Genomic DNA, 45079 nt, shown 5'->3' with positions numbered 1-45079 from the left:
TTTTTGGAGTGATGGGCATTTCAAATGCGGACAAAGAGTTCGTGGTGAAGGTGCGATCCACTTGTTCGCACCTTCCTTAGAAACAATCGTTAAGAATAAATACCCAGGTTTGAGGGCCCATTGTAAAAAAGGTAAGGATGGTGAGTTAAAATACTCAATTGTAAGCAAGATAATGCTCACATTAACGAATGGCGCTCTTATACCTAAAGCCTATGAACAAGTAATTTCGGATGTTCAAAAATAAAAAAGCGAACAACGGACATATTACAACGTTAGGATAACATCAATCAAGGTAACAACTATCCCCCAGCCTTTAACCGACAAGGCTGCCAAAGCCGATTAATTCTGCGCTTTTTCATTACCCCTTAGGGGTGTAGATTGGTTGTGGGGGCAAGCGTTGCCCCCTCTCTTTTTTCATGACTGCCCGTGGTGCTCCGCGAAGCAATCTTTCGCCGATATTGCGGGTGGCCTGAGCCAATCAGGAGTATTCATGTCCGATCTGACCCTCTATTTCGCTCCCGGCACCTGTGCCATGGCCGTGCAGATTGCCCTGCTGGAAGCAAATGCCCCGTTCCAACCCCGTCTCGTCAACCTCGCCGCCGGTGAGCAGCGTGATCCTGCGTATCTTGCCATCAACCCCAAAGGGCGGGTGCCTGCCCTGATCACCGAGCAGGGCACTCTGACCGAGACCCCGGCCCTGCTGCTCTATGTGGCGCAGCGCTTCCCCGATGCCAAGCTGGCGCCGCTGGACAACCCGTTTCTGCTGGCCCGCATGCAGGAGGTCAACAGCTTCCTCGCCTCCACCGTGCATGTCTCCCATGCCCACGGTCGCCGTGGCAGCCGCTGGGCCGATGACGAGCAAGCCATTGCCGCCATGCAGCAGAAAGTCGCCAGCAATATGCGCGATGGCTTTGCCCAGATTGAGCAGCACTATCTGGCAGGCCCCTGGGTGCTGGGCGAGCAGTTCAGCGTGGCGGATATCTATCTGTTCGTGGTCGCGGGCTGGCTGAAAAGCGATGGGGTCGAGATCAGTGAATTCCCCAAGGTTGCCGAGCATTATCAGCGCATGCTGAGCCGTCCGGCGGTCGCCAAGGCAGTGGCCAACTAACCATAAAATCAATAGCTCGATGAATAACAAGGGTGTCAGGGCTCTGCTGACACCCTTCCTGCCTCCTCCCCTGCACTTCTTCTCCCGCCTTTGAGATCGTTTTCACATTTCCGTGGTTTTGCCGTGGCCCTTCCTTAGTAAAAAGCCTATCTTTGCGTCATGACGCAACCGGTTGCGTAACCGGTTGCCTAGCGGTTCACAGATTGACGGGCCAAGGCCTGATGAGGTGCTGTATGAAACGAGGCGTACTGCTCAATGCTCCCCTGAGTGCTCTGGTGGCACAGATGGGCCACACCGACGAGATCACCGTCTGCGATGCAGGCTTGCCCATTCCGGCAGGTCCGGAGCGGATCGATCTGGCGCTGATGGCGGGGACGCCCAGTCTTGAAACCGTACTGACCGCCCTGCTCACCGATCTGGTGGTGGAGAAAGCGATCATGGCAAGCGAGATCAAGCAGATCAGCCCCGCCGCCCATCAGGCTCTGGTCGATCAGCTTGAGGCCCACGCAGCCGCTCAGGGCAAGCCCATCGCCATCGAATACTGCCTGCACGAGGAGTTCAAGACCCGCTCCCGCCAGAGCAAGGCGATCGTGCGCAGCGGCGAGGTGACTCCCTACGCCAACCTGATCCTCTGCGCCGGTGTGGCGTTCTGACATTCTTCAAAGAAGGCCTCTTCAAGGAAGCTGCAAATGAGCACAACCTCGCCCCTCTCACCCATTCTGGAGCTGACCGGGATCGTCAAGACCTTCCCCGGTGTACGTGCCCTCGACGAAGCGGGTCTGCGGGTCTATCCGGGCCAGGTGATGGCCCTGCTCGGTGAAAATGGCGCCGGCAAATCCACCCTGATGAAGGTGCTGACCGGTATCTATCAGGCCGATGCGGGCAGTGTCAGCTACCGCGGTCAGTCGGTCCACTTCAAGGGCCCCCGCGACTCTCAGGATCAGGGGATCAGCATCATCCACCAGGAGCTGAACCTGCTGCCGGAGCTCTCTATCGCCGCCAACATCTTCCTCGGGCGCGAACCCCGTACCCGTTTTGGCAGCATCGACCACAAACAGCTGCGCGAACGGGCGAGCGGGCTGCTGGCGCGACTTGGCGTCAAACACGGCCCGGATACCCGGCTCGGGGATCTCTCCATCGGCGAACAGCAGATGGTGGAGATTGCCAAGGCGCTGTCGTTCGATGCCAGCGTCATCATCATGGACGAGCCGACCGATGCGCTGACCGATACCGAGACCGAGCAGCTGTTCAAGGTTATCCGCGAGCTGCGCGAACAAGGCTGCGGCATCGTCTATATCTCCCACCGCCTCAAGGAGATCTTCGAGATCTGCGATCGGGTCACTGTGCTGCGCGATGGCAAGTGGATCGGCGAGAAGGCGGTGAGCGATCTGGATGAAGACAAGATCATCGAGATGATGGTGGGCCGCCGACTGGAAGAGCAGTATCCGCGTCTTGAGCGCGAGCTTGGCCCCGTCAGCCTGCAGGTTAAGGATCTGGCCGGTCCCGGCGTGCGCGGGGTGAGTTTCTCCCTGCGTCAGGGGGAAATTCTGGGCTTTAGCGGCCTGATGGGCTCCGGCCGTACCGAACTGATGAAGCTAATCTATGGCGCCAGCCCCATCAGCGCCGGTGAAGTGGCAGTGGACGGTCATGCTCTGGTGCCCAAAAGCCCGGCCGATGGTCTGGCCGCAGGCATCGCCTATATCTCCGAAGATCGAAAAGGAGATGGACTGGTGCTGGAGCTGTCGGTGCGCGAAAACATGAGTCTCTGCGCCCTCGACGAGTTCATCAGCAACGGCAAGATTGACGGCAAGGCCGAGCGGCAGGCGGTGAGCGACTATGTGCGCCTGTTCAACATCAAGACCCCGAGTCAGGATCAGCTGATAAAGCTGCTCTCTGGCGGCAACCAGCAGAAGGTAGCCATCGCCAAGGGGCTGCTGACCCGGCCCAAGGTGCTGATCCTCGACGAGCCGACCCGCGGCGTCGATGTGGGGGCGAAGAAGGAAATTTATCAGCTGATCAACCAGTTCAAGAAGGAGGGGATGAGCATCATCCTGGTCTCCTCCGAGATGCCGGAAGTGCTCGGCATGAGTGATCGCATCATGGTGATGCACGAAGGGCGCATCAGCGCAGAGTTCAACACCCGCGATGCCAATCAGGAGAAGCTGATGGCGGCGGCAGTCGGTAAACAGTGGCAAGCAGAGCAAGAGGCATCCCAATGACAACCCAAACCCTTTCCCGCCGTGGCGTCATGAGCAAGGCGTGGTGGATCGAGAACAAATCCCTGGTCGCGCTGCTGGTCCTGATTGGTGTGGTCTCGGCCTTAAGCCCCAACTTCTTCACCGCCGACAACCTGCTCAACATCCTGCGCCAGACCTCGGTCAACGCCATCATGGCGGTCGGCATGACGCTGGTTATCCTCACCGCCGGTATCGATCTGTCGGTCGGCTCGGTACTGGCCCTGTGCGGCGCGCTGGCTGCCACCATGGTCGCCATGGAGCTGCCGATCTGGCTGGTGGTGCCCCTCACCCTGGGTGCCGGTGCCCTGCTGGGCGGCGTCAGCGGCCTCATCATTGCCAAGGGCAAGGTACAGGCATTTATCGCCACCCTGGTCACCATGACCGCCCTGCGCGGCATCACCATGGTCTATACCGAAGGTCGCCCCATCTCCACCGGTTTCAGTGACGGCGCCGATCACTTCGCCTGGCTCGGTACCGGTTACCTGTTCGGTCTGCCGGTGCCCATCTGGCTGATGGCCATCGTCTTCCTGCTCGCCTGGTTCATGCTCAACCACACCCGTCTCGGTCGCTACATCTACGCGCTGGGCGGCAACGAATCGGCTACCCGCCTCTCCGGCATCAATGTGGATCGGGTGAAGCTGGCGGTGTATGGTCTGTGCGGCGCGCTCTCGGCGCTGGCAGGGCTTATCGTTACCTCTCGTCTCTCCTCTGCCCAGCCGACGGCGGGCATGGGTTACGAGTTGGATGCCATCGCCGCGGTGGTGCTGGGTGGTACCAGCCTGATGGGCGGCAAGGGACGCATCATGGGGACCCTGATCGGTGCCTTGATCATCGGCTTCCTGAATAACGCCCTCAACCTGCTCGACGTATCCTCCTATTACCAGATGATCGCCAAGGCCAGCGTGATCTTGCTTGCCGTGATGATCGATAACAAAAGCAATCGTTGATAAGACAAGCCACACACAAGGAATGAAATGATGAAAAAGCTCAATACCCTGCTCGCTGCCGCCATCATGTCCGTGCTGGGCACCGCCCATGCCGCCGATCAAACCCTGGCCATGGTGGTCTCCACCCTCAACAACCCCTTCTTCGTCACCATGAAAGAGGGTGCCGAAGCCAAGGCCAAGGAGCTTGGCTACGAGCTGGTGGTACTGGACTCCCAGAATGACCCGGCCAAAGAGCTCTCCAACATGGAAGATCTCACCGTACGCAAGGTCGGCGCCATCCTGATCAACCCCACCGACTCCGAAGCGGTCGGCAACGCCATCCGTCTGGCCAACCGCGCCAGCATTCCGGTGCTGACCCTGGACCGCGGCGCCGCGCAGGGTGAGGTCAAGGCCCATATCGCCTCCGACAACGTGGCGGGCGGCAAGCTGGCCGGTGACTTTATCACCGAGAAACTGGGTACCGGTGCCAAGGTCATTCAGCTGGAAGGGATTGCCGGTACCTCCGCCGCCCGCGACCGTGGCGAAGGTTTTGCCCTGGCCGTGGCGGCCAACAAGCTGCAAGTGCTGGCTTCCCAGCCTGCCGACTTTGACCGCACCAAGGGTCTGAACGTCATGGAAAACCTGCTGGCGGCCCACCCGACCGTTCAAGCCGTCTTTGCCCAGAACGACGAGATGGCGCTGGGTGCCATCCGCGCGGTGCAGGCTGCCGGTAAAGAGGTAATGATCGTCGGCTTCGACGGCACTGACGATGGTAAAGCCGCCGTTGCCAAGGGTAAACTGGCCGCCACCGTGGCCCAGCAACCTGCCCTGATTGGTGCCATCGGCGTCGAGACTGCCGACAAGGTGCTGAAAGGTCAGCCGGTCGAGAAATCCATTCCGGTACCGCTGCAAGTAGTCAGCAAGTAAGTTCTCGAGGGGAGGTTCGCCTCCCCTTTTCCCTCTCGTTCAGGTGCCTCCCGGCTTGAACTCACTCAGTCAGAGTGTTCAAGCCAAGATGCATCAGGAGTAGTCAACATGAATCGTCTCGTCGTTCTGGGCAGTGTCAATGCAGACCACGTGCTGCGTGTTCCCCACTTTCCTCGCCCGGGTGAAACCCTGACCGGTCACAGCTATCAGGTAGTGCCCGGTGGCAAGGGGGCCAATCAGGCGGTTGCGGCCGCCCGCCTTGGCGCCCCCGTCTCCTTTATCGCCCGCATCGGTGATGATGCCATCGGCCACCAGATGAAGAGCGGCTTTGCCAAAGATGGCATCGACGTCAGCGCCGTCGAGCTCGATCCCAAGCTCCCGACCGGTATCGCCATCATCTATGTGAGCGATGAGGGGGAGAACAGTATCGGTATCTCCGCCGAAGCGAACGGCGCCATCACTCCGGCTGTGGTGAAAAACCACGAAGCGATGATCGCCTACGCCCACACCCTGCTGTTGCAGCTGGAAGTGCCGCTGGAGAGCGTTCATGAAGCTGCACGGCTGGCCCGCGCCCACGGCACCCGGGTGGTGCTCAACCCCGCCCCCGCCCGCCCGCTCTCCGCTGAGCTGTTGGCGCTGGTGGATCTTATCACCCCCAACCAGACCGAGGCCGAGCTGTTGACCGGCGTCAAAGTCACCGACGAAAAGAGCGCCCGCGAGGCGGCAGCCCGCTTCCACCAGATGGGCATTGCGGATGTGATGATCACTCTGGGGTCGCAGGGGGTCTATTGCAGCAACGCACAGCAGCAACAGCTGATCCCGGGCTTTCGTGTCAAGGCGGTGGATAGCACTGCCGCGGGCGATACCTTCAACGGCGCCCTGCTGGCGGCGGAACTGGCGGGTGCCGATTTCCACAGCGCGGTGCGCTTTGCCCACGGGGCGGCGGCACTCTCCGTCACCCGCTTCGGTGCCCAGAGCTCGATCCCGAGCAAGCAGGAGGTCGACACCTTCCTGCTTGAGCAGACTGCGCAGGGGCACTGATGGCCAATATCAAGGAGGTGGCGGCGAGGGCCCAGGTCTCTACCACCACCGTCTCCCATGTCATCAACGAGACCCGTTTCGTGGCACAAGAGACCCGTGAGCGGGTCTTTGCCGCCATGCGCGAACTCAATTATGCCCCCAGCCTGGTGGCCCGCAGCCTCAAGGTGAAGGAGACCAACAGTATCGGCATGCTGGTCACCACCTCCAGTAACCCCTTCTTTGCCGAGGTGGTGCGCGGGGTGGAGCGCTACTGCTTCGAGCAGGGCTACAACCTGATGCTGGGCAACACCGAGGGTCAGGCCGAGACGGCCCTCTCCTACCTCAAGATGATGCTGCGCAAGCGGGTCGATGGCCTGCTGATCATGTGTAGCGAAGGCCAACAAGAGGTGTTCAACCAGCTCGACTGGCTCAAGAGCCTGCCGGTGGTGGTGATGGATTGGGGTCTGGTTAGCGAGGATGTAGACCTTATCGCCGACAACTCCTTCCACGGTGGTTATCTCGCGACCCGCCATCTGATTGAACTGGGCCATACCGCCATCGGCTGTATCACAGGCCCCCACAGCCGCGCCCCCGCCAACCAGCGCCAAGCTGGCTTCGAGCAGGCGTTGCAGGAGGCAGGTCTCACGATCAATCAAGAGTGGATCCAGGAGGGGGACTTTGACTGCGCCAGCGGCCATCAGGCGATGACTCGTCTGCTGGCATTGCCCGAGCGCCCCACAGCCCTCTTTGTCTGCAACGACATGATGGCGATGGGAGCCATCAGTGCCGCCCATCAGGCGGGGCTGGTGATCCCGCGGGATATCTCCATCGTTGGCTACGACAATGTTGCGCTGGCTGAATTTATGTCGCCGCCGCTCACCACCGTCAACCAACCCAAAGAGGAGCTGGGGCGCCTCGCCGTCACCCGCCTGCTGGCGCGGATCAACGGCGAGGCGGTGGAGAATCACCTGATCACCGTCGACCCTGACCTGGTGATCAGACAATCTTGCGCGCCCCGCCCCTGATTTTCAGGGGAAACAAAAGAACAAGGCGACCCCAAGGTCGCCTTGTTTCATTCTGTCTCTTACCGGTGCAATACCGCTTTTTGCCCTCAGGCCAGCGACCGGGTCTCCCTGACTGCCAGCACTTGCAGTGGCACCAGCCCCAATCGTCTGGCCAGAGGTTGCAGCAACTCGCCATCTTCATCACCCTGCGGCAGCCAGTAGCGGACAGGCCAGCCTGCTGCCAGCTGTGCCGAGGTGGTGCAGCCAATCTCTCTGAGCGCCAGAGTACAACCCTGCTGCCGCAATCCCGCCAGCAAGGCACCATCCGGCTGTAGCGTCGGTACCAACAACACTAGCGGCGTACGGGAAGCCTCCGGCAAATAGGCCAGTAGATGGGTCAGCTGGGCCTGATTGTCGAGCGGGACCAGCAGTGCCCGACCATCGGCATACTGCGCCTCGTGCGCCTGCAGCACACGGGCCAACACGGGCCCCAGTACGCCGCACTCCTGCAGCCAGCGCATCTGGCAGGGCGCCCCCAGCTCACGCCACTCAAGCGCCAATTGCCACATCTCGTTGCCCTGTCCGTCCGTCAGCGCCTGCAACGCCACTCGCAGCGGTGCAGGCTCGCGCCCCGCCAGCCACTCTCGCAGCTGATGAAGTTGCTGCTGACTCAACTGCAACTGCTGCAGCATGGCAGGCTCAAACCAGCTGATCGCCCCCTCCTGGCTACGCTTGGCCTGATTGAGGGCCAGGATGGCCTGATCCAGCAGCCGTGCGGCATCCTGCTGTTGCGCCTTGGCGACCCCGAGCCGACAGGCCAGATCGAAGCTGCACTCCCGGGTCACAAACTCGAAATGGAGCAGATCCACCAGCTCATGAATGGCGGTTTCCAGCGCATCATCCGCCTTGGTCAGCACCACGGCAAATTCGTCACCACCGAGCCGGTAAGCGTGACTGCCATGGGCCTGTTGCAGCTTGTTGGCCACCATCTGCAACAGCCGATCTCCGACCTGATAACCCAGCAGATCATTGACCTGCTTGAAGCGCTTGAGATCGAGCACCACCAAAGCGCTCACATCATCGGCATGCAGAGCGCGAGAGAGCTGCTCCTGCAGGGCACGGCGGTTGCCAAGCTGGGTCAGGGGATCGAGCAGGGCAAGCCGACGGTTCGCCAGATTGGCGCGAATGAGGGCTGCGACCAGAGCGCCACCGGTCAGCAGCAGGATCAGTTGCCAGATCTGCAGCCAAAACAGGCTGTTACGGATCTGGCTGACCGAATGCTCCCGCTCCTGGCCGGAGAGGATCTGATCCCCTATCTGTTCGATGAGACGGGTCTGGCTGGCGATCGCCTCCTGCAAGCGGGCAAGCTCAGCCCCCTCGCGCAGCGCACCAGCCTCCATCTGGGGTTCGAGCTGCTTGATCTGCTCGAACAGGGTGGCCAGCACCTTGCCGAGTCCGTGCCGCTGGCGCATCTCGGCGGTCTCACTGCTGATGAGGAAGATATCGAGCCGGTTCCACAGCAGATCGTAATCGAGGCTCAGGGTCTCCATCGACAGTCTGCCAGCCCGATAGAGCTGCAGGTCGTAGAGAAAACGCTGGGATTCGAGCATCACCTGGCTGATGTTCCAGTGGACATTGCGGTAGAAAGTATCGACCAGCTGCTCCTGCCGATACTGCAGATAGAGGCTGCTGCCCGACGAGAGCAGAAACAGCAGCGACACCGCAACCAACAGCAGATTTTGGCGGGATAGCCCCATCAATCGACGATCTCGATGCGGGTCACCTGCCACACCATGCAGTTGTGAATGGCAGGGACGTCCAGCTTGGGATAGGTGGTGAACGGGATGAGCAGCCAGAGCGGCCCCTTGTTGCGCCGGGTCAGCGGTTTGCCGTCCTCCTGACGCACCAGGGTCAGCGGCACGCCGTCGAACAGGGCCAGATCCACCACCTGCTGATAGCCGTTGAGGGCCGAAACGGCGATCTTGCGGGCATCCGGGATCCCTTGCGCCGCCAGCACGGCTGACAGGGTCGGCCCGCGATAGTGGTGGGTGCCCTGGGTCCAGGGGGTAGTCGTGGTGAATTCGGTCTGTGGCAAGGCGGAGAGGGCCGCCTCATCGAGGGTCACCTGCTGGCCATCTGGCAGTACCAGGGTCATCAGGGGGATGGAGGCCGATGCGCTGGCACTGGCCAGCATCAGGAGAAAAAAAGCGATCCATTGCTTTACTGCGGTCATGGTAATTTGCGCCAACTGCGTCCCATTTTTTAAATGGTTGCCAGTGTGGCGATTTCACCGAACCATTGCAACTGTCCCGTCGCACAGTAGCTCAGGGACCGCGCATCTCCATCCAGTTGTGCCCCTCGACTTGCCTCGGTTGATGAATGCCGCACGCCTCCAGCAACTCATCGACATAGGCGGGCACCAGCAGGGAGGCTGGGCCATAGCGTTTTTCGTCAAACTGGCTACCTACCTCGCTCGGTTCGAGATTGAGCTCGATGGTGTGCGCCCCGTTCAATCCCGCTTCATGGACAAACCCGGCGGCCGGATAGACGGCGCCAGAGGTGCCGATGGAGATAAAGAGATCGCACTGGGCAAGCGCGCTGTAGATGCGATCCAGCCCGAGCGGCATTTCGCCAAACCAGACCACATGGGGACGCATCGGCTGGGGAAACTGGCAGCAGGAGCAGAGCTCGTCCTGATGGAGATCACCGCGCCACTCGATCACCTGACCGGACTCGGGGCAGCGGGCCTTGAGCAGCTCGCCGTGCATATGGATAAGGTTCTTGCTGCCCGCGCTCTCATGCAGATTGTCGATGTTCTGAGTGACCAGGGTCACCGAACCGGGCAGCAGTCGCTCGAGGCGGGCCAGCGCATAGTGGGCCGGATTGGGATGAACCTGGGGCTGTTGCAGCTGTTTACGGCGGGAGTTGTAAAAGCGCAGCGCCAGTTCGGGATCCCGGGCATACCCCTCGGGGGTCGCCACATCCTCGACCTTGTGCTCTTCCCACAAGCCGTCGCAGGCACGAAAAGTCTTGATGCCGGATTCGGCAGAGATCCCCGCGCCGGTCAGGATCACGATATGTTTATATGACTGCGCCATAAGCTGCTCCGTCTATCCCCGCACAATAAATGTGACCTTAGCACAGGGAAAAAAGTGTCACTATTCGCCCTTGGTCTTAAGCGGCGCCGCTGGCGGCACGGGCAACCAGGCATCCAGTACCGACAGATCCAGCCTGACAAAGACCATCTCCCGTCCGGTCACCAGGGTCAGCGGCAAGCCAAGGCGCTTGAGCAGGGTCAGCATGGGCCGGTTCTGGGCCAGCACTTCCGCCGTCCACTCCCGGATCCCGTCCTCCCTGGCCAGCAGTGCCAGCGCCAGCAGAATGCGCCGCCCCGCCCCCTTGTGCTGGAAGTGATCCGCCACGATGCAGGAGAACTCCGCCCGATCGGGATGAAGGCGACGGCGGATTGATTGCGCCTGAGCCAGCGGCTCACCGGCCAGATCGGTCAGCAGCAGCGAGATCTGTTGCTCGGGATGGTAATTGAGAAATTGGGCCACCTGTTCCGGTGGCGGCGTCCGTTTCGAGCGCATAAAGCGCAGATAGATGCTCTCTTCACTCAATGCATCGTAAGCGGCCAGCATGCGGGCAGGCGCCACACCATGCAGCTCGCGCAGCAGGCAAGGCACCCCGGATACCTCCATAGCCAGTGGCAGCGCAGCCCGGGAAACCGGATGGGGCCAGCCCTCCAGCCCTTTGCCAAGGCGCTCCCGGTGCATGGGCCAGCAGAGGTAGCGCGGCATGGCTTACCAGCGCCCCATCATACCGCGCTCTCGCCACACTTCGACGTCGAGCAGGTTGTAAGGATCATCCAGATAAACGGCGATCCCCAGCTCCCGAACCCGGGCCATAAAACGCCCCAGCAGGGAGTCACCGGTCAAGGACTCCATCTCAGGCAAGATCCCCTGCCCCAGCAGCAAGGCTTGCAGCGGCAAACGCTCCAGCAGATCGAATGGCAGATGCTGGCTGTTATCGAGCAGCAGCGCCAGCTTGCTCCCCGCCAGACTGGCTTGCAGCACCAGCGCGAAGCGCTCGGCATTGCCGAGCAGGTGGTCACGACGGTGGATCAGCAGGGTCAGTTCGGCTGGGGTACGCGACTGCTCCGTCAGCCACTCCTTGAGCGCCTCCCAGCGGCTGGGCAGACCCGTCACCGCCAGCCAGACCAGATGAGGGGTCGCGGGACTGGAGAGCAGCCCTAGCTGACCCTGCACCTCCCCCTGCCACCGGCGGATGGAGCGGCGCTGGCCGCTCAAGCGCTGCTGACGCAGCGGGCCCAGATAGACTCGACGCAGCAACCTGAGCAGCTCGTCGCAATCAAGCGGCTTGGCCAGCGCCGCCAGAATATTGAAACCGGCATCGTGCAGCAGGCGGCGGGCACCGTCGATCAGCGTCTGCTCATGGGCCGAAAGCAGCACAATGGGCAGCCCGGCCTCCTGCAACTGGGGCTGGTTCATCAGCAGACTGATGGCATCTTGCTCCACCAGACTGAGATCGCACACCAGCAGGCTGATGTCGCCCGCCGACAATGCCACAAGACAGGCCGATTCATCCTGTACCCACTGACAGGAGAGCCCCAACCCGGCGATGGTCTGTTGCAGCTGCATTCCCTGAAACGGGTGATCCTCGAGCAGCAGCACCTTGTTAGCGGCCAGCCAGTTGCACCAGTCACGATAACTGGCGGCAAGCCCCCCCAGCCAATCCTCGCCAATAGCGTAAATTCCCTCATGCTGCTGCAACTGGGAGAAGTAGTCCGCCTGCTGATGAGCGGTGGGGTCGTAAAGTGCGATGGCGCCGGCCGCAAACAGCCCTTCCCACTGCCAGCAGGCATCCGGTCGGGTACGGTGCAGCGTGACATAGGAGGGCAATGTCATGGTGCTGGCCAACTCATGGGCGGTGCTGTCGAGGGCATAGAGCACAATGGGGCAAAATCCTGCCGCCTCATGCTCTTCCGAATCGAGCAACGCCAGTAATTCTTCATCAGTGATGATCATCTTGAGCCCTCTTTGAAAACTGCTGGCTGAACTCATCCAGTGCCTGGTTCAATCTGGCTTGCAGCATCGGATGGGGCGCCTGTTGCCACTCTTCAATGACCGCCACCAACGCAGTCGCCCCTACCATTCTGGCGGCCCCCTTCAACTTGTGTAAAGCAGCATTCACGCCAACTTCATCTTCTTCTGTGCTGCAGCGCTCAAGTTCGGCCAAATCATCACGGGTAGCCTTCAGATAAAGGGCGGCCAGTTCATCGGTCAGCAGCGAGGCAACCGGTGTCGGGGCGACAACATTGCTCCCTTCTTTGGCAATATGGCGCAGCAAGGTCGCCAGCTCCTTGAGGGCGACCGGCTTGTCCAGATGGCCATCGCAACCGCAGGATTGCAGCTCCCTTGCCGCCTGATCACTGAGATCTGCGGTGATCACATAGACCGGCAGACGGGCCCAACGGGCTGATTGGCGCAATTGCCTGCACAGCTCGGCCCCGTTCATCACCGGCATCTGCAGATCGGTCAGCACAAAATCCACCTCCTGCTGCGCCAGCATCTCCAGCGCCAGCTGCCCGTTGGCGGCAGTGATAACGCTGGCACCAAGTTGCCCCAGTTGCAGGCTGATCAGCTCGCGATTGACATCGTGATCTTCAACCAGCAGTACCCGCATGCCAAGCCCTGGCTGGGTGCCTGCGACCGGTTGATCCGGGGTCAGCCGTGGCTGCAGCAGGGTGATGATGGTCCCGGGCACCCAGGACTCCCCTTGCCAGGCCCAATAGTAGAGCCCCTTCTCGTCCACCTCCGCTTGCAGCGTATCAACGGCGTTGCTGACGGTGGCGATTCCCAATCGACTAAGCCAGGGCGACAGCGCTTGCGCCTCATCGTGGGGTAAAGAGAGTGCCAGTTGCCGCACATTGGGCTGCCAGTCCGGCTCCTGCTGCACCCGCTTCAGCGGCAACTCGCAATAGAAGCGGCTACCGCCACCGACGCGCCCCTCGACATCGATAAGGCCACCCATCTGCTCGACCAGCTGCTTGCAGATCGCCAGACCAAGACCGGTGCCCGGCGCCCGCAGTTGCCCTTCAACGGCAAACTGCTCGAACGGCATAAAGAGCGTGGTGCGCATCTTGGCAGTGATCCCCGGTCCCTGATCATCCACACCAAAGCGCAAGGTCGATGCGACCACCTCGGCCCACAGCACCACTTCCCCACGCAGGCTGAACTTGATGGCATTGGAGAGCAGGTTATGGAGCACTTGCCGTACCCGGTGAGGGTCGAGGGTCTGCAGGGCTGGCAGAGCCGGGTCCAACTTAAGGCGCAGTTGCAATCCCTTGGCCCGCGCCTTGGTCCAGTGCACCGCCGCCACGTGCTCACACAGCTCGGCAAAATCGGTGGGTTGCGGCGAGAGGGAGAGTTTGCTGTTTTCGTTGCGGCTAAAGTCGAGCACATCGTTGAGCAGGCCGAGCAACTCATCCCCCGCCTGACGCACCCGTGCCAGCGCCGAATCCTGCTCTCTCGACAAAGGAGTGCTGGCCAGCCATTCCAGCAAGCCGAGCATGGCGTTCATCGGCGTGCGGATCTCGTGGCTGATGGCGGCCAAAAAGCGCCCCTTGGCCAGAACTGCCTGTTGCGCCTGCTCATGGGAGTGCTGCAATGCCTGATCCTGCTCGACCCTGGTAGTGACATCCTGCATCACCGCATAGATCCGCCAACCCTGCGGCTGACTGCGGCCACGGCCATAGAGCTGCAACCAGCGCAGACCCTTGGTCGGATGGTGATAGCGCATGGTGAACGCGAAGGGTTTGCCAGCCTGCAGCATAGCGAACATCTCACGGCGTACCCGACGGCGATCCTCGCGCTCCAGCATAGTGAGCACCCGTTTGGGCTCACGACGGATCTGCTGGCTCGCCAGCCCCAGCAGCTCGTAACAGCCCCGGCTGATAAACTCGATACCCCCTACCCGTCCCCGCTCGAACATAAACTGCAGCACCACGCCGGGCACGGTATTGGTCAGGGCACGCAGGCGGCGCTCTGCCTGACGCAGAAAACGGGCCTGCTCACGCAGCACGCTGATATCCGACAGGGCGATGAGATCGGTGGCAGGTGCCTGCTTGTCCAGTCGCAGCGGATGCTGGGCATAGGCGAAAACCTGATCCCCCAGCACCAACTCCCCTTCACTCTTCTGAGGTTGCACCGGCGGCAGCATCAACTGCTGCGAATAGCGCAGGGCCAGACGTCGCCCCTGTTTATTGGATTTGATCACCTTGCCCTGGCTGTTGCGCAGATAGACGGGCACCGGCAACGCCTGAAACATGGTTTCCCGCAGCTCGCTCTCGATGGCCAGCGCCTTCTCGGCGGCGTGACGCTGGGCCACTTCCCGTGCCAGTTGCTGGCGGGAACGCCAGATCCCGCCGATGACAATGCTGCTGACCAGCAGTGCCATGGCAATGGAGCCAAACCAGGCGGCGTAGCTCACGCCGGGCTGCTGCACGACGAGCAAGCGGCGCCAGCGCTGGTTAAGTTCGTCAATCTGGGTGCTGGTCAGCGCCATCAGGTTGCGATCCATCACCCCGGCCAGTTCGGTCTGACTCTTGTTGATGGCAAAGCCAAGGCTGAAGCGATCTTCCAGCTCCTCGATATCGAGCCCTTCCAGCAAGTTGGTACGCTGGGGATATTGCAGCTGATAAAGCTCGCTCAGCATGGCGTCAGCCTTGCCCTGTTTGATCGCTGCAAGCCCCTGCTCAATGCCGTCGGTGCGAAGCCACTCCTGATCACCGAGCAGGGCGAGCAAGGAGGGATCGTAGAGGGATTCAGGCACCAGAATACGTTGGCGCTTGAGTTGGGTAATGCGATCAGCAGCCAGCTTGCGCTTGCTGATCAAGGCAAACCGGTTGGTGGAGATCGTCCGGCTGAAAATGAACTGATCCGTCAATGCCGGGGATTCCGGCAAGCTGGCCATCATATCCGCCTCACCACGGTGAAGCTTTTCTACGGCCTCCGCCTTGCTGGCGGCAGGCACCAGCTTGTATTTCAGGCCGGTCTCCTGGGTGACCCAGCGCAGCACATCCGCGCTCCACCCTTTCGCCTCCCCCAGATCATTGACGCCGCTATAGGGCATCAACTCGGGATTGACCACCAGGCGAATGGTGCGCCCGCGGCCGGATAACCAGGCCTGCTCGGTATCGCTGAAGTGGGGCTGGTTGACATATAGCGACCCCTGATCGAGATAGCGAGCCAGATCGGTATAGATAGTACCGGCGGGCATATGACGGATCAGGGTGTCCACCAGATTGGCCAACTCAGGCTGATCACGCATCATCAGGCGATAGCTGATGATCCGATCCTCACCAAACAGGCGGCGCAGGCGCAAACCATCGGCAGGAAACTCGCGCATCAGATAGCGCAGTTGCAGATAGTCCCCCAGATAGGCATCACCCTTGCCGCTCTGCAGCGCGTCGTAGACCTTCTCTCCGCTTTTTAGGGAAATAATGCGCGCCTGAGGATAAAGCTCGTGCAGCAGGCGGGCAGAGTCTGCTACCGAGTAGACCAGAAAGCGGGCCTGTTTGAGATTTTCACCCTTGTAGAGGATGGCGGCATCGGTCTCCATCATCGGACGGCTTAACCGCATGCCCTCCACGGCCTTCTTGCGGGTTCCGACATAGGGAATGATGTCGCAGTCACCCTCTGCGAGCCCGTTGCGCAATGTCTGCCAATCGGGCAACTCTTTGAGCACGAGGGGAACCGGGAACAGCTCCTGCAACCGGGCGAGACGATCCTTGAGCAGTCCCCCCTCGGCCATCAGGTATGGTGGAGGAAGCGTCGCAGGATAGCAGAGCGAAAGCTGACTCAGTGAATTTACATAAGCTTGGGTCGCCGGCGCCAACGGCAGCACTGTTGTCTGCAAAGGCTTGGCGTGCAATGGCAGTGCCAGCACGGCACCCAGAAGAAAAACGGGGAATTTGGTCATCTGAAAACAAAAGCCAGGCATCTGCCTGGCTTTTTATCACTCGTTGGGTTCAACATTTTCTACCCTGGCCTTGAGCTTCTGGCCAGGCCGGAAGGTCACCACGCGGCGGGCGCTGATAGGAATATCCTCGCCCGTCTTGGGGTTGCGTCCGGGACGCTGATTCTTCTCACGAAGGTCAAAGTTACCGAAGCCTGAAATCTTGACTTGTTCACCACGCTCAAGCGCCTGTCGGATTTCCTCAAAGAAGGCTTCCACCATATCTTTGGCTTCACGCTTGCTCATCCCGAGCTGGGTGAACAGGTGCTCTGCAATGTCGGCTTTGGTAAGCGCCATAGATCAATCCCTCAAGGATGCATTCAACTCTTCACCAAGGGCCCGCACGACATTGTCTACGGTCTCGGCAATCTCTTTCTCCTCCAGGGTGCGCTGGGTGTCTTGCAATACAAGACTGATGGCCAGGCTCTTCTTGTCCTCTGCCATACCAGCACCCTGGTATACGTCAAACAAGTTTATTCCAACTACCTGATTTCCGCCAACTTTTTTAATTACCGCAAGCACATCACCTGCCAGAACCTGACGATCGACCACCACGGCGATGTCGCGACGGTTCGCCGGGAACTTGGAAACTTCGGCTGCCACAGGCACCTTGGCCGGGGTCAGCTTGTCCAGCTCCAGCTCAAACATCACCACGCGGCTCTTGAGGCCCAGCTTCTTCTCGAGGCTCGGGTGGATCACGCCGATGTGGCCGATGATCTCGCCATTACGCAGGATGGCTGCGCTCTGGCCCGGATGCAGGGCGCTGTGCTCGGTACGCTCGAAGGTAAAGGTGGCCCCTTCGGCGGTCAAGTCCAGCACCGCTTCCAGATCCCCTTTCAAATCAAAGAAGTCGGCTGCGCGGGTTTTGATGTCCCAGTGCTCGTCGCTCTGGTTGCCGGTGATGATACCGGCCAGCATCGGCTCCTGACGGATGCCGTTCTCGGCGCTTTCATCCTTGATGAAACGCAGACCCTGCTCGAACAGACGCACACGCGGCTGCTGACGATTCTGGTTGTAAACAACGGCTTGCACCAGACCCGGGAACAGAGAGACACGCATGGCGGACATCTCGACCGAGATCGGGTTCGGCAGCACGATGGCATCGCTCTGCGGGAACAGGGTTTGCTGGGTTTTGGGATCGACGAAGCTGTAGGTGATCGCTTCCTGGAAGCCGCGGTCAACCAGCAGGTCGCGCACGCGCTTCAAGGTCACCTGCCCTTCTGCCTGCTCCACCATCGCCAGAGAGGCGGCGGGTTTCAGGTTCGGGATATTGTTGTAGCCGTAGATGCGGGCCACTTCCTCGATGAGATCTTCCTCGATGGCGATATCGAAACGCCAGGAGGGTGCCAGCGCGGTCCAACCGTCAGCATCCACAGTGACTTGCATGCCGAGGCGGGTCAGGATCTCGACCACCTGAGCATCCGCCACGCTGATACCGATCACTTTATCGAGCTTGCTGCGACGCAGCTTGATGGGGGCCGCTTTCGGCAGATGGGCATCGGATTTGACCTCGATGACCGGACCCGCTTCGCCGCCGCAGATATCCAGCAGCAGACGGGTGGCTCTGTCCATCACCTTGGCTTGCAGCTGCGGATCCACCCCGCGCTCGAAGCGGTGGGAAGAGTCAGTGTGCAAACCGTAAGCGCGAGCACGGCCGGTGATGGAGAGCGGCGCGAAGAAGGCGCACTCCAGCAGGACGTCGGTGGTGGTCTCGGAAACACCGGTGCGATTGCCGCCGAAGATCCCGGCCATGCAGGCAGGACCTTTGGCATCGGCAATCACCAGGGTGGTCTCTTTGAGCTTCACTTCGTTGCCGTCGAGCAGGGTCATCGGCTCATCGGCGTGGGCACGACGCACCACCAGTTCCCCTTCCAGGGTAGCCAGATCGAAGGCGTGCATCGGCTGACCGTATTCCAGCAGCAGGTAGTTGGTGATGTCGACAATGGCGTCGATGGAACGAATGCCGCCACGGCGCAGCTTCTCTTGCATCCAGAGCGGGCTCTGGGCCTGCAGGTTCAGCCCCTTGATGACGCGCCCCAGATAACGGGGGCAATCGGCTGGCGCTTCAACCCGGATCGGGAAAGTTGCATCAATGGTGGCAACGGCTGGTGTCCAGGTCGGTTCGACCACGTCGACGCTGTTGAGCACACCAATTTCACGGGCCAGACCAGCAATACCGAGGCAGTCGGCACGGTTCGGGGTCAGATCCACGTCGATGGAGACGTCGTTCAGATTGAGGTAGTCGCGAATATCGGTACCGATGGGGGCATCGGCCGGCAGCTCGATGATGCCATCGGCTTCAACGTCGATACCCAGCTCGCTGAAAGAGCAGAGCATGCCGTGAGACGGCTGGCCGCGTAGTTTAGCTTTCTTGATGGTGAAATCACCCGGCAGAGTCGCCCCTACTTTGGCCACGCACACTTTCAGGCCCTGACGGCAGTTTGGCGCGCCGCAGACGATGTCCAGCAGCTCGGCTTCACCCACGTTGACCTTGGTCACCCGCAGTTTGTCGGCGTCAGGATGCTGGGCGCACTCGACCACTTCACCCACCACCACATTGTTGAACTGGCCGGCAACCGCTTCCACGGCGTCCACTTCCAGACCGGCCATGGTGATCTGCTCGGCCAGTGCGTTGTCACTCAACTCGGTGCGGACCCACTCCATCACCCAGGATTTACTGAATTTCATGTTCTCTCGCCCTTACTTGAACTGCTTGAGGAAGCGCAGGTCGTTTTCGAAGAAGGCACGCAGGTCGTTGACCCCGTAACGCAGCATGGTCAGGCGCTCAACGCCCATGCCGAAGGCAAAGCCGGAGTATTTTTCCGGATCGATACCGACCGAACGCAGCACGTTCGGGTGCACCATGCCGCAGCCCAGCACTTCCAGCCACTTGCCGTTCTTGCCCATCACGTCGACTTCGGCGCTCGGCTCGGTGAACGGGAAGTAGGAAGGACGGAAGCGAATGGTCAGGTCTTCCTCGAAGTAGTTACGCAGGAAGTCGTGCAGAATGCCCTTCAGCTCGGTAAAGCTGGCATGCTCGTCAACCAGCAGACCTTCAACCTGATGGAACATCGGGGTGTGGGTCATGTCGTAGTCGTTACGATAGACGCGGCCCGGTGCAATGATGCGGATCGGCGGCTGTTGCTGCTGCATGGTGCGGATCTGCACACCGGAGGTGTGGGTACGCAGCATCAGATCAGGATTGAAGTAGAAGGTATCGTGATCGGTACGCGCCGGGTGATGAGCCGGAATGTTCAGCGCATCGAAGTTGTGGAAGCCATCTTCAATCTCGGGACCACGGGCAACCTTGAAGCCCATCTCGCCAAACAGGCGCTCGATGCGCTCGATGGTGCGGGTTACAGGATGCAGACCGCCATTCTCGATGCGGCGACCCGGCAGGCTGACGTCGATGGTCTCGGCGGCCAGCTTCTGGTTCAGCACGGCAACTTCGAGCGCTTCACGACGCTCGTTCAGCGCATCCTGAACCTGCTGTTTGGCCTGGTTGATCACGGCGCCCGCGGCGGGACGCTCTTCGGCAGACAAGGCACCCAGGCCCTTCATCTGCTCGGTAAAAAAGCCCTTTTTACCCAGATATTTGACCCGGATTTCGTCGAGGGTCGCGATATCGCTCACGCCCTCAATTTCGGCTCTGGCTTGGCCGACTACTTCTTCAAGCTGTTGCATGTCTTCCTCGTCACCACTCCCGGTACAGGAGCCTTTAGGCTAAATAAGGTCAAGAGGGGAATAATACAAAAAAAGCCCCTTCGCTGACCATAGCTAAGGTGGGCTTTTCTCCCTACAAATCATTTTGTTATATCAAGCGAGTCTCATCGGCTCACCGTCACTCTTGAAATAATAGAACAAACATCTAGTTTGTTGGCATATAAACCATTTGTAGAACAGGTCATCTCGCACATATCGCCTTGTGTGGAGAAAACTGTAGCGCGTGTAAAACAGTGGACAGAATATGGACGAGGAAAAAGAAAAAGTGATGTAAAACAGATGGTTATAGATACAAAAAAGGAGGCCTGAGCCTCCTTTTAGCGTTTATAACAGAACTGGATTAGACCAGAGCTGCTTTAGCTTTTTCAACCAGGGCGGTGAAAGCCATTTTGTCGTGAACGGCGATATCGGACAGGATCTTGCGATCGATCTCGATAGAAGCCTTCTTCAGACCGTTGATCAGACGGCTGTAGGACAGACCGTTCTGACGGGCTGCAGCGTTGATACGCGCAATCCACAGCTGACGGAACTGACGCTTTTTCTGGCGACGGTCACGGTAGGCATACTGACCAGCTTTGGTTACCGCTTGTACCGCTACGCGGTAAACACGGGAACGGGCGCCGTAGTAACCTTTGGCGGCTTTCATTACTTTCTTGTGACGAGCTCGAGCAGTCACACCACGTTTAACTCTTGGCATTTTTCACATCCCCCCTTATGCGTACGGCAGACAAGCGACAACACGTTTGTGGTCGGCAGCAGAAACCATGAATTTCGGTCCCAGCTGACGCTTACGCTTGCTGCTCTTCTTGGTCAGGATGTGACGCAGGTGGTTGTGCTTGCACTTGAAGCGACCCGAGCCAGTCTTTTTGAAGCGCTTTGCAGCACCCCGGTTGGTTTTCATCTTCGGCATTTCATACTCCGCATTGTGAGTGACAACAAAATCGCAAGGCGAACCAACTCATGGGGCGAGCCCCATGAGTCAATTTCTTGTGGGCCTTAAGATTTCTTCTTAGGTGCGAGGACCATCACAGCTTGACGGCCTTCGACTTTCGGGAACGACTCGACTACGGCCAACTCTTCCAGATCGTTCTTGACGCGCTCCAAAACCTTGATACCAAGATCCTGGTGGGCCATTTCACGACCACGGAAGCGCAGGGTGACCTTAGCCTTGTCCCCGTCTTCCAGAAAGCGAACCAGGTTGCGTAGTTTTACCTGATAGTCGCCTTCGTCAGTGCCAGGACGGAATTTGATTTCCTTAACCTGGACGACTTTCTGCTTTTTCTTCTGTTCTTTGGTTGTTTTGCTCTTTTCGTAGAGGAATTTGCCGTAATCCATGATCCGGCAAACGGGCGGCTCAGCATTTGGACTGATCTCGACCAGATCAACTCCGGCCTCTGCGGCCAAGTTCAGAGCATCCTGAATGGAGGTGATGCCAATGGCTTCACCATCCAGACCAGTCAGACGAACTTCTTTCAGACGGATCTCTTCATTGATCCGGTGAGCGCGGGCTTGCGGTTGCTTGCCCAGTTTTTTTCCGCCTTTTATAGCTTATTCCTCCACTTTCTTTTGTCCGCGGGTCTGAACTTCCTGGGTCAGCAGAGCGATAAACTCTTCAACAGGATAAGTGCCCAGGTCAGCCCCTTTACGAGTCCGTACTGCAATCTTACCGGCTTCAACTTCTTTATCGCCGCAGACCAGCATGAAAGGTACTCGCTTCAAAGTATGCTCGCGGATTTTAAAGCCAATCTTCTCATTTCTCAAGTCCGCTTTTGCGCGAAGGCCCGCATCATTCAATGCTTTGGCTACTTTCACCGCATAATCGGCCTGATTGTCCGTGATATTCATGACCACAGCCTGAGTCGGTGCCAACCAGGTCGGGAACAGACCGGCGTACTCTTCAGTCAGAATACCGATGAAGCGCTCGATAGAACCCAGGATGGCCCGGTGGATCATCACAGGTACATGACGATCGTTGTTTTCGCCCACATAAGTGGCACCCAGACGACCAGGCAGGGCAAAGTCGAGCTGCACGGTACCACATTGCCACGCACGATCAAGGCAATCGTGCAGGGTAAATTCAATTTTGGGACCGTAGAACGCCCCTTCACCCGGCTGCAGATCGTACTTCAGACCGTTGAGCTCCAGCGCTTCGGCCAGGGCTTTCTCGGCACGATCCCACATCTCGTCGGAGCCGATACGCTGCTCGGGACGAGTGGAGAGCTTGACCACGATGTTCTCGAAGCCAAAGGTACCGTAGACGTCATAGACCATACGAATACAGCCGGAGACCTCTTCCATGATCTGCTCTTCGGTACAGAAGATGTGAGCGTCATCCTGAGTGAAGCCGCGCACCCGCATCAGACCGTGCAGGGAACCGGACGGCTCGTTGCGGTGGCAGGAACCAAACTCGGCCATACGCAGCGGCAAATCACGGTAGGACTTCAGACCCTGGTTGAAGATCTGGACGTGACCCGGGCAGTTCATCGGCTTGATGGCGTACTCGCGGTTTTCAGACTGGGTGGTGAACATGGCCTGGGCATACTTCTCCCAGTGACCTGAACGCTCCCACAGGACGCGGTCCATCATGAACGGACCTTTCACTTCCTGATAGTCGTACTCTTTGAGCTTGCCGCGGATGAAGGTTTCCAGCTCGCGGAAGATGGTCCAGCCATCGTTGTGCCAGAACACCATACCGGGTGCTTCTTCCTGCATGTGATACAGGTCAAGCTGCTTGCCGATCTTGCGGTGGTCGCGCTTGGCGGCCTCTTCCAGGCGCTGCAGATAGGCCTTGAGCTGCTTCTTGTCAGCCCAGGCGGTACCGTAGATACGCTGCAGCATCTTGTTGTTGGAATCGCCGCGCCAGTAGGCGCCGGACATCTTCAGCAACTTGAAGTGGTGGCAGTGACGCATGTTGGGCACGTGCGGGCCGCGACACATGTCGATGTACTCTTCGTGATGATAGAGACCTGGCTGGTCATCACGGGCAATGTTCTGATCCAGGATTTCGACTTTGTAAGACTCTCCGCGCGCCTCGAATACATCGCGCGCTTCTTGCCAGGAGACTTTCTTCTTGATGACGTCGTAATCCTTGGCTACCAGCGCCAGCATGCGCTCTTCCAGGGCAGCCAGATCTTCATCGGTCAGGGTACGGTCAAGATCAACGTCATAGTAGAAGCCGTTGTCGATGACAGGACCGATGGCCATCTTGGTCTGGGGCCAAAGTTGCTTGATAGCATGACCCAGCAAGTGGGCGCAGGAGTGGCGCAGGATGTCCAGACCTTCTTCGTCTTTGGCGGTGATGATGGCCAGCGCAGCATCGGCTTCGATCAGCTCGCACGCATCCACCAGTTCACCGTTTACCCGACCGGCAATGCACGCCTTAGCGAGACCGGGACCGATGTCCGCAGCCACATCCATGACGGAAACAGAGTGGGCAAATTGACGTTGGCTGCCGTCAGGCAGAGTAATGATTGGCATTATGTGTTTCCTTATACAGTGGTGACCCCTACCAAAGGTCACATGCGGGATGGAAAATAAATTCGAAATGGGTGATGTTCTGGTTCTCCACAGCACTTTGCGAAGACGGCCTGACACGTAAACCACATGTCTAACGTGACAAACCAAGCCAAAACGGCCCCATGCTACCAGAAGTCGGGCGTGCTGTATCGGATTTGCAGATATTTTCTACAGTCAAATGAGTCTCCTGCCGACTATTCACCAAGCAGAGATTGCCAGTTGAAGTCAAAGTCACTGCTCCCCTCCTCTGCCAGCGCCAGCTCTTGCAGCACCTGAAGCGCCAACTTGTTGCCCTTTTGTGCCGCCTGATAGAGCCACTGTTTCGCCTGGGGCAAATCGACTCTGCCGCTCGCCCCCATCAGATGAAGCACACCGACTTTCAACATGGCAGGTACATCACCGTTGCGGGCGGCCTGCTCCATCCAGTGAAAGGCTTCTCGCAGATCCCGCTTTACCCCGACGCCGCGCAGATAGAGCTCTGCCAGCCGATATTGACCAAAAGCATCCCCCGCCTGCGCCGACTGGCGATAGAGGCTGATGGCCCGCTGCATATCCTGCTCGCTCCCCTGCCCCACTTCATGGCTCCAACCCATCAAGGCTTGCGCCCGGGGTTGCCCCTGCGCCGCCAGTGGTGACCAGATCCGGGTCGCCTCATCAAAGTGACCGGTACGCCAGGCACGGTTGGCGGCAGCCATCTCCTGCTCGGTGGAGAGCGGAAGCAGACGCCAGATAACGAGGGCAAGCAGACAGATAAACAGCCAGCGGGAAGTGGTGGGGCTCATGATGATTTCCGTGATCCAGTTCTCATTTCGTCTATGTAAACGAAATGTAGCGTTGCGATCAAGCAAGAGATCCCTGCGACAACCCTTTTGCACCCGGTCGATCAGCAGTAGTTGTCATTTATCCGGGGCACCTGCAAAATAACTGTATGTATAAACAGTATTGGTGCACACCATGGCAGGACGAGGCAGCCCCCACAATATCGATCACCGTTTTAGCGGCCCCCTTGTTGAAGCGGTCGATGACGGCTGGCAATCGTCCGATTGGGATGCCGCATTCACCCCCTCTGTGCCTGGCACCGAGGTGCGGGAGATCGATGCACGCAGCATTATCAGCTACAACAACTCGCCGGATGTGCCTTTTGGTCGCTCCATCAACCCCTATCAGGGGTGCGAACACGGCTGCATCTACTGCTATGCCAGACCCAGCCATGCCTATCTGGAGCTCTCCCCCGGTCTCGATTTCGAGAGCAAGCTGTTTGCCAAACGCAATGCAGCCGACCTGTTGCGCCGGGAGTTTGCCAAACCGGCCTATCAGCCACAGAACATCTTCATTGGCGCCAATACCGACCCCTATCAACCCATCGAGCAGCGCTATCGCCTCACCCGCCAGTTGTTGGAAGTGATGCTGGCACACCGCCACCCGGTCGGACTCATTACCAAGAGCGCCATGATCTTGCGCGACCTCGATCTGTTGACCGAGCTGGCCAGGGAGGGGCTTTGTCAGGTAATGGTGTCGGTGACGACCTTGAACGAAACCCTGCGCCGACAGCTGGAGCCCCGCGCCAGCACGGGTGCAGGCCGCTTGAAAGTGATCGAGAAGCTGGCCAACGCTGGCGTGCAGGTGGGGGTACTGGCCGCCCCCATGATCCCGCGGCTCAATGAGCCGGAGCTGGAGCAGATCATCAAATCGGCTGCCGAGGCAGGCGCCAGCTGCGCCGATTACATCCTGCTGCGGTTACCCCACGAACTGGCGCCGCTATTTGGGGACTGGCTCGATACCCACTACCCGGGCCAGAAGGAAGCTATTTTAAATCAGTTGCGAGCCAGCCGCGGTGGCGGGCTCAACAGTACCGCCTTCGGTACCCGCATGCGCGGTGAGGGGCACTTTGCCGATCTGCTGGCCCAGCGCTTTCGCCTCATCAGCAAGCGCCTCGATCTGGGCAAACGTCATATTCAGCTCAGGCTGGATGGGTTTATCCGCCCCGGGGAGCAGCTGTCGCTCTTCTAATCCCCCTCTCATGCACTGCATATATCAGGTGCACAGTCCTTGCCTGCCAAGAGGTCTATAGGAAGGATTGTCGCGACAGGATCGCGCTATCCGGTAAAGACAGGGCTAACGCCTTAGCCAGCGCGCTGATCCCGACCCTGTTGCACCATTTCAACCGGTAGTCGCGAGGGTTCATGAGCCACTTCGTGCTCATCCTCTTCATACAGCGGCACCTCTGACTCGCCCCATACCCGGCTCCACCAAATTTCCCACGTGATCCAACTGGTCATATGCAGCTCCTGACGGTGAAGGTGATGGCAACAACGCACCACTCGCCCGGCAGGATAGCGACTGGGAATGACAGGGAAATGACAAAAAAATCACTTGTAAAAAGGCAACTGGCGGTGGCGAGGAAAAGCCGAAACAGTTCACATATTCGGCGAAATCACTCTGAAAGCGGTCACAAATCTGCAGGTTGTGGATTGTAGCTCACTCTGTTCCCGCCAAAGCTGGGTTGCCCATTCAGGCATCTATAAAAACAGGGACACAATAATGAAACACACAGCGGGAATATGGGCGATCGCAGGCATGCTGATCGTCCCCTTGGCGCACGCCGACGTCATACTGCACGCCTTCAACTGGAAGTACAGTGAAGTGACCGCCAAAGCCGACCTTATCAAGTCGGCCGGTTACAAACAGGTACTCATCTCGCCGCCTCTCAAGTCATCCGGCAACGAGTGGTGGGCCCGTTACCAGCCGCAGGATCTGCGTCTTGTCGACTCCCCTCTTGGCAACAAGCAGGATCTCGAGCAGCTGATCGCCGCCATGAAGGCGCGGGGCATCGCCGTCTATGCCGATGTGGTGCTCAACCACATGGCCAACGAAAGCTGGAAACGCCAGGACCTCAACTATCCCGGCAACGAGCTGCTGCAAAGCTACGCCAGCAACCCGGCCTATTTCGAGCGCCAGAAACTGTTTGGCGATCTGGGGCAAAACTTCCTCTCCGGTCAGGATTTTCATCCCGAAGGGTGCATCAGCGACTGGAGCGATCCGGGTCATGTCCAGTATTGGCGTCTCTGTGGCGGTGCCGGTGACAAGGGGCTGCCGGATCTGGATCCCAACAACTGGGTGGTAAGCCAGCAACAGGCCTATCTCAAGGCACTCAAGGGGATGGGGATCAAGGGTTTTCGGGTAGATGCGGTCAAACACATGAGCGATTACCAGATCAATGCCGTGTTCACCCCCGAAATCAAACAGGGGATGCACGTGTTTGGCGAGGTGATCACCACAGGGGGGGCTGGCAGCACCGATTACGAGCGCTTTCTCAAACCCTACCTCGACAGCAGCGGTCAGGGAGCCTATGACTTTCCGCTGTTTGCCTCCCTGCGTGGCGCGCTGGGGTATGGCGGCAGCATGAACCTGCTGGCGGATCCGGGCGCCTATGGTCAGGCGCTACCGGGCAATCGCGCCGTCACCTTTGCCGTGACCCACGACATCCCCACCAACGACGGCTTCCGCTATCAGATCCTGACCCAGACTGACGAGAAGCTGGCCTACGCCTACCTGCTCGGCCGCGATGGTGGCTCGCCGCTGGTCTATTCGGATCACGGCGAGACCCAGGCCAAGGATGGACTGCGCTGGCAGGATTACTACCAGCGCGCCGATCTCAAGGGGATGATCCGCTTTCACAATGCGGTGCAGGGCCAACCGATGCAGCTGGTCGGCAACGGTGACTGCTTCGTGCTATTCAAACGGGGCAAACAGGGGCTGGTCGGCATCAACAAGTGCGACTATGAGCAGGAGTATTGGCTCGATACCGCCAAATTCGAGATGAACTGGTATCGCAACTATCGTGACGTGCTCGACCAAGGAGCCGTGGTCAACGTGCAGAGCCAGTGGGTACGGGTCGCCATTCCCGCCCGCAGCGCCAGAATGTGGCTGCAGGAGTGATCCAGCCGTAAGATCAGCGGAGAGTCATAAAAAGCAGACTAATAAAAAGAGCGACCACCAGGGTCGCTCTTTTTGATCAGAGACGTTGCTCGGGTAACTGATGACGATTACTCGTCGCCCGCTTCCCCTGCATCGGCCGCATCAGTGCCGGTCGCGGTATCGGTACCTTCAGATACCTCACCGTCAACGGCCAGCGCGTCGTTCTCGTCTTCGTCGCTCTCGGCGATGCGCTGCAGGCCAACCACGGTCTCGTCTTCACCGGTACGGATCAGACGGACACCGCCGGTGTTACGGCCAATGACACTCACCTCGGCAACACGGGTACGCACCAGGGTGCCGCCGTTGGTGATCAGCATGATCTGGTCGGTATCTTCGACCTGGATCGCATCGATCACCTTGCCGTTGCGCTCATCCACCTTGATGGAGATAACGCCCTGGGTACCACGGCTCTTGGTCGGGTACTCGTCGAGTGCGGTACGTTTGCCGTAACCGTTCGCGGTGGCGGTTAGGATAGCACCTTCGCCGCGCGGAACGATGAGGGAAACCACCTTGTCACCGGCGCCCAGCTTGATGCCGCGCACACCGGCCGCGGTACGACCCATGGGACGCACACCCTTGAAGGTACCCTTGGTTTCGGTGCCTTCGCCGTTGTCGCTGCCATCATCGTCGTTACCGGCGTCATCGTCGGTTTCAACGTCATCGCTGACATCCGCATCGGCGCGACCGCTGCCTTCGGCGAAGCGAACGACTTTGCCCGCGTCGGAGAAGAGCATGATCTCGTTGCTGCCATCGGTGATATCCACCCCGATCAGCTCATCACCCTCTTTGAGGTTGATGGCGCGGATACCGGAGGAGAGCGGACGGCTGAAGTCAGAGAGGCTGGTCTTCTTCACGGTACCATTGGCGGTGGCGAAGAAGACATACTTCTCGGCGTCATACTCCTTCACCGGCAGGATAGCGGTGATACGCTCACCCTCTTCCAGCGGCAGCAGGTTGATGATCGGACGACCACGGGCACCACGGGACGCTTCCGGCAGCTGGTAAACCTTGAGCCAGTAGACCTTGCCACGGGTGGAGAAGCACAAAATGGTGTCGTGGGTGTTGGCCACCAGCAGACGCTCCACAAAGTCCTCTTCCTTGATCCGGGTGGCCGACTTGCCACGACCACCGCGGCGCTGGGCCTCGTAGTCGGAGAGCGGCTGATACTTCACATAGCCCTGGTGAGACAGGGTAACCACCACATCTTCCGGAGTGATCAGATCTTCGATGTTGATCTCGGCACTGGACATGCTGATTTCGGTACGACGCTCGTCGCCATACTGCTCACGCACAGCCAGCAGTTCATCGCGGATCACTTCCATCAGACGAGCCGGGCTCGCCAGGATGTGCAGCAGCTCGGCGATCAGATCCAGCAGAGATTGGTACTCTTCCAGGATCTTCTCGTGCTCGAGGCCGGTCAGCTTGTGCAGACGCAGGTCAAGGATGGCCTGGGCTTGCTGTTCGGTCAGGAAGTATTGACCTTCACGGATACCAAACTCAGGCTCCAGCCACTCTGGCCGTGCCGCGTCGTCGCCCGCTTTTTCCAGCATGGCGGCCACGTTGCCAAGTTCCCAGCCCTTGGCAACCAGGCCCGCTTTCGCGTCGGCCGGGGTCGCGCTGTGGCGGATCAGCTCGATGATGGGATCGATGTTGGCCAGCGCAACCGCCAGACCTTCCAAAATGTGCGCCCGATCCCGCGCCTTGCGCAGTTCGAACACGGTCCGGCGAGTCACCACTTCACGGCGGTGCAGCAGGAACGCATCCAGGATCTCTTTAAGGTTCATCACCTTGGGCTGGTTGTTATCGAGCGCCACCATGTTGATGCCGAACGTGGTCTGCATTTGGGTGTGCTTGTAGAGATTGTTCAGCACAATCTCGCCGGACTCGCCGCGCTTGATCTCGATAACGATGCGCATGCCGTCTTTGTCAGACTCATCGCGCAGGGCACTGATGCCCTCGATCTTCTTCTCTTTGACCAGCTCGGCGATCTTTTCGATCAGTCGAGCCTTGTTCACCTGATAGGGGATCTCGTGAACGATGATGGTCTCGCGACTGGTCTTCTCGTCCACTTCCACCTCAGCCTTGGCCCGCACATAGATGGAGCCACGACCGGTACGGTACGCCTGCACGATGCCGGAACGACCGTTGATAATGCCGCCGGTGGGGAAATCCGGGCCGGTGATGTAGGTCATCAGCTCGTCAATGGTGAGGTCGCCATTTTCGATCAGTGCCAGGCAGCCATTGACAATCTCGGTGAGGTTGTGAGGCGGAATGTTGGTCGCCATGCCCACCGCGATACCGGAGGAGCCGTTGACCAGCAGGTTGGGAACCTTGGTAGGCATGACCGCCGGGATCATCTCGGTGCCGTCATAGTTCGGCACCCAGTCCACGGTCTCTTTGTCCAGATCAGCCAGCAGCTCGTGGGAGATGCGGGCCATCCGCACTTCGGTATAACGCATCGCCGCGGCGCTGTCGCCGTCGACTGAACCGAAGTTGCCCTGACCATCGACCAGCATGTAACGCATGGAGAAATCCTGCGCCATCCGGACAATGGTGTCATACACAGCGATATCGCCGTGCGGGTGATATTTACCGATTACGTCACCGACCACACGGGCCGATTTTTTATAGGGCTTGTTCCAGTCGTTCCCCAACTCGTTCATAGCAAACAGAACGCGGCGGTGAACCGGTTTCAAGCCATCACGCACATCCGGCAGAGCTCGTCCTACGATCACGCTCATGGCGTAATCAAGATAGGAACTCTTGAGCTCTTCTTCGATGTTGACCGGCGTGATCTCTCTGGCCAGATCGCTCATAGAAAGCCTTATCCCTAATTAGTTGTTCTTTGGCTTAAACAGCGCGACATGGTAACACACTGAGCCAAATACCTTAAGCCACAAATCGGGTATCAGATCGGGCTGGTGTGACAAAGTCCGTCCGTTATAATGCCCGCCAGGACAATAGATTGCGCCCATGACTCAGAAGCGGGCGCCCTGCCACAGGATCTTCGAAAAATGAACAGTGATGCCAATGTCGATCTGACAGAAATCGCCAAGTTTGAAGCCATCGCCTCCCGCTGGTGGGACATGGAAGGTGAATTCAAACCCCTGCATCAAATCAATCCGGTACGCCTTGACTGGATCACCGACAAAAGTGGCGGTCTGTTTGGCAAGCGCATTCTCGATATCGGCTGCGGTGGTGGCATCCTCTCCGAGAGCATGGCCCGCCGTGGCGCCAAGGTCACCGGCATCGACATGGGCAAGGAGCCCCTCGGCGTCGCCCGCTTGCACGCCCTGGAGCAGGGTGTCGAGCTCGAGTACCGCCAGATCACCGCCGAAGCCCATGCCGCCGAAGTGCCGGGCCAGTATGACGTGGTCACCTGCATGGAGATGCTGGAGCATGTGCCGGACCCCGCTTCCGTGCTGCGCGCCATCGCCACCCTGGTGCGCCCGGGCGGCCGGGTGTTCGTCTCCACCATCAACCGCAACCCCAAATCCTATCTGATGATGATCATCGGGGCCGAATACCTGATGAAGATGGTGCCCAAGGGTACCCACGATCACAAAAAATTCATCACCCCGGCCGAACTGTGTCGCATGGGTGAAGCGGCTGGCCTACTGGTGCGGGACATGAGCGGCGTCCACTACGCCCCCCTCACCAACCAGTTCAAGCTCGGCAAAAATGTCGACGTCAACTATATGGTGGAGTTTGTCCGCCCGGAGCACGGTTGATGAGCTCCTCTCACCTGCTGCCTCTTCGTTGCGTGCTGTTCGATCTGGATGGCACCCTGCTCGACACAGCCCCGGATCTGGGTGCCGCCGTCAACCATGTATTGATCAGCGAAGGCTTTGCGCCGCTCTCTGACGACATCATTCGTCAGACCACCTCCCACGGAGCGCTCGGGCTGCTGAAAGCGGGCCTCGGCGACGAACTGCTTGAGGAGCTGGGGGCCACCCGCCTGCGCAATGCCCTGCTCGACTACTACGCGGCCAATCTCTGCGTCGGTACCCGTCCCTATGAGGGAATGGTGGATCTTATCGAGTGGCTCGACGAGAAACAGCTCCCATGGGGCATCGTCACCAACAAGCCGGGCTTTCTCACCGAGCCGCTGCTGGCAGCCCTGCCAGAGCTTGCCAGCTGCGGCGTCACTGTCAGTGCCGATACCCTGCCGGTACGCAAGCCCGACCCCGCCCCCATGTTCTTTGCTTGTGAGAAGCTGGGGGTCGAGGCGGCTCACTGCCTCTATGTGGGGGATCATGTGCGGGATATCGAAGCGGGCCGCAATGCTGGCATGCGCACCGCGGTCGCTGGCTGGGGCTATCTCAATGATGAGGAAGATCCCGCCCAGTGGGGCGCCGATCTGCTGTTTGATACCGTGCAGGCCCTGCACCACTGGCTGCGCTATGAGCTGACGGCCAAAGCGTAACGCGCAGCCTTACCGGCTGATATGCGAAAACGGGGGCGAAGAGACTCTCCGCCCCTTGCATCTCTTCCTTTACGCTCCTGCGTCCTGCGCCACCATCACGCCTCTATTCATGGATAATAAAGGCAGCTTTCTGCCTGTTGGATACCCATTTGACAAGCTCGCAGCCGTCACAAAGCGGCCACAAACCACCCTCATCTGATGCAAAGCCCTTGCCACGCCGAGCCCGCGGCTGCGACAACTGGACAGCTTTTGACCCTTGTTGCATAAGGGATAATCAGCCGCCGTTTGCTAGTAAAAAGCCCCCCGTTTCGCAAGCAAAAAAAGTTATTTAAATTTTCCATCTTCGATCGGGAGACTTGCATTTAGCGGAGCGGACGAATGAAAACCCGCTCACTGTGAGCGGTCACTAACTGATGGGGCAAGACTCACAATTTATCCACAGCTCGTCACTTATCCACACATTGCAATGGCGGGCTGACCTCACTATCTTGTAGCTCGAACTTAAAATAACACTACATCTTGTGATTCATCGCACAATCTCTACCCAACTCCCGCATATCGCCGGGGCCTGGGTGGCTCCATTGTGCGATGGTTTTTCGGGAATCAACTGAAGGTCATCAGCCAATGAACTTGTTTGTGACGAAGCGTAACGGACACAAAGAACCCATCGATCTGGATAAAATTCACCGCGTGCTGGACTGGGCCGCCGAAGGGCTCGACAACGTGTCGGTCTCCCAGGTAGAGCTCAAATCCCACATCCAGTTCTATGACGGTATCCGTACCGCCGACATTCACGAAACCATCATCAAGGCGACGGCTGACCTCATCTCCGAGCAGACCCCGGACTACCAGTACATGGCCGCCCGTCTGGCCATCTTCCACCTGCGCAAGAAAGCCTATGGTCAGTTCGAACCGCCCCACCTCTACCAGCACGTGGCTCGTCTGGTCGACATGGGCAAGTACGACAAACACCTGCTGGAAGACTACACCCAGGCCGAATTCGAAGAGCTGAACGCGCACATGGATCACTGGCGCGACATGGACTTCTCCTACGCAGCGGTCAAGCAGCTGGAAGGCAAGTATCTGGTACAAAACCGCGTCACCGGCGAAATCTACGAGAGCCCGCAGTTCCTCTATATGCTGGTTGCGGCCTGCCTCTTCTCCAAGTACCCGAAAGATACCCGTCTGGACTACATCAAGCGCTTCTATGATGCGGTCTCGACCTTCAAGATCTCCCTGCCGACCCCAATCATGAGCGGCGTGCGCACCCCGACCCGTCAGTTCAGCTCCTGCGTACTGATCGAGTGCGATGACAGCCTGGATTCCATCAACGCCACCGCCAGCTCCATCGTGCGTTACGTTTCTCAGCGCGCCGGTATCGGCATCAACGCTGGGCGCATCCGCGGTCTGGGCAGCCCTATCCGTGGCGGCGAAGCGTTCCACACCGGTTGCATCCCCTTCTACAAATACTTCCAGACTGCCGTGAAGTGCTGCTCCCAGGGCGGCGTGCGCGGCGGTGCGGCCACCCTGTTCTACCCGCTGTGGCACACCGAAGTAGAAAGCCTGCTGGTTTTGAAGAACAACCGCGGCGTGGAAGAGAACCGTGTTCGTCACATGGACTACGGCGTGCAGATCAACAAGCTGATGTACCAGCGACTCATCAAGGGCGGTGACATCACACTGTTCTCCCCGTCCGATGCGCCGGGTCTGTACGATGCCTTCTTTGCCGATCAGGACAAGTTCGAAGAGCTCTACGTCAAGTACGAGCAGGATCCGGCTATTCGCAAGAAGACCCTGAAAGCGGTAGACCTCTTCTCCCTGATGATGCAGGAGCGTGCCGGTACCGGTCGCATCTACATCCAGAACGTCGATCACTGCAACACCCACAGCCCGTTTGATCCGAGCGTGGCACCGGTACGCCAATCCAACCTTTGCCTCGAGATTGCGCTGCCGACCAAGCCGCTCAACAACATCGACGACGAGAGTGGAGAGATCGCCCTGTGCACCCTCTCCGCCTTCAACCTCGGTGCCATCGAGAAGCTGGAAGATCTGGAAGAGATGGCCGATCTGGCCGTGCGTGCCCTCGACGCCCTGCTCGACTATCAGGACTACCCGATTGCCGCCGCCAAGAAGGGCAGCATGGGTCGTCGCACCCTGGGGATCGGCGTCATCAACTACGCCTACTACCTGGCCAAAAATGGTGCCCGTTACTCCGACGGCTCCGGTCTGGCCCTGACTCACCGTACCTTCGAGGCCATTCAGTACTATCTGCTGAAAGCCTCCGTGCAGCTTGCCCGCGAGTTCGGCCCCTGCCCGCTGTTTGGCGAGACCACCTATGCCCAGGGCATCCTGCCCATCGACACCTATAAGAAGGATCTGGATGCGCTGTGCAACGAGCCGCTGCATCTGGATTGGGAAAGTCTGCGTGAAGAGATCAAGTCCGTGGGCTTGCGCAACTCCACCCTGACCGCCCTGATGCCGAGCGAGACCTCCAGCCAGATCTCCAACGCCACCAACGGCATCGAGCCGCCGCGTGGTCTGGTGTCGGTCAAGGCCTCCAAAGACGGCATTCTCAAACAGGTGGTGCCCGAGTATGATCGCCTGAAAGATCAATACGAATTGCTCTGGAAGCAACCGAGCGTTGACGGCTACCTGCAGCTGGTCGGTATCATGCAGAAGTTTGTGGATCAGGCGATCTCCGCCAACACCAACTACGACCCTGCTCGTTTCGAAGGCAACAAGGTCCCGATGAAACAGCTGCTCAAGGACTTGCTGACCGCCTACAAATACGGCCTCAAGACCCTGTACTATCACAACACCCGTGATGGTGCAGACGATGCCCAGACCGATCTGCAAGATGACGGTTGCGCTGGCGGGGCTTGCAAAATCTAAGTCACGGCAAGAACTGATAACCGGGCGGGAGCATGAAGCTCCCGCTCTCCTGTTTTCTCTATTCACATATTCTGGTAACCATGGCCTATTCAACTTTCTGCCAAACCCAAAACGACCAGCTCAAAGAGCCGATGTTTTTTGGCCAATCGGTCAACGTAGCCCGTTATGATCAACAAAAGCACGAAGTGTTCGAGCGGCTGATCGAGAAGCAGCTCTCCTTCTTCTGGCGCCCGGAAGAGGTGGATGTCTCCCGTGATCGCATCGACTATCAGGCCCTGCCGCCCCACGAGCAGCACATCTTCATCTCCAACCTGAAGTACCAGACCCTGCTGGACTCCATTCAGGGCCGCAGCCCCAACGTGGCCCTGCTGCCGCTGGTCTCCATTCCTGAGCTGGAAACCTGGATTGAGACCTGGGCCTTCTCCGAGACCATCCACTCTCGCTCCTACACCCATATCATCCGCAATATCGTCAACACCCCCGCCCAGGTGTTCGACGACATCGTGACCAACGAGCAGATCTTGAAGCGCGCAGGCTCCATCAGCCACTTCTACGACGATCTGATCGAAGCGACCGCCCTCTACAACCTGCATGGTGAAGGGACCCACACCGTCGCGGGCCGCGAGGTGACCATCACCTTGCGCGAGCTTAAAAAGAAGCTCTATCTGTGCCTGATGAGCGTCAACGCGCTGGAAGCAATTCGCTTCTACGTCAGCTTCGCCTGCTCCTTTGCCTTCGCCGAGCGTGAACTGATGGAAGGCAACGCCAAGATCATCAAGATGATCGCCCGCGACGAAGCGCTGCACCTCACCGGCACCCAGCACATGCTGAACCTGATGCGCACCGGCCAGGATGACCCGGAGATGGCCGAGATCGCCGCCGAGTGCGAACAGGCATGCTTCGAGATCTTCAAGGAAGCGGCCATTCAGGAGAAAGAGTGGGCCGAGTACCTGTTCCAGGACGGCTCCATGATCGGCCTGAACAAGGACATCCTCTGCCAGTATGTGGAGTACATCACCAACCTGCGCATGAGCGCAGTCGGCCTGCAGCCAGCCTTTGCCGGCACCAAGCAAAACCCGATCCCCTGGATCAACACCTGGCTGTCATCCGACAACGTGCAGGTCGCCCCGCAAGAGGTAGAGGTCAGCTCCTATCTGGTCGGTCAGATCGACAGCGAAGTCAATGCCGATGACCTGGGTGATTTCGAGCTGTGAGTGATGCCACCAACACGCTGACCCCTGCCTCGCACGCAGCTGCTGAACAGCAGGCGGTCGTGGCACCACGGGTACATACCCGGGATGGTGATGTGCTGCACGCCCATCCCGGCGAAAGCGTGTTGGAGACCCTGGAGCGCCACGGTCATCATGTGGAGTTCCAGTGTCGCAGCGGCTATTGCGGCGCCTGCCGCACTCCGCTGATAGCCGGCAAGGTGCACTATCCTGCGGTGCCGCTGGCATTTGTCGCCCAGGGGGAGTGCCTCCCCTGCTGCTGCAAACCGGTCGGAGCTATCCGGCTGGATATCCAGAAGAGCTGACGCAGCCACAGACTGGCAACTCGCACAAAATAGAAAGCCGCCGGAGCAATCCGGCGGCTTTCTTGTCTCTTCATCTTTGCTCGGGCGCTCGATAACAGACGCCCAACCCATCAGAGGATTACAACCAGGGGGCAGCGGTCGGCCCGTGGTGCAGGCCCAGTTTCCAGACCCGGCCGAAGTGCTTGTAGTGACCGGCTGCGACGCCAGCCTTCTCGCCCATGCCGTGGTAGAGATCGAGGTGGCCCTTCTTCACCGCCCCGCCCACATCTAGCGCAATCAACAGCCGCAGCTGGTGCTTGCCGGTCCAGTTGCCCTCTTTGTCAAGCAAAGGGACTTCGGCGAGGATCGGCGTCCCCATCGGCAACAGGGTCTTGTCGGCAGCAACAGCCGCCAGCGGCAGCAGCGGGATACCGGCCGCGCCGATCACGTCATTGGTGGGTCGACGCTCGAAGAAGACATAGGAGGGATTCTGCTCCACCAGCTCCTTGACGCTCTCCTCCGGCTGGCGGTTGGCCCACTCCTTGATGGCCTTCATCGACATCTGCTCTTTGGGCACTTCACCGCGATCGATTAACACCCGGCCGATACTGACGTAACCGTGACCGTTCTTGCCGCTGTAGCCCAGATATTGCAGCCGATCGTCATCCCCATAATGGACAAAGCCCGAGCCCTGCACATCCATCAGGAAGTTGTCGATAAGGGATTTGCTGTAACCCAGCTCCAGCCCGCGATTGGCCAGTGCTCCCTGATGGATCTCGGCCCGGGTCGGACAGCGACCGCCACATTTGGGCATGGCATAGATGGGATATTTGTACTTGGCATCCGGGCGGTGGCGCACCTCCAGCACCGGCGAGTAGTAACCGGTAAAGAGCACGTTGCCCATGCGATCTGCGCCGCCCAGCTGAGCCAGGCTGATACCGTAACGGGTGATGTCGGCAGGATTGCCGCCGCCCGCCACCCAGCGGGAGAGCTGGTGATAGAGCTCGCCATAACGGCGGGTCATCTTGCCGGAGCGCTGCAATACCAGTCGGCTTTGCGGGCCAAACTTGCTGTAGTCGGCATGCGCACGGCTATTGACTCGCTCCACCCTCACCAGATCCTCTGGCAAGGTTCCGTCCAGATACTGCTTGCCCAGATTTTCCGGCACCTCGCAGTTAAGAAAGCATCTGTTGTCGGTCTGTTTTTTGGGCACTTCTGCTTTGTCAGAGTTGCCCGCACAACCGGCCAGTCCCAGCACTGCGGCGGTCAGCCAGTACGCGTGTTTGTTCATATGTCCTCATATAACGCCAAGAGCCATGCTCGGCGGGGAAGATGCCAAATTTGCAGGGGGAAAGCAAACGACATCAATCACTTGAAGCAGGATTTCTCCAAAGGGGATCCGCTGGGTTATAACAAGGTGACAGGATGTGCGAGGTGATGGATGGAACAGCTCGAAATCTTCCCGCTGCAGAGCCCCTGCATCGGGGTCTGCGAAGTGAACAACAAAGGCTACTGCAAGGGGTGCCTGCGCAATCGCGAAGAGCGTTTCAACTGGCTCACCATGACCCCTGCCCAGCAACAAGAGGTGATGCGCCTGTGTCGGGATCGCAAACGCCGGGTCGAGGCTGCGCGGCGCAAGGCTCGCGAAGGCGATCAACCCGAACCAATACCGCAATCTGGCTGGGATTTCTGACCCGCTCCTAACATCCCTGCAAGCCATATTCCTGCGCTCACGAGACACGACCTATCCAGCATATAAAAAATGCCGCCCGATCTTTCGACCGGGCGGCATTGTGATTGTGATGCGCGTTATGAACGCGGCAGATCAACCAAACAGATGGTGGCTGACGATGAACAGGCCGCCGGAGAGCAGCATGGTCAGCGGCAGGGTCAGCACCCAGGCCATCAGGATTGTCTTGATAGTCTGGCTCTGCAGGCCGGATTTGTTGGCAATCATGGTCCCCGCCACCGCAGAAGAGAGGATGTGGGTGGTGGACACAGGCATACCGGTCAGACTGGCGACCCCGATGGAGGTTGCAGCAGTGATCTGGGCCGCAATGCCCTGGCTGTAGGTCATGCCGGTGGTGCCGATCTTCTCGCCCACGGTATGGACGATACGACGCCAGCCCACCATGGTGCCACAACCGAGCGCCAGCGCGATGGAGACGATCACCCAGGTCGGTGCGTATTCAGCGGTCGCAGTGAGATCCTTGCGCCATTTGGCCAGATCGGTCAGCTCCTTGGCTGGCAGCGGCAGCTTAGCCGCTTTGCGGGCGGTGTCATCGATACAGAGCAGCAGACGACGCACTTCGCGGCGGTCAGTCAGGCTCATCTGATCATAAGTACGCACGGCCCCCAGACGGGCATCCAGGGTGGCCATCGCCTGCAGCACGCCATCTGCGGAGCAGTGGGTCATCAGCTCTTCCTGAGCCGTTGCCGGTGCAGAGAAGTTGATGACGCCAGAGAGGGCGGACTGGTTGCGCTGGTAGATCTCCATGATGCGCTGGTTGGCATCCTGGGTCCGATCCAGGTCATAAGCGCGGCTGTTCATGTCCAGCGCGAAATAGGCGGGCGCCATGCAGATCAGCACCAGCATCACCAGACCGATACCCTTCTGGCCATCGTTGGAGCCGTGCACGAAGCTGACGCCCATGGCCGAGGCCACCAGGGTCAGACGCGCCCAGAACGGCGGGTGTTTCTTGCCATCCACCAGCTGGCGCTCTTCCGGCGTTTTGTGGATCTTGTTGCTGGTCCAGATGCGCTTCATCGCCAGCAGCAGCAGCGCCGCGATGATGAAGCCGATGGTGGGAGAGATGATGAGGGAAAGCATGATGTCGATTGCTTTGCCCACGTTAATCCCTTCTGTCACCGGTTTATGGGTGATCCAGGCATAGGCGCCGCCGACCCCCAGAATGGAACCGATCAAGGTATGTGAACTGGAGGCCGGGATCCCGAAGAACCAGGTGCCCAGGTTCCACACGATGGCGGAAAACAGCAAGGAGAAGACCATGATCAACCCTTGGGTGGAGTCCATCCCAAGCAGCAGGTCGATGGGCAGCAGATGGACAATGGCATAGGCCACACCCAGACCGCCGAACATGACGCCAAAAAAGTTGAAGATCCCCGATGCAACGACCGCCAAGTGAGCTGGCATCGCTTTGGTATAGATAACCGTTGCTACCGCGTTGGCGGTATCGTGAAAGCCGTTGATAAATTCATAGGCAAGCACAAAAAAAACGGCCAATACCAAACCGATTGACCACCACAAACCCAAACCACTAAACATTTCAAACATAAAAAAAAGCCTGTTTATGAGTTGCGGCGGATTATGCCAGATGGCGGCCAACACCATAGCCACCATTGAAATATTTCAGCCATAAAAAAAAAGAGCTTTTTGGAAAAAAATATCCTAGAGCCAGCCTTCATGCGGCTTGCCATCGATTAATTAAAGCCATCAATGATTGCGGGAAAGGGCAAAAATAGCTGACAATTAAGCCAATAATTTCATTTTTATGACGTTTTTATGACAGAAAAACGGGCGGAAGTGGTGATAAAACGTCCCAGCCCCACCAATCTCATCCGACCAGCACCATCAACCCCATATCCGTTTGATTCCAGATGCAAAAAGGGAGCACCTTGTGCTCCCTCGAATCATTGCCGTGTTGCCAGTTATCAGTCCTGATTGATGCGGCTGGCAACGGCGCCCTGCTGGCTCTTGTACTTGGCATTTTCCCGCTTGTTGTAGGGACGGGCCGCGACGCCCGAGAGCATCTCGAAGTTCAAGGCGCCGATCTTCATCTTCGGACGCAACGCCAGCGGCAGTTTGCCGCCATTGTAGAACTCCAGCACGATGCGACCGGACCAACCCGGATCGATGCGGTGCGCGGTCACGTGCACCATCAAACCCAGGCGCGCCAGTGAAGAGCGGCCATCCAGCCAGCCGACGATATCGGCAGGCAGGGTGACGGATTCGTAGGTCACCGCCAGCGCCAGCTGACCCGGGTGCAGGTAGAAGGCTTCGCCATCGGGGATGTGGATCTCGTCACTCATCACCCGATCGATGGCATCGGCCATCTCGCTGCTCGGGCCGCTCAGGTCGATATAGGGCGCGGTATGATCGCGAAACACCCGAAACTCGTTACCCAGCAGCACATCGACACTGACACCACTGATCCGCTCTACCCCGGGCCGTGGCTCAATGACGATCTTGCCTTCATCCAGATGGCGTTCAATATCGGTATCACACAGACGCATTGGGCGACTCTCCTGACAAATTGTGCTTTTAAAAAAGCCGGGCATCACCCGGCTTGTTTCATCTTAACCAATCAACATGTGGCGAATACGCGCCTTGAGCATGTCGATGGCGATGCGGTTCTTGCCACCACGGGGCACGATCACATCGGCATACTGTTTGGACGGCTCGATAAACTGCAGGAACATCGGACGCACTGTCTTCTGATACTGCTTGAGCACGGAGTCCATGGTACGGCCACGCTCCTGCACATCACGCACCAGACGGCGCAGCAGGCAGATGTCGAGCGGGGTATCCATAAAGATGGAGGCGTCCATCAGATCCCGCAGACGGCTGTCGGTCAGCAGCAGGATCCCTTCCAGAATGATCACCCGGCGCGGCGCAAACGGGGTCACTTCGCTCATCCGGGTGTGTTCGGTGTAGGAGTACTGGGGAATGGCAACTGCGTCACCTTTGACCAGCTGGCTCAGGTGCTGTACCAGCAAGTCGTGATCCAGCGCGTTAGGGTGGTCATAGTTGGTCTTGACCCGCTCTTCCATGGTCAGGTGGGTCTGATCACGGTAGTAGCAATCTTCGGTGATCACACCAATCTGACCTGCGCCCAGTTCGGCCACCAGCTCTTCATAAATGGTCTGGGCTATAAGACTTTTGCCAGACGCAGATGCGCCCGCAATACCGATGATCACACACGAATGTTGAGTATCAGACATGACAAATACCTAAAAGAGAAGAGCAGTGGGGATGGTTTAAACCGATCCATTATATAAAAAAGGGTGGGTCATGCCCACCCTCAATTCCCTTTCAAGTGACCGACCGCCGATTATTCATCCAGCGCCATGGCATAGAGGGGGGTCGCAATCGGTTTTGCGCTGAAAAAGAGTTCAGCCCCTACCCTACGCGCCAGCTTCAAATAGGCCTGAGCCAGGCTCCCTTCCGGTGCGCCGAACACCGTCGGGCAGCCATCATCCATGTGTTGGCGGATGTCGATGTGCAGCGGCAACTGGCCAAGCAGTGCTACTTGATACTGCTCTGCCATCTTCTGGCCGCCTCCGGTACCGAACAGCGGCTCATGGTGACCGCAGGCGCTGCAAACGTGGTAGCTCATGTTCTCGATGATGCCGAGCACCGGCACATTGACCTTGTTGAACATGGCGATCCCCTTGCGGGCATCGGCCAGCGCCACATCCTGCGGGGTGGTGACGATCACCGCCGCCGAGGTGGGCACCTGCTGGGCCATGGTGAGCTGGATATCGCCGGTGCCCGGCGGCATGTCTACCACCAGATAATCCACCTCGCCCCAGCGGGTCTCATGGAGGATCTGCGCCAACGCCTTGCTCGCCATCGGGCCGCGCCAGATGGTGGCATCCTGCTCGGAGACCAGATAGCCGATGCTGTTGCTCTTGAGGCCACAGGCCATCACCGGCTCCATCAGCTTGCCATCATGGCTGACCGGGCGCTCTGTGAGGGTGCCCATCATGGTGGGAATGGAGGGGCCATAGATATCGGCATCGAGAATAGCGACCCGCGCGCCCTCTTTTTGCAGGGCCAGCGCCAGGTTGACCGCAGTGGTGGATTTGCCCACCCCCCCCTTGCCGGAAGCAACCACGATGATGTTGCGAATGCCCTGCACGGCATTGAGGCCCTGCGCCCGCGGCATGCTGGCGACGTCAATCTCCAGTGCCCAGTCGATACGGGCGGCGCCGGTGGCGCTGCGCAGTCTGGCATCGTAGTTCTCTTTGAGCTGATCTAGCAGCGAGAGACCGGCAAACGGCAATACCAGCCGGATAGTAAGCCCCTGACCCTGATTGATGATCTCGCGAACGAATCCGGCATCCACCAGATCCTTGTGCCAGCCTGCTGGCTTAAATTCGGCGAGGATCTGTTTTACTGAATCAATCACCATTAACTCCTCATTATCTTGTCATTATCTTGAGGTGAACGGTTACCGCACACAAATCAGTGGCTTGCCTGCCATCGTAACAGCAGGTGCTGCCAAGGTTGGCACAGCCACAACCCTAGGCAGGCTACCCCCAATTCGGGTAACATGCACGGCACTCTATCATCCCAACAAGCACATCAAGAACGTAATATGGCAACTGATCCTCGTAAAATGCTGGTAACCTGCGCCCTCCCCTATGCCAATGGCTCCATCCATCTTGGCCACATGCTGGAACATATCCAGGCCGATATCTGGGTTCGTTATCAGCGAATGCGCGGTCATCAGGTGCACTTCATCTGTGCCGATGATGCCCACGGCACCCCGATCATGCTCAAGGCACAGCAGATGGGGATCACCCCGGAAGAGATGATTGCCGCTGTCTCCAAGGAGCATCAGGCCGATTTCGCCGGGTTCAACATCAGCTTTGACAACTATCATTCCACCCACAGCGACGAAAACCGCGAGCTGGCGGAGTTGATCTACGGCCGCCTGAAAAATGGTGGCTTTATCAAGAGCCGCACCATCTCCCAGCTGTTCGATCCGGAAAAATCGATGTTCCTGCCGGATCGTTTCGTCAAGGGAACCTGCCCCAAGTGCAAATCTCCGGAGCAGTATGGCGACAACTGCGACAGCTGCGGCGCCACCTACAGCCCGACCGAGCTTATCGATCCGAAATCTGCTGTCTCCGGCGCGACTCCGGTCATGAAGGACTCCGAGCACTTCTTCTTCGACCTGCCGCAGTTTGAAAAATGGCTCTCTGAGTGGGTGCGCGGCTCCGGCGCCATTCAGGAAGAGATGGCTAACAAGATGCAGGAGTGGTTCGAAAGCGGCTTGCAGCAATGGGACATCACCCGTGATGCCCCCTACTTCGGGTTCGAAATTCCCGGCGCCCCGGGCAAGTACTTCTACGTCTGGCTGGATGCCCCCATCGGCTACATGGCCTCTTTCAAGAACCTGTGCAACAAGCGTGGCGACATCGACTTTGACAGCTACTGGAAAGCGGACTCCGACGCCGAGCTCTACCACTTCATCGGCAAGGACATCGCCTACTTCCACTGCCTGTTCTGGCCGTCCATGCTGGAAGGTGCCAACTTCCGCAAGCCGACCAAGGTCAACGTACACGGCTATGTGACCGTCAACGGCGCCAAGATGTCCAAATCCAAGGGCACCTTTATCAAGGCATCTACCTACCTGAACCACTTGGATCCGGAATGCCTGCGTTACTACTACGCCGCCAAGCTCAACAGCCGCATCGATGATCTGGACCTGAACCTCGAAGATTTCGTGCAGCGCGTCAACGCCGACGTGGTCAACAAGCTGGTCAACCTCGCCTCCCGCAACGCCGGTTTTATTGCCAAGCGTTTTGGCGGCAAGCTGGCTGCCACTTGCGCCGAGCCCGAACTCTACGCCGAATTCGCCAACGCCCGTACCGCTATTGCGGAAGCCTATGAGAGCCGCGAGTTCAGCCGCGCCATCCGCGAAATCATGGCGCTGGCCGACAAGGCCAACCGCTACGTGGACGACAAGGCGCCCTGGGTTATCGCCAAGCAGGAAGGCGCTGATGCCGAGCTGCAAGCTGTTTGCTCCGTCGGCATCAACCTGTTCCGTGTGCTGATGGCCTACCTCAAGCCCGTCATGCCGCTGCTGGCCGAGCGTGCCGAAGCCTTCCTGGCTGAAACCCTCAGCTGGGATGGCATCGAAATGCCGCTGGTCGATCACACCGTTGAGCCGTTCAAGGCCCTCTTCTCCCGCATCGAACCTACGAAGATTGAAGCCATGATCGAGGCATCCAAGGAAGACCTGGCCAAGGAGCAGGCACCGAAAGTGACCGGTCCGCTGGCTGATGACCCCATCAGCGAAACCATCACCTATGACGACTTTGCCAAGATTGACCTGCGCGTAGCGCTGATCAAGAAGGCCGAAGCGGTACCGGAAGCCGAGAAGCTGCTCAAGCTGCAACTGGATATCGGCGGCGAAACCCGTCAGGTGTTTGCCGGTATCAAGTCCGCCTACAACCCGGAAGATCTGGAAGGCAAGCTGACCGTGATGGTGGCCAACCTGGCGCCGCGCAAGATGCGTTTCGGCATGTCCGAAGGCATGGTGCTGGCTGCAGGCCCGGGCGGCAAGGATCTCTGGATCCTGGAGCCGCAGGAAGGCGCCCAGCCGGGTATGCGCGTCAAGTAAGCGTATCGCTGACTGCGACCACAACCAGATAGAGAAGAGAGGCCAAACGGCCTCTCTTTTTTGTCTCACCTGTTTGACCTGGATAGTTTTTGTAGATGCTGGTCGCGGATGACTTTCGCAGATTGCGGTCTCGGAGCTATCCACAACAGGGATTCGCGGGCGATACATTTTGTTCTGAATACCTGACCAGCCGACTTGGCATGTCATTCATGTTGTGGCCTGCCTGCATCGCCAGTTTGAGCGCCACCAGCTCCGCCTGCTGGCAGTCCAGTTGACGCAAACGGGTGGTGATCTTCCCCTTCAACTGCTGCCGCAGTTTCGTCTGCTTCTGGGTGTTCCCCTGCTCTGCTCGCAACCTCCGCCGCCATTGTCGCCAATCCTGCAACTGGCCGAGT

39 protein-coding genes (1 of these 39 running past the window's edge) are annotated in these 45079 nt (G+C 58.8%); 17 read left to right on the top strand and 22 right to left on the bottom strand.

Going from position 1 to position 45079, the window contains the following annotated elements; genetic code table 11:
• The 8 genes from OKB77_RS19750 to OKB77_RS19715 form a co-directional block, all read left to right on the top strand.
• On the top strand, positions 1–244 hold a 244-nt coding region (locus tag OKB77_RS19750; protein ID WP_270818247.1), incomplete at its 5' end, for a hypothetical protein.
• A 246-nt stretch (positions 245–490) separates the two neighbouring features.
• The gene (locus tag OKB77_RS19745; RefSeq protein WP_199428548.1) at positions 491–1108 is read left to right on the top strand and encodes a glutathione S-transferase family protein; all 618 of its coding nucleotides are present in this window, start codon (positions 491–493) and stop codon (positions 1106–1108) included.
• A 233-nt stretch (positions 1109–1341) separates the two neighbouring features.
• The gene (gene rbsD, locus OKB77_RS19740) at positions 1342–1761 is read left to right on the top strand and encodes a D-ribose pyranase (RefSeq protein ID WP_103252053.1); all 420 of its coding nucleotides are present in this window, start codon (positions 1342–1344) and stop codon (positions 1759–1761) included.
• A gap of 36 nt (positions 1762–1797) precedes the next feature.
• On the top strand, positions 1798–3327 hold the full coding sequence (gene rbsA, locus OKB77_RS19735) for a ribose ABC transporter ATP-binding protein RbsA (protein ID WP_058057685.1): 1530 nt from the start codon (positions 1798–1800) through the stop codon (positions 3325–3327).
• Positions 3324–4292, top strand: a complete 969-nt coding sequence (gene rbsC / locus OKB77_RS19730; RefSeq protein ID WP_005351946.1) for a ribose ABC transporter permease — start codon at positions 3324–3326, stop codon at positions 4290–4292. Before rbsA ends, rbsC begins: the two co-directional genes overlap by 4 nt.
• A 30-nt stretch (positions 4293–4322) precedes the next feature.
• Positions 4323–5198 (top strand): ribose ABC transporter substrate-binding protein RbsB, encoded by an 876-nt coding sequence (rbsB, locus tag OKB77_RS19725; RefSeq protein ID WP_005336672.1) that lies wholly within the window; start codon positions 4323–4325, stop codon positions 5196–5198.
• Positions 5199–5306: 108 nt separating this feature from the next.
• Positions 5307–6239: a ribokinase gene (gene rbsK, locus OKB77_RS19720; protein ID WP_265775564.1), complete on the top strand. Its 933-nt coding sequence runs from the start codon at positions 5307–5309 to the stop codon at positions 6237–6239.
• Entirely contained in the window at positions 6239–7243 is a 1005-nt protein-coding gene (locus OKB77_RS19715) for a substrate-binding domain-containing protein (RefSeq protein ID WP_236562639.1), read from the top strand. The genes rbsK and OKB77_RS19715 overlap by 1 nt, the downstream gene beginning before the upstream one ends.
• A gap of 86 nt (positions 7244–7329) precedes the next feature.
• Here OKB77_RS19715 and OKB77_RS19710 read toward each other — a convergent pair whose 3' ends face one another.
• The 14 genes from OKB77_RS19710 to OKB77_RS19645 form a co-directional block, all read right to left on the bottom strand.
• Complete coding sequence (locus OKB77_RS19710) at positions 7330–8979, bottom strand: GGDEF domain-containing protein (RefSeq protein ID WP_270818241.1); 1650 nt, start codon at positions 8977–8979, stop codon at positions 7330–7332.
• Positions 8979–9455 (bottom strand): hypothetical protein, encoded by a 477-nt coding sequence (locus tag OKB77_RS19705; RefSeq protein ID WP_103252055.1) that lies wholly within the window; start codon positions 9453–9455, stop codon positions 8979–8981. The genes OKB77_RS19710 and OKB77_RS19705 overlap by 1 nt, the downstream gene beginning before the upstream one ends.
• A gap of 91 nt (positions 9456–9546) precedes the next feature.
• Positions 9547–10320: a Sir2 family NAD+-dependent deacetylase gene (cobB, locus tag OKB77_RS19700; RefSeq protein ID WP_270818239.1), complete on the bottom strand. Its 774-nt coding sequence runs from the start codon at positions 10318–10320 to the stop codon at positions 9547–9549.
• A 60-nt stretch (positions 10321–10380) separates the two neighbouring features.
• Entirely contained in the window at positions 10381–11022 is a 642-nt protein-coding gene (locus OKB77_RS19695) for a GNAT family N-acetyltransferase (protein WP_236562637.1), read from the bottom strand.
• Between the two features lie 3 nt (positions 11023–11025).
• Positions 11026–12270 (bottom strand): response regulator, encoded by a 1245-nt coding sequence (locus OKB77_RS19690; protein ID WP_270818237.1) that lies wholly within the window; start codon positions 12268–12270, stop codon positions 11026–11028.
• Positions 12257–16246, bottom strand: coding sequence for a response regulator (locus OKB77_RS19685; protein ID WP_270818235.1), 3990 nt, complete (start codon positions 16244–16246; stop codon positions 12257–12259). The genes OKB77_RS19690 and OKB77_RS19685 overlap by 14 nt, the downstream gene beginning before the upstream one ends.
• 15 nt (positions 16247–16261) lie before the next feature.
• Positions 16262–16558, bottom strand: a complete 297-nt coding sequence (gene ihfA, locus OKB77_RS19680) for an integration host factor subunit alpha (protein ID WP_005300715.1) — start codon at positions 16556–16558, stop codon at positions 16262–16264.
• A 3-nt stretch (positions 16559–16561) separates the two neighbouring features.
• Positions 16562–18949 carry a phenylalanine--tRNA ligase subunit beta gene (pheT, locus tag OKB77_RS19675; protein ID WP_270818233.1) on the bottom strand — a complete coding sequence of 796 codons (2388 nt, stop codon included), beginning with the start codon at positions 18947–18949 and terminating at the stop codon, positions 16562–16564.
• Positions 18950–18961: 12 nt separating this feature from the next.
• Positions 18962–19945, bottom strand: a complete 984-nt coding sequence (pheS, locus tag OKB77_RS19670; protein WP_005351972.1) for a phenylalanine--tRNA ligase subunit alpha — start codon at positions 19943–19945, stop codon at positions 18962–18964.
• 379 nt (positions 19946–20324) lie between these two features.
• Entirely contained in the window at positions 20325–20681 is a 357-nt protein-coding gene (rplT, locus tag OKB77_RS19665; protein ID WP_005336687.1) for a 50S ribosomal protein L20, read from the bottom strand.
• Between the two features lie 15 nt (positions 20682–20696).
• Positions 20697–20894 carry a 50S ribosomal protein L35 gene (rpmI, locus tag OKB77_RS19660; protein ID WP_005336688.1) on the bottom strand — a complete coding sequence of 66 codons (198 nt, stop codon included), beginning with the start codon at positions 20892–20894 and terminating at the stop codon, positions 20697–20699.
• Positions 20895–20980: 86 nt separating this feature from the next.
• The gene (gene infC / locus OKB77_RS19655) at positions 20981–21511 is read right to left on the bottom strand and encodes a translation initiation factor IF-3 (RefSeq protein ID WP_196783562.1); all 531 of its coding nucleotides are present in this window, start codon (positions 21509–21511) and stop codon (positions 20981–20983) included.
• A 21-nt stretch (positions 21512–21532) separates the two neighbouring features.
• Entirely contained in the window at positions 21533–23461 is a 1929-nt protein-coding gene (thrS, locus tag OKB77_RS19650; protein ID WP_005336690.1) for a threonine--tRNA ligase, read from the bottom strand.
• A gap of 233 nt (positions 23462–23694) precedes the next feature.
• Entirely contained in the window at positions 23695–24282 is a 588-nt protein-coding gene (locus tag OKB77_RS19645) for a tetratricopeptide repeat protein (protein ID WP_270818232.1), read from the bottom strand.
• 172 nt (positions 24283–24454) lie between these two features.
• Between OKB77_RS19645 and OKB77_RS19640 the strand changes: the two genes are divergently transcribed.
• Entirely contained in the window at positions 24455–25510 is a 1056-nt protein-coding gene (locus OKB77_RS19640) for a PA0069 family radical SAM protein (RefSeq protein WP_236280335.1), read from the top strand.
• Positions 25511–25623: 113 nt separating this feature from the next.
• On the opposite strand, the gene OKB77_RS19635 is transcribed toward OKB77_RS19640, so the two are convergent.
• Positions 25624–25779: a hypothetical protein gene (locus tag OKB77_RS19635; RefSeq protein WP_005345370.1), complete on the bottom strand. Its 156-nt coding sequence runs from the start codon at positions 25777–25779 to the stop codon at positions 25624–25626.
• A gap of 262 nt (positions 25780–26041) precedes the next feature.
• Here OKB77_RS19635 and OKB77_RS19630 point away from each other — a divergent pair, with 262 nt between their 5' ends.
• Positions 26042–27439, top strand: a complete 1398-nt coding sequence (locus tag OKB77_RS19630; protein ID WP_270818225.1) for an alpha-amylase family protein — start codon at positions 26042–26044, stop codon at positions 27437–27439.
• Between the two features lie 107 nt (positions 27440–27546).
• Here the strand turns inward: OKB77_RS19630 and gyrA are convergent, their stop codons facing one another.
• On the bottom strand, positions 27547–30294 hold the full coding sequence (gene gyrA / locus OKB77_RS19625) for a DNA topoisomerase (ATP-hydrolyzing) subunit A (RefSeq protein WP_270658574.1): 2748 nt from the start codon (positions 30292–30294) through the stop codon (positions 27547–27549).
• A gap of 198 nt (positions 30295–30492) precedes the next feature.
• Here gyrA and ubiG point away from each other — a divergent pair, with 198 nt between their 5' ends.
• From ubiG to yfaE, 5 genes are all read left to right on the top strand, one after another.
• Positions 30493–31209: a bifunctional 2-polyprenyl-6-hydroxyphenol methylase/3-demethylubiquinol 3-O-methyltransferase UbiG gene (gene ubiG / locus OKB77_RS19620; protein WP_005352120.1), complete on the top strand. Its 717-nt coding sequence runs from the start codon at positions 30493–30495 to the stop codon at positions 31207–31209.
• Positions 31209–31904, top strand: a complete 696-nt coding sequence (locus OKB77_RS19615; protein WP_270818222.1) for an HAD family hydrolase — start codon at positions 31209–31211, stop codon at positions 31902–31904. The genes ubiG and OKB77_RS19615 overlap by 1 nt, the downstream gene beginning before the upstream one ends.
• Before the next feature lie 624 nt (positions 31905–32528).
• Complete coding sequence (gene nrdA / locus OKB77_RS19610; protein WP_270818220.1) at positions 32529–34796, top strand: class 1a ribonucleoside-diphosphate reductase subunit alpha; 2268 nt, start codon at positions 32529–32531, stop codon at positions 34794–34796.
• A gap of 80 nt (positions 34797–34876) precedes the next feature.
• Positions 34877–36010 carry a class Ia ribonucleoside-diphosphate reductase subunit beta gene (nrdB, locus tag OKB77_RS19605; protein WP_005336708.1) on the top strand — a complete coding sequence of 378 codons (1134 nt, stop codon included), beginning with the start codon at positions 34877–34879 and terminating at the stop codon, positions 36008–36010.
• Complete coding sequence (yfaE, locus tag OKB77_RS19600; protein WP_201296046.1) at positions 36007–36330, top strand: class I ribonucleotide reductase maintenance protein YfaE; 324 nt, start codon at positions 36007–36009, stop codon at positions 36328–36330. Before nrdB ends, yfaE begins: the two co-directional genes overlap by 4 nt.
• 118 nt (positions 36331–36448) lie before the next feature.
• Here yfaE and mltA read toward each other — a convergent pair whose 3' ends face one another.
• Positions 36449–37600, bottom strand: a complete 1152-nt coding sequence (gene mltA, locus OKB77_RS19595) for a murein transglycosylase A (protein WP_159143712.1) — start codon at positions 37598–37600, stop codon at positions 36449–36451.
• 150 nt (positions 37601–37750) lie between these two features.
• On the opposite strand from mltA, the gene OKB77_RS19590 reads away from it, so the two are divergent.
• Complete coding sequence (locus tag OKB77_RS19590; protein WP_005336715.1) at positions 37751–38002, top strand: DUF1289 domain-containing protein; 252 nt, start codon at positions 37751–37753, stop codon at positions 38000–38002.
• Between the two features lie 132 nt (positions 38003–38134).
• Here the strand turns inward: OKB77_RS19590 and OKB77_RS19585 are convergent, their stop codons facing one another.
• From OKB77_RS19585 to apbC, 4 genes are all read right to left on the bottom strand, one after another.
• Positions 38135–39604 carry an inorganic phosphate transporter gene (locus tag OKB77_RS19585; RefSeq protein ID WP_021230067.1) on the bottom strand — a complete coding sequence of 490 codons (1470 nt, stop codon included), beginning with the start codon at positions 39602–39604 and terminating at the stop codon, positions 38135–38137.
• A 377-nt stretch (positions 39605–39981) separates the two neighbouring features.
• Positions 39982–40563 (bottom strand): dCTP deaminase, encoded by a 582-nt coding sequence (gene dcd, locus OKB77_RS19580; RefSeq protein WP_005336719.1) that lies wholly within the window; start codon positions 40561–40563, stop codon positions 39982–39984.
• 63 nt (positions 40564–40626) lie between these two features.
• Positions 40627–41271, bottom strand: coding sequence for a uridine kinase (udk, locus tag OKB77_RS19575; protein ID WP_005345570.1), 645 nt, complete (start codon positions 41269–41271; stop codon positions 40627–40629).
• Between the two features lie 110 nt (positions 41272–41381).
• Positions 41382–42464, bottom strand: a complete 1083-nt coding sequence (apbC, locus tag OKB77_RS19570) for an iron-sulfur cluster carrier protein ApbC (protein ID WP_005352136.1) — start codon at positions 42462–42464, stop codon at positions 41382–41384.
• A gap of 186 nt (positions 42465–42650) precedes the next feature.
• Here apbC and metG point away from each other — a divergent pair, with 186 nt between their 5' ends.
• Positions 42651–44684 carry a methionine--tRNA ligase gene (metG, locus tag OKB77_RS19565; RefSeq protein WP_270818215.1) on the top strand — a complete coding sequence of 678 codons (2034 nt, stop codon included), beginning with the start codon at positions 42651–42653 and terminating at the stop codon, positions 44682–44684.
• Positions 44685–44820: 136 nt separating this feature from the next.
• On the opposite strand, the gene OKB77_RS19560 is transcribed toward metG, so the two are convergent.
• Positions 44821–45079, bottom strand: partial view of a CHAD domain-containing protein gene (locus tag OKB77_RS19560; RefSeq protein WP_270818213.1) — the end only. It continues 608 nt past the right edge of the window; only the last 259 of its 867 coding nucleotides appear in the window; the start codon falls outside the window, past its right edge; its stop codon occupies positions 44821–44823.

This window comes from Aeromonas sp. Y318-3 (genome assembly GCF_027706185.1).
Lineage (GTDB): Bacteria > Pseudomonadota > Gammaproteobacteria > Enterobacterales > Aeromonadaceae > Aeromonas > Aeromonas veronii.
Note: the sequence above shows the minus strand (reverse complement) of the source record. Positions and strands in the feature narration are given on the sequence as shown.

Excerpts from the sequence above, each read along its gene's own strand:
- OKB77_RS19745 (WP_199428548.1), top strand. The coding sequence starts at position 491 with ATGTCCGATCTGACCCTCTATTTCGCTCCCGGCACCTGTGCCATGGCC.
- rbsD (WP_103252053.1), top strand. The coding sequence starts at position 1,342 with ATGAAACGAGGCGTACTGCTCAATGCTCCCCTGAGTGCTCTGGTGGCA.
- rbsA (WP_058057685.1), top strand. The coding sequence starts at position 1,798 with ATGAGCACAACCTCGCCCCTCTCACCCATTCTGGAGCTGACCGGGATC.
- rbsC (WP_005351946.1), top strand. The coding sequence starts at position 3,324 with ATGACAACCCAAACCCTTTCCCGCCGTGGCGTCATGAGCAAGGCGTGG.
- rbsB (WP_005336672.1), top strand. The coding sequence starts at position 4,323 with ATGAAAAAGCTCAATACCCTGCTCGCTGCCGCCATCATGTCCGTGCTG.
- rbsK (WP_265775564.1), top strand. The coding sequence starts at position 5,307 with ATGAATCGTCTCGTCGTTCTGGGCAGTGTCAATGCAGACCACGTGCTG.
- OKB77_RS19715 (WP_236562639.1), top strand. The coding sequence starts at position 6,239 with ATGGCCAATATCAAGGAGGTGGCGGCGAGGGCCCAGGTCTCTACCACC.
- OKB77_RS19710 (WP_270818241.1), bottom strand. The coding sequence starts at position 8,979 with ATGGGGCTATCCCGCCAAAATCTGCTGTTGGTTGCGGTGTCGCTGCTG.
- OKB77_RS19705 (WP_103252055.1), bottom strand. The coding sequence starts at position 9,455 with ATGACCGCAGTAAAGCAATGGATCGCTTTTTTTCTCCTGATGCTGGCC.
- cobB (WP_270818239.1), bottom strand. The coding sequence starts at position 10,320 with ATGGCGCAGTCATATAAACATATCGTGATCCTGACCGGCGCGGGGATC.
- OKB77_RS19695 (WP_236562637.1), bottom strand. The coding sequence starts at position 11,022 with ATGCCGCGCTACCTCTGCTGGCCCATGCACCGGGAGCGCCTTGGCAAA.
- OKB77_RS19690 (WP_270818237.1), bottom strand. The coding sequence starts at position 12,270 with ATGATCATCACTGATGAAGAATTACTGGCGTTGCTCGATTCGGAAGAG.
- OKB77_RS19685 (WP_270818235.1), bottom strand. The coding sequence starts at position 16,246 with ATGCCTGGCTTTTGTTTTCAGATGACCAAATTCCCCGTTTTTCTTCTG.
- ihfA (WP_005300715.1), bottom strand. The coding sequence starts at position 16,558 with ATGGCGCTTACCAAAGCCGACATTGCAGAGCACCTGTTCACCCAGCTC.
- pheT (WP_270818233.1), bottom strand. The coding sequence starts at position 18,949 with ATGAAATTCAGTAAATCCTGGGTGATGGAGTGGGTCCGCACCGAGTTG.
- pheS (WP_005351972.1), bottom strand. The coding sequence starts at position 19,945 with ATGCAACAGCTTGAAGAAGTAGTCGGCCAAGCCAGAGCCGAAATTGAG.
- rplT (WP_005336687.1), bottom strand. The coding sequence starts at position 20,681 with ATGCCAAGAGTTAAACGTGGTGTGACTGCTCGAGCTCGTCACAAGAAA.
- rpmI (WP_005336688.1), bottom strand. The coding sequence starts at position 20,894 with ATGCCGAAGATGAAAACCAACCGGGGTGCTGCAAAGCGCTTCAAAAAG.
- thrS (WP_005336690.1), bottom strand. The coding sequence starts at position 23,461 with ATGCCAATCATTACTCTGCCTGACGGCAGCCAACGTCAATTTGCCCAC.
- OKB77_RS19645 (WP_270818232.1), bottom strand. The coding sequence starts at position 24,282 with ATGAGCCCCACCACTTCCCGCTGGCTGTTTATCTGTCTGCTTGCCCTC.
- OKB77_RS19640 (WP_236280335.1), top strand. The coding sequence starts at position 24,455 with ATGGCAGGACGAGGCAGCCCCCACAATATCGATCACCGTTTTAGCGGC.
- OKB77_RS19635 (WP_005345370.1), bottom strand. The coding sequence starts at position 25,779 with ATGACCAGTTGGATCACGTGGGAAATTTGGTGGAGCCGGGTATGGGGC.
- OKB77_RS19630 (WP_270818225.1), top strand. The coding sequence starts at position 26,042 with ATGAAACACACAGCGGGAATATGGGCGATCGCAGGCATGCTGATCGTC.
- gyrA (WP_270658574.1), bottom strand. The coding sequence starts at position 30,294 with ATGAGCGATCTGGCCAGAGAGATCACGCCGGTCAACATCGAAGAAGAG.
- ubiG (WP_005352120.1), top strand. The coding sequence starts at position 30,493 with ATGAACAGTGATGCCAATGTCGATCTGACAGAAATCGCCAAGTTTGAA.
- OKB77_RS19615 (WP_270818222.1), top strand. The coding sequence starts at position 31,209 with ATGAGCTCCTCTCACCTGCTGCCTCTTCGTTGCGTGCTGTTCGATCTG.
- nrdA (WP_270818220.1), top strand. The coding sequence starts at position 32,529 with ATGAACTTGTTTGTGACGAAGCGTAACGGACACAAAGAACCCATCGAT.
- nrdB (WP_005336708.1), top strand. The coding sequence starts at position 34,877 with ATGGCCTATTCAACTTTCTGCCAAACCCAAAACGACCAGCTCAAAGAG.
- mltA (WP_159143712.1), bottom strand. The coding sequence starts at position 37,600 with ATGAACAAACACGCGTACTGGCTGACCGCCGCAGTGCTGGGACTGGCC.
- OKB77_RS19590 (WP_005336715.1), top strand. The coding sequence starts at position 37,751 with ATGGAACAGCTCGAAATCTTCCCGCTGCAGAGCCCCTGCATCGGGGTC.
- OKB77_RS19585 (WP_021230067.1), bottom strand. The coding sequence starts at position 39,604 with ATGTTTGAAATGTTTAGTGGTTTGGGTTTGTGGTGGTCAATCGGTTTG.
- dcd (WP_005336719.1), bottom strand. The coding sequence starts at position 40,563 with ATGCGTCTGTGTGATACCGATATTGAACGCCATCTGGATGAAGGCAAG.
- udk (WP_005345570.1), bottom strand. The coding sequence starts at position 41,271 with ATGTCTGATACTCAACATTCGTGTGTGATCATCGGTATTGCGGGCGCA.
- apbC (WP_005352136.1), bottom strand. The coding sequence starts at position 42,464 with ATGGTGATTGATTCAGTAAAACAGATCCTCGCCGAATTTAAGCCAGCA.
- metG (WP_270818215.1), top strand. The coding sequence starts at position 42,651 with ATGGCAACTGATCCTCGTAAAATGCTGGTAACCTGCGCCCTCCCCTAT.